General features: G+C 39.8%; 51 protein-coding genes, 1 tRNA gene and 1 other annotated feature (1 of these 53 running past the window's edge). Of the genes, 12 read left to right on the plus strand and 40 right to left on the minus strand.

The genetic code is table 11. The features are described 5' to 3' along the window. A partial coding sequence (locus Q0E08_RS07070) for a hypothetical protein (RefSeq protein WP_294778388.1) occupies positions 1-635 on the minus strand: 635 nt, incomplete at its 3' end. A 188-nt stretch (positions 636-823) separates the two neighbouring features. Here Q0E08_RS07070 and Q0E08_RS07075 point away from each other — a divergent pair. The 3 genes from Q0E08_RS07075 to Q0E08_RS07085 all read left to right on the plus strand — a co-directional run bounded on the left by Q0E08_RS07075 (position 824) and on the right by Q0E08_RS07085 (position 4093). Continuing rightward, entirely contained in the window at positions 824-1288 is a 465-nt protein-coding gene (locus Q0E08_RS07075; protein ID WP_294778390.1) for an NUDIX domain-containing protein, read from the plus strand. Between the two features lie 168 nt (positions 1289-1456). Continuing rightward, positions 1457-2968, plus strand: a complete 1512-nt coding sequence (locus Q0E08_RS07080) for a beta-N-acetylhexosaminidase (protein WP_294778393.1) — start codon at positions 1457-1459, stop codon at positions 2966-2968. A gap of 387 nt (positions 2969-3355) precedes the next feature. Next, positions 3356-4093: a Type 1 glutamine amidotransferase-like domain-containing protein gene (locus Q0E08_RS07085; RefSeq protein WP_294778395.1), complete on the plus strand. Its 738-nt coding sequence runs from the start codon at positions 3356-3358 to the stop codon at positions 4091-4093. A gap of 140 nt (positions 4094-4233) precedes the next feature. On the opposite strand, the gene Q0E08_RS07090 is transcribed toward Q0E08_RS07085, so the two are convergent. From Q0E08_RS07090 to Q0E08_RS07120, 7 genes are all read right to left on the minus strand, one after another. Beyond that, positions 4234-4309: transfer RNA gene (locus Q0E08_RS07090), tRNA-Thr, on the minus strand. 74 nt (positions 4310-4383) lie between these two features. Further along, positions 4384-4857: a CinA family protein gene (locus Q0E08_RS07095; RefSeq protein WP_294778396.1), complete on the minus strand. Its 474-nt coding sequence runs from the start codon at positions 4855-4857 to the stop codon at positions 4384-4386. Between the two features lies 1 nt (position 4858). Beyond that, on the minus strand, positions 4859-5710 hold the full coding sequence (gene folD / locus Q0E08_RS07100; protein WP_294778398.1) for a bifunctional methylenetetrahydrofolate dehydrogenase/methenyltetrahydrofolate cyclohydrolase FolD: 852 nt from the start codon (positions 5708-5710) through the stop codon (positions 4859-4861). Then, positions 5707-6720, minus strand: a complete 1014-nt coding sequence (gene lgt / locus Q0E08_RS07105; protein WP_294778400.1) for a prolipoprotein diacylglyceryl transferase — start codon at positions 6718-6720, stop codon at positions 5707-5709. Before lgt ends, folD begins: the two co-directional genes overlap by 4 nt. Positions 6721-6783: 63 nt before the next feature. Next, the gene (locus Q0E08_RS07110) at positions 6784-7086 is read right to left on the minus strand and encodes a hypothetical protein (RefSeq protein WP_294778402.1); all 303 of its coding nucleotides are present in this window, start codon (positions 7084-7086) and stop codon (positions 6784-6786) included. Beyond that, the gene (locus tag Q0E08_RS07115) at positions 7087-7437 is read right to left on the minus strand and encodes a hypothetical protein (protein WP_294778404.1); all 351 of its coding nucleotides are present in this window, start codon (positions 7435-7437) and stop codon (positions 7087-7089) included. A gap of 8 nt (positions 7438-7445) precedes the next feature. Continuing rightward, positions 7446-7637, minus strand: a complete 192-nt coding sequence (locus Q0E08_RS07120) for a hypothetical protein (RefSeq protein ID WP_294778406.1) — start codon at positions 7635-7637, stop codon at positions 7446-7448. 64 nt (positions 7638-7701) lie between these two features. Between Q0E08_RS07120 and Q0E08_RS07125 the strand changes: the two genes are divergently transcribed. Together Q0E08_RS07125 and dhaS are read left to right on the plus strand one after the other, a co-directional pair. Beyond that, positions 7702-8163, plus strand: a complete 462-nt coding sequence (locus tag Q0E08_RS07125; RefSeq protein ID WP_294778408.1) for a YfcE family phosphodiesterase — start codon at positions 7702-7704, stop codon at positions 8161-8163. 94 nt (positions 8164-8257) lie between these two features. Next, complete coding sequence (dhaS, locus tag Q0E08_RS07130; RefSeq protein ID WP_294778410.1) at positions 8258-8824, plus strand: dihydroxyacetone kinase transcriptional activator DhaS; 567 nt, start codon at positions 8258-8260, stop codon at positions 8822-8824. Positions 8825-9170: 346 nt separating this feature from the next. Here the strand turns inward: dhaS and ftsZ are convergent, their stop codons facing one another. From ftsZ to Q0E08_RS07190, 12 genes are all read right to left on the minus strand, one after another. Next, on the minus strand, positions 9171-10268 hold the full coding sequence (ftsZ, locus tag Q0E08_RS07135; protein ID WP_294778412.1) for a cell division protein FtsZ: 1098 nt from the start codon (positions 10266-10268) through the stop codon (positions 9171-9173). 236 nt (positions 10269-10504) lie between these two features. Next, a complete protein-coding gene (locus Q0E08_RS07140) occupies positions 10505-11488 on the minus strand; it encodes a cell division protein FtsQ/DivIB (RefSeq protein WP_294778415.1) in 984 nt (327 codons plus the stop codon). Further along, the gene (murA, locus tag Q0E08_RS07145) at positions 11472-12737 is read right to left on the minus strand and encodes a UDP-N-acetylglucosamine 1-carboxyvinyltransferase (protein WP_294778417.1); all 1266 of its coding nucleotides are present in this window, start codon (positions 12735-12737) and stop codon (positions 11472-11474) included. The genes Q0E08_RS07140 and murA overlap by 17 nt, the downstream gene beginning before the upstream one ends. Before the next feature lie 45 nt (positions 12738-12782). Then, positions 12783-13916, minus strand: coding sequence for an undecaprenyldiphospho-muramoylpentapeptide beta-N-acetylglucosaminyltransferase (gene murG, locus Q0E08_RS07150; protein ID WP_294778419.1), 1134 nt, complete (start codon positions 13914-13916; stop codon positions 12783-12785). A gap of 10 nt (positions 13917-13926) precedes the next feature. Next, entirely contained in the window at positions 13927-15180 is a 1254-nt protein-coding gene (ftsW, locus tag Q0E08_RS07155; RefSeq protein ID WP_294778421.1) for a putative lipid II flippase FtsW, read from the minus strand. A gap of 33 nt (positions 15181-15213) precedes the next feature. Then, positions 15214-16257 carry a phospho-N-acetylmuramoyl-pentapeptide-transferase gene (gene mraY / locus Q0E08_RS07160; protein ID WP_294778423.1) on the minus strand — a complete coding sequence of 348 codons (1044 nt, stop codon included), beginning with the start codon at positions 16255-16257 and terminating at the stop codon, positions 15214-15216. Then, on the minus strand, positions 16254-17609 hold the full coding sequence (gene murF / locus Q0E08_RS07165) for a UDP-N-acetylmuramoyl-tripeptide--D-alanyl-D-alanine ligase (RefSeq protein ID WP_294778425.1): 1356 nt from the start codon (positions 17607-17609) through the stop codon (positions 16254-16256). Before murF ends, mraY begins: the two co-directional genes overlap by 4 nt. Beyond that, positions 17609-19048 carry a UDP-N-acetylmuramoyl-L-alanyl-D-glutamate--2,6-diaminopimelate ligase gene (locus Q0E08_RS07170; protein ID WP_294778427.1) on the minus strand — a complete coding sequence of 480 codons (1440 nt, stop codon included), beginning with the start codon at positions 19046-19048 and terminating at the stop codon, positions 17609-17611. The genes murF and Q0E08_RS07170 overlap by 1 nt, the downstream gene beginning before the upstream one ends. Positions 19049-19068: 20 nt before the next feature. Beyond that, positions 19069-21282, minus strand: a complete 2214-nt coding sequence (locus Q0E08_RS07175) for a penicillin-binding transpeptidase domain-containing protein (protein ID WP_294778429.1) — start codon at positions 21280-21282, stop codon at positions 19069-19071. 104 nt (positions 21283-21386) lie between these two features. Next, positions 21387-21929 (minus strand): hypothetical protein, encoded by a 543-nt coding sequence (locus Q0E08_RS07180; RefSeq protein WP_294778431.1) that lies wholly within the window; start codon positions 21927-21929, stop codon positions 21387-21389. 52 nt (positions 21930-21981) lie between these two features. Continuing rightward, a complete protein-coding gene (rsmH, locus tag Q0E08_RS07185) occupies positions 21982-22896 on the minus strand; it encodes a 16S rRNA (cytosine(1402)-N(4))-methyltransferase RsmH (RefSeq protein ID WP_294778433.1) in 915 nt (304 codons plus the stop codon). A 1-nt stretch (position 22897) separates the two neighbouring features. Further along, positions 22898-23347: a division/cell wall cluster transcriptional repressor MraZ gene (locus Q0E08_RS07190; RefSeq protein ID WP_294778435.1), complete on the minus strand. Its 450-nt coding sequence runs from the start codon at positions 23345-23347 to the stop codon at positions 22898-22900. Between the two features lie 291 nt (positions 23348-23638). Between Q0E08_RS07190 and Q0E08_RS07195 the strand changes: the two genes are divergently transcribed. Beyond that, complete coding sequence (locus tag Q0E08_RS07195; protein ID WP_294778437.1) at positions 23639-25045, plus strand: glycoside-pentoside-hexuronide (GPH):cation symporter; 1407 nt, start codon at positions 23639-23641, stop codon at positions 25043-25045. A 332-nt stretch (positions 25046-25377) separates the two neighbouring features. Here Q0E08_RS07195 and gatB read toward each other — a convergent pair whose 3' ends face one another. From gatB to proB, 14 genes are all read right to left on the minus strand, one after another. After that, positions 25378-26811, minus strand: coding sequence for an Asp-tRNA(Asn)/Glu-tRNA(Gln) amidotransferase subunit GatB (gene gatB / locus Q0E08_RS07200; RefSeq protein WP_294778438.1), 1434 nt, complete (start codon positions 26809-26811; stop codon positions 25378-25380). Positions 26812-26826: 15 nt separating this feature from the next. Then, positions 26827-28287 (minus strand): Asp-tRNA(Asn)/Glu-tRNA(Gln) amidotransferase subunit GatA, encoded by a 1461-nt coding sequence (gene gatA / locus Q0E08_RS07205; RefSeq protein ID WP_294778440.1) that lies wholly within the window; start codon positions 28285-28287, stop codon positions 26827-26829. A gap of 12 nt (positions 28288-28299) precedes the next feature. Continuing rightward, positions 28300-28587, minus strand: a complete 288-nt coding sequence (gene gatC, locus Q0E08_RS07210; protein WP_078767968.1) for an Asp-tRNA(Asn)/Glu-tRNA(Gln) amidotransferase subunit GatC — start codon at positions 28585-28587, stop codon at positions 28300-28302. Positions 28588-28605: 18 nt separating this feature from the next. Next, positions 28606-30363, minus strand: coding sequence for an aspartate--tRNA ligase (gene aspS, locus Q0E08_RS07215; RefSeq protein ID WP_294778442.1), 1758 nt, complete (start codon positions 30361-30363; stop codon positions 28606-28608). 183 nt (positions 30364-30546) lie between these two features. Then, complete coding sequence (locus Q0E08_RS07220; RefSeq protein WP_294778444.1) at positions 30547-31002, minus strand: hypothetical protein; 456 nt, start codon at positions 31000-31002, stop codon at positions 30547-30549. A 242-nt stretch (positions 31003-31244) separates the two neighbouring features. After that, on the minus strand, positions 31245-32900 hold the full coding sequence (locus Q0E08_RS07225; RefSeq protein WP_294778446.1) for a DUF4153 domain-containing protein: 1656 nt from the start codon (positions 32898-32900) through the stop codon (positions 31245-31247). Positions 32901-32973: 73 nt separating this feature from the next. Further along, positions 32974-33174 carry a helix-turn-helix transcriptional regulator gene (locus tag Q0E08_RS07230; RefSeq protein ID WP_288527630.1) on the minus strand — a complete coding sequence of 67 codons (201 nt, stop codon included), beginning with the start codon at positions 33172-33174 and terminating at the stop codon, positions 32974-32976. 9 nt (positions 33175-33183) lie between these two features. After that, on the minus strand, positions 33184-33654 hold the full coding sequence (locus Q0E08_RS07235) for a DUF2975 domain-containing protein (RefSeq protein WP_294778449.1): 471 nt from the start codon (positions 33652-33654) through the stop codon (positions 33184-33186). Positions 33655-33816: 162 nt separating this feature from the next. Continuing rightward, complete coding sequence (locus Q0E08_RS07240; RefSeq protein ID WP_294778451.1) at positions 33817-35676, minus strand: glycoside hydrolase family 13 protein; 1860 nt, start codon at positions 35674-35676, stop codon at positions 33817-33819. Positions 35677-35952: 276 nt separating this feature from the next. Beyond that, positions 35953-38562, minus strand: a complete 2610-nt coding sequence (locus Q0E08_RS07245; protein WP_294778453.1) for a glycogen/starch/alpha-glucan phosphorylase — start codon at positions 38560-38562, stop codon at positions 35953-35955. A gap of 162 nt (positions 38563-38724) precedes the next feature. Then, entirely contained in the window at positions 38725-40149 is a 1425-nt protein-coding gene (locus tag Q0E08_RS07250; RefSeq protein WP_294778455.1) for a lipopolysaccharide biosynthesis protein, read from the minus strand. Positions 40150-40167: 18 nt separating this feature from the next. Then, a complete protein-coding gene (locus Q0E08_RS07255; protein ID WP_294778457.1) occupies positions 40168-41442 on the minus strand; it encodes a DUF5050 domain-containing protein in 1275 nt (424 codons plus the stop codon). Beyond that, a complete protein-coding gene (locus Q0E08_RS07260) occupies positions 41442-42683 on the minus strand; it encodes a glutamate-5-semialdehyde dehydrogenase (RefSeq protein ID WP_294778459.1) in 1242 nt (413 codons plus the stop codon). Before Q0E08_RS07260 ends, Q0E08_RS07255 begins: the two co-directional genes overlap by 1 nt. A 33-nt stretch (positions 42684-42716) precedes the next feature. Then, on the minus strand, positions 42717-43487 hold the full coding sequence (gene proB, locus Q0E08_RS07265) for a glutamate 5-kinase (RefSeq protein WP_177665098.1): 771 nt from the start codon (positions 43485-43487) through the stop codon (positions 42717-42719). 132 nt (positions 43488-43619) lie between these two features. On the opposite strand from proB, the gene Q0E08_RS07270 reads away from it, so the two are divergent. Further along, on the plus strand, positions 43620-44948 hold the full coding sequence (locus tag Q0E08_RS07270; RefSeq protein WP_294778461.1) for a PepSY1/2 domain-containing protein: 1329 nt from the start codon (positions 43620-43622) through the stop codon (positions 44946-44948). A 53-nt stretch (positions 44949-45001) separates the two neighbouring features. Beyond that, the gene (locus Q0E08_RS07275) at positions 45002-45298 is read left to right on the plus strand and encodes a hypothetical protein (RefSeq protein ID WP_294778463.1); all 297 of its coding nucleotides are present in this window, start codon (positions 45002-45004) and stop codon (positions 45296-45298) included. 58 nt (positions 45299-45356) lie between these two features. On the opposite strand, the gene pheT is transcribed toward Q0E08_RS07275, so the two are convergent. Next, positions 45357-47723 carry a phenylalanine--tRNA ligase subunit beta gene (pheT, locus tag Q0E08_RS07280; protein ID WP_294778465.1) on the minus strand — a complete coding sequence of 789 codons (2367 nt, stop codon included), beginning with the start codon at positions 47721-47723 and terminating at the stop codon, positions 45357-45359. A gap of 17 nt (positions 47724-47740) precedes the next feature. Beyond that, positions 47741-48793: a phenylalanine--tRNA ligase subunit alpha gene (pheS, locus tag Q0E08_RS07285; protein WP_294778467.1), complete on the minus strand. Its 1053-nt coding sequence runs from the start codon at positions 48791-48793 to the stop codon at positions 47741-47743. A gap of 36 nt (positions 48794-48829) precedes the next feature. Continuing rightward, positions 48830-49038 (minus strand) — a binding site (T-box leader). Positions 49039-49217: 179 nt separating this feature from the next. Here pheS and Q0E08_RS07290 point away from each other — a divergent pair. From Q0E08_RS07290 to Q0E08_RS07305, 4 genes are all read left to right on the plus strand, one after another. Further along, positions 49218-49460, plus strand: coding sequence for an IreB family regulatory phosphoprotein (locus tag Q0E08_RS07290; protein WP_078768893.1), 243 nt, complete (start codon positions 49218-49220; stop codon positions 49458-49460). A 23-nt stretch (positions 49461-49483) separates the two neighbouring features. Further along, on the plus strand, positions 49484-49771 hold the full coding sequence (locus Q0E08_RS07295; protein WP_177665089.1) for a hypothetical protein: 288 nt from the start codon (positions 49484-49486) through the stop codon (positions 49769-49771). Between the two features lie 124 nt (positions 49772-49895). Continuing rightward, a complete protein-coding gene (locus Q0E08_RS07300; RefSeq protein ID WP_294778469.1) occupies positions 49896-51023 on the plus strand; it encodes an alpha/beta hydrolase in 1128 nt (375 codons plus the stop codon). Positions 51024-51036: 13 nt separating this feature from the next. Further along, positions 51037-51999 carry a DUF3592 domain-containing protein gene (locus tag Q0E08_RS07305; RefSeq protein ID WP_294778471.1) on the plus strand — a complete coding sequence of 321 codons (963 nt, stop codon included), beginning with the start codon at positions 51037-51039 and terminating at the stop codon, positions 51997-51999. 42 nt (positions 52000-52041) lie between these two features. Here Q0E08_RS07305 and Q0E08_RS07310 read toward each other — a convergent pair whose 3' ends face one another. The 4 genes from Q0E08_RS07310 to Q0E08_RS07325 form a co-directional block, all read right to left on the minus strand. Next, positions 52042-54345 carry a TIM-barrel domain-containing protein gene (locus tag Q0E08_RS07310; RefSeq protein WP_294778473.1) on the minus strand — a complete coding sequence of 768 codons (2304 nt, stop codon included), beginning with the start codon at positions 54343-54345 and terminating at the stop codon, positions 52042-52044. Continuing rightward, positions 54345-55682, minus strand: a complete 1338-nt coding sequence (locus tag Q0E08_RS07315) for a carboxylesterase family protein (protein ID WP_294778474.1) — start codon at positions 55680-55682, stop codon at positions 54345-54347. Before Q0E08_RS07315 ends, Q0E08_RS07310 begins: the two co-directional genes overlap by 1 nt. Before the next feature lie 12 nt (positions 55683-55694). After that, positions 55695-56303, minus strand: coding sequence for a DUF1643 domain-containing protein (locus tag Q0E08_RS07320; protein WP_294778475.1), 609 nt, complete (start codon positions 56301-56303; stop codon positions 55695-55697). 162 nt (positions 56304-56465) lie between these two features. Continuing rightward, positions 56466-57671: the 3' portion of an amidophosphoribosyltransferase gene (locus Q0E08_RS07325; RefSeq protein WP_294778476.1), read on the minus strand. Its footprint extends 201 nt past the window's final position; 1206 of the gene's 1407 nt are visible here — the last part of the coding sequence; its start codon lies beyond the right edge, outside the window — the gene reads right to left on this strand; it ends in the stop codon at positions 56466-56468.

Raw genomic sequence — 57671 nt, forward strand, 5'->3', positions numbered from 1 at the left:
ACCTTTGTCAAACCGTTGTTTGGTTGACCCTTACCGCTTGCGTTGGTACCGGTGTATACCATGTCACCGATGTTCTTATTTGAATTGTATTCGTTTTCGGCATTACTTACAATACTGAGAAGATATTGCAATTTAGGCAATGTTTCTGTGCAGTAATCCTGTACTTCAACAGGAATTTGATCATTATCAAAGTTATTCTCACAAAAAGTATAAAGAGTGTAAAAGTTGATATCACCTTTTTTAGCATTTAAGTCGTCAAGATACGAATAGTAGCTGTAGTACTTATCACTCCAGGCTGTAATACCCGTGATGTCGCTGTGGTTCATCAAAAATGTCTTTTTGTCTACATTATATTTAAATGACGAGCCTAAATATTCAATAACCATCGGGCTTAATCTAGCGATAACATCTTTATACGTAGCATTTTTAGCTTCTTCAGGTGTCATTCCCAAACTTGAAATAAATTCGTTTGATAAATGAAGATAATCATTTGCCATTTCTGTTGCAAGTTTAATTACATCTTCATTTTGAATCGAACTGCTTGAATCATCTTGTGCATCTGCCGATAAGCTCATACCAAAGCTAAAACTTATAAGCATCACAAATGACATTAATAAACTAATTACTTTTTTCATATTGTTCCTCCGTAAAAAAATTTAAATAATTTTAACATATAATTATTATTTTTACAATATGTTACCGATGCGTTACCAAACCCAAGGCAATAGGTAACAGTCGTTTTTTAACGATTAAAATAAAAATTCATATTCAAACAATTCAATTTTATGTTATAATCTAAAAAAATAAAAAAGAGAGCGATATTATGAACGGTGAAAATACAAATTGGCAGCAGAGCGTTACGGGAGTGTTGATAAAAGACGGCAAAGTACTCCTTGGAAGGCACACCTACGGTGCAGGCAAGGGACTTTTGATTGTACCGGGCGGATATGTAAACAACGGCGAAACTCCGCAGGACGCAGTTAAACGTGAATATCTTGAAGAAACGGGAATTTCCGTTGAACCGAAAGATTTAATCGCCGTTAGATTTAATATGAAAGATTGGTATGTTGCATTTTCACTTGAATACATCAACGGCACGGCACGAAGCGACAAAGACGAAAACAGCGAAGTTATATGGCTTGACATTAACAAAGCCATGCAAAGAGATGATGTTCCCGCACTTACAAAAGAACTGATTAAATCGGCTGTCAACAGCAACAAACCGCTTACTAAATGCGAATTTGAAAGCAAAGAAAATCACGGAACATACAGCCTATACACAAAATAGAGCCTGCAAAAGCAGCATATGATTCATCTTACCGGCTCCGTTAAGTTCAAGAATTTTTGTTTTTACTTCACCGGCGAATCGGTCTTGCGTTGCAGTTGCCATAACAGGTAAAAAAGTGTATAATAATTTTTAACCGATTAACAATTTTAATTGAAAGGTACATACATAATGCTGAAGATTATTCCTACACCGACATCTGTGGATATTGATAAGAATAATACGCTTAAAATCAAATCGCTGTCACTTGATGAGAGCAAAATCAACAAAGCCGTTCTTGATGATTTTTATGATTTTTTGAACAGGCTCGAAATTAAGGTCGGTGATAACTGCAAGGTTAAATTTATAGATGAGCCTTCGCTTTCAGACGAGGAATACAGGCTTGAAACAGACGAGGAAATCAAGATTTATTCAAGCAGTCTAAGCGGCAGAGTTTTTGCTTTGCAAACGCTCAAACAAATTTTATTTCAACAGGGCGAAAACATACCTTGTCTTGTAATTAAAGATAAGCCGAGATGTAAAATCAGAGGTTTTATGCTTGATGTGGGAAGATATTTTTACACTGTTGATAAGGTTAAATCGTTCATAAGAAAAGCGTCATTGCATAAGCTTAATTTTCTGCATTTTCATCTTACCGAGGATCAAGGTTGGAGAGTTGAAATTGACAAATATCCGCTGTTGACCAAAATCGGCTCTGTAAGAAAAAAGACTAATTTTAACCATACTCCGCACAGCGGATTTTACACCAAGGCAGAGCTTAAAAGCCTTGTAGATTATGCCCACAGTTTTTCAATCAGCGTTATGCCCGAATTTGACATTCCGGGACACAGCAGAAGTGCCATGGCTTGCTATCCGTATCTCGGATGCTTTAACAGACAGTTACCGGTTGCGGACCATTGGGGAGTAAAACACGATGTTTTGTGTGCAGGTAAAGATTCGACATACCGGTTCGTTGAGGATGTTATCGACGAGCTTTGTGAAATATTCCCCGACGAATATTTTCATATCGGAGGCGACGAAGTTCCTAAGCATAGGTGGCATTTATGCCCTCATTGTCAGTCAAAAATTAAGGAACTTGGCTTAAAGGATGAAGAAGAACTTCAGTGCTACTTTATGAACAGAATCAATGATTACTGCAAGAGTAAGGGCAAACAGGCATTTATGTGGAGCTGGGATTTGAAAGATGACAAGCTTCTTAACGAAGATTTGGGCTTTACAAAATGTGGGGATATTTCCACAGGCGACAGACCGTTTATTGATACAAGTACAACTGCGTATTATATCGATTTGCCGTATGGCTATATCAGCCTAAAAGATACGGCAAATCATAAGCTTTATGACGGAAATTGCTTAGGAGCGGAAGCAACGCTTTGGACAGAATATGTTCCTAATATGAAAAAAGCAGACAAAATGACCTATCCTCGTCTCGGTGCATTGGCAGAGACCGTGTGGCACGGTGATACCGATTATAACAGCTTTAAGAGTATGCTGGATTATTACTATTCCTATCTTGATAAAAACGACATTGGCTACTCAGAACCTCAAATCGCAAATCCAAACAAGCTCAGAGGTTTTTTCCAAAACCTTTGGTTTGAAAGACGCCAGCTTACTTGGGAGGGCTTAACCAACATCTTTGACGACAAAAAAGTTGAACGCCTCGCAAAAAAGCATACTTCAATATAGCAAGATTTCTAAATCATTAAGCACATTTTCTTAATTACTTTATTTAATTTTGGATATAATCAAACTGCATCATATTAGGAAATTTAGCTAAAGGAGTGAGATTTTTTTTGCACATTGAGTCTTGAAATTCATTTCAGAAAAAGAAAAAAACTTATGCTGTATTTCTTACATTACAGAACTGACTGTTTGATTCTTTAAATAGGATTATAGAAAAATATGTTTAAATATAGTATAATTTTATTGATTGACAAGTTTGTAAATTAAGAAGGTTGTTTAAATGAATAAAAAAGCTGAAACTGATTTAGAACAAAAAGAGTTAGTTTTAGCAAAGAACGTATATCAAAACAACTTTAAAAACAAGAGAAATGTGTATGGAGATGAGATAGAATGAGAATATTTTTATGCGGTGGAGGTTGTGGACAACAAACAGTTGATGCAAATAAGAAATTAAATGAAATTATAGATCATAATAAACCTATATTATATATTCCGCTTGCTATGCCAAGTGAAAGCTATCCAAGCTGTTATGAATGGATTAAAGATGAATTAAAAGAAATTGACGTTCCAAATATAGATATGGTTGTTTCAGGTACCGATTTATTTAATAAAAATTTAGAAAATTATTCTGCATTATTTATTGGTGGCGGAAACACATTTAAATTACTAAAAGATTTAAAAGATAGTGGCTCATTTGAAAAAATAAAAGTTTTTATTGAGAATAATGGAGTTGTTTTTGGAGGTAGTGCAGGTGCTATAATTTTAGGACAATGTATCGACACATGTAAATATGCAGACGAAAATGAAGTTGACCTTAAAGATTTAATGGGTCTTGATGTAGTAAGCCATTTTTCATTTCTTTGTCATTTTACCAATCAAGATAAAGAAAAGACTGAATTAAATAAAAACTATCTGTTAGAATTATCAAAAAAAGAAAAAATAATAGCTCTACCTGAAGAAGATACTATTTATTATGAGAATGGTAAATTTGAAATTATCGGAAATAGACCATTTTATATTTTTGAAGAGGGTTGTATGCATGTAACGGATTCCATGCAAGAAAATGTTGCAAACACAATGGGTAATTTACTCGGCGGAAATGCGGCAAATTTCATAAATGGTCAATAGATGGTCTTGAGCGAAAAATCGAATAAACGAACAAAATCTCACTCCGTAAAAAGAGTGAGATTTTTTGTTGCGTATTGAATTTTGAAATGCATTTCTGAAAAAGAAAAAAACCTGCGAAAACGCCGTGTTTACGCAGGTTTTGGAGCTGATAGTCGGACTCGAACCGACGGCCTGCTCATTACGAATGAGCTGCTCTACCAACTGAGCCATATCAGCATGTCGGGTGTATCGGATGATACACCTTATTTAATTTTTGCGATTGCAACGGAAATATTATAACACATAGGTTTTTACTTTTCAAGCAAATCATTTAAAGTATTGAAAACAAATTCAACCGACTTGGCTCTAACAACATTTCTGCCAAGATTGCCAAACTGCATTGTATAAGTTTTTACTTCTCCGTTTACATAAAATCCAAAGCAAACCATACCGACCGGCTTTTTGGCAGTGCCTCCTGTTGGACCGGCAACACCTGTGACGCCTACTCCGACCTCGCTGTGTGATTTTTCGGCAACGCCTTTGCACATCTCCCATGCCACTTCTTCGCTTACTACACCGTAAGCGTCAATAGTTTCGGAGTTTACATTTATAAGTTCAACCTTTGCTTCGTTTGCATAGGTCGCAAACGACATATCAAGCACCTTTGAAGCATTTGAAACATTAACAAGCGTGCCGCAACAAAGACCTCCTGTGCACGATTCTGCAAAAGAAACATGGAAGCCTCTGTCAATTAATTTGTTTACAACCTGTTCTTCAATAGTCATATTACTCAACACCGTTTTGGATTTTTGCCGCTGTCAATGTGTTTTTCATAAGCATTGCGATAGTCATCGGACCAACACCGCCCGGAACCGGAGTGATGAAACTGCACTTATCCTTTACATCCTCAAAATCCACATCACCGCAAAGCTTGCCGTTTTCATCTCTGTTCATACCGACATCAATAACAACTGCGCCGTCCTTGACCATATCTGCCTTGACAAATTTTGCCTTGCCGATAGCGGCAACAAGAATATCGGCTTCTTTGGTAATATCAGTCAAATTTTGAGTTCTTGAATGAGTGATTTCCACTGTTGCATTTTCGTGAAGAAGAAGCATAGCCATAGGCTTGCCCACGATATTTGAACGGCCCATAACAACAGCCTTTTTGCCCGAAACATCAACGCCTGTTGAATGGATAAGCTCCATTACACCGGCAGGAGTGCAAGGCAAATAATTATAATCGCCAATCATAATCGCACCGACATTTACAGGGTGGAACGCATCAACATCCTTAAGCGGGTCAATACGATTGATAACCTCTTTGTCATCAAGATGTGACGGCAGAGGAAGTTGGCAAAGAATACCGTTAATTTTGTCATCTTTATTAAGCTTGTCTATAAGTTCATTAAGTTCTTCCTGAGTTGTTTCGGCAGGGAGAGCATACTTAACGCTGTAAAATCCGCAAGCCTCACACGCAACCTCTTTGTTGTGAACATACACCTGAGATGCCGGATCGTCACCGACAATAATTACTGCAAGACCCGGTGTGACACCTTTTGCTTTGAGCTGTTCGCACTCTGCCTTAACATCCTCTTTTACTTTTTTTGACACTGCTTTTCCGTCAATAATATTCATTGTTTATTCCTCTTATCTTTCTTTTCCTGCTTTTTAAGAGCCTTTTGTCTTTTTTTCTCCTCAAGTTCAGCCTTTTGCTCTGCCTTTGCTTTTTTGTTTGCTTCTTCTAAAGCATCCAAATCATCAAGTTGAAGTGCCTTTGGCAATTTGCCTTTTTTGTATTTTGTCATAAAATAAATGAAAAATACAAGAGCAACAACCACAATAATTGCCGACAAAAGCTGTGAAACACGGATAGTTGTTGAGCCGATATAAAGGGAATCGGTTCTCATACCTTCAACAACCATACGCTCGGCACCGTAAAGCACGCCGTAGAGCATAAAGATTTCGCCCTTAAACTTTCTGAAATAAGTTACAACAATATGAAGTACAAGGAAACTGAGCAGGCACCATACACTTTCGTACAAAAATGTAGGATGAACAGCTGTGTTAGGGTCAACGGTTATCCCCTTTTGTGCAAGCAAAGCCGCCGAACTTTCCAAAGTATCATGAATTTTAGGCGACCACATTCTGAAAAGTGCTGTATCGGTGTTTGTGCCGAACGCCTCCTGATTAAAGAAGTTACCCCATCTGCCGATACCTTGTCCGATCAAAAGACCGAGCGAACCCAAATCAAGAAGGTTAAGAAAATTAATTTTGCCGATTTTACAGCCTATTGCCGCACCGATAAGAGCACCGATAATACCGCCGTAAATCGCAATACCGCCGTTCCATATAGCCGGAATTTCGTTGAGGTGTTGCGAATAATAATCCCATTCAAAGGCGACATAATAAAGCCGTGCACAAACTATACCGAAAAGTGTGCCCCAAATGAGTACATCAGTCATTCCGTCAAGGCTCATCTTCCATTTATACGCCTTACGACCGCCGTACAAAACAGCAAGTGCAAAACCGAAAGCAATAATTATTCCGTACCAATGAATGTCGTAGCCAAACACGCTGAAGGCTACCGACGGCAGATTAAAATCTATACCCAAACCGTCAAAATATACATGTGTGATATTAGACATCTAATTCCTCCCAAATAAATCTAATGTATAATATAACACATATTATATCAAAATTCCATACTATCAAAGCAAAATATACAGAAGTGCCAAAATTAATTTGCTGTCTGCTCCCTCTTTTGACAAAATTAAAATAAGTGCAAGAATAAGACCCTGCGAGCCGTCATTGCCCGACGACGAAAAAAGAGAGCCTGTTAAATCCGACAAAAAGGACAGCGGAGAATCATTTTTATTATCGCTTTTTGCACTCGAACTTTGAAATGTTTTGTCCTCGTTTTGCGGAGCATCTATGTAATTATTTGCTTTTTTACGCATTTCTTCAACACGGCGTTTTGCATCATTTATGTCATTTGAATTAAATTCGCTCATTTAAAACAATTCCTTTATGTACGGAAGAATATCAAACAATTTCAAAATACGGATTGCTTTATCGGCTTTCGCTCTTGACTCTTCGGAAAGATGCGGCTTTAAAGCCAGAATAAGATCTGCATCCTTTGATGAAGTGTTGTTCATCTTATCAATTATCGTTTTTGCCTTGAGCATCATATTAAGGTCGCTTTGAGAAAGATTAAGTCCGTTTGGAAGTACAGATTTTTTATCACTTTCTGCTGATTTTTGTTCATTGGCATTGCCATCGCCTAATATAGACGAGGCAACACCCTTGAGCATTTCTATATCATCATCCGAAAGAGATGATATAATATCGTTTATGTTATCCATTTTTCTACCTATTTTTTCATAAATTTTTGCATAAGTGCTTTTGCTTCCGGAGTGTTAAGCAGCTTTTCGGTTGCGGATTTATCTGACAAAACCTGCTTGATTTTTTTGGTTGCATCGGGCGGAAGATTTTTATTGATATACGAATCTAATTTTCCGCTCTCGGCGGCTTTTTTTAATTCGTCAACATTGATATTTTTCATTGAAACACGCATCCTTTCATAGTATAATCTAATTAAAGATATGATAATTTAAGGTGGGATATGAATGAGAATAGTAGTTATGTCGGACAGTCACAGAAGAGTTTCGGCACTGCTTGATATAATCGAAAGGCATAAGGACAATGCAGACTTGTTTTTATTTTTAGGTGACGGCAACGACGACCTTGATGAGGCTTTGATAATGTACCCCGACATCAACATTGACAGAGTAAGCGGAAACTGTGATTTTTATTCGCCGTACCCAACAAGTAAAGTTATAGAATTTGACGGAAAGAAAATACTTTTCACGCACGGACATCCGTATTATGTTAAGCACGGATATCAGGATATTCAAAGAGAAGCAAGGTCAATCGGTGCGGACATTGTTTTGTTCGGTCACACTCACATCCCTTATATTGAGGTTGTGGACTCTATACATTATATGAACCCGGGTTCTGCCCGTGACGGTGTTTACGGAATTGCAGACATTGAGCCGAGCGGAATTATGATGTATCATTCAACAATTTAATTATACAAATGTTAATTTTTAAACATACACTTGTATAAAATCGGAAATATGTTATAATATACATACTATAATATTTGTATAAGAGGTTTACGGTATGAAAGACCAATTATCATGCAGCGAAATCACCAAGCGTAAGATTGCTGCCGCATTGAAAGAATTAATGCAAACCACACCGTTTGAAAAAATCACGGTTTCGGACATTTCAAACAAATGTGAAATGCACAGGCAAACATTTTACTATCATTTTCAGGACAGATACGAACTTCTTGACTGGTTGCTGTATAACGAGATAATCAGCAAGCTTATTGACAATTTTTCATACGAAACGATGGAAGAAAACTTTTTGACTATATTCAATACTATGTATAACGACAAAAAGTTTTACCAAAACGCCGTTAAAATAAATATGGGAGATGTTTACTCATACTTATCAAAAGTTGCCACAAATCAGTTTGAAAAAATAATTAATGACATTATTAAGAAAAATAACTTAAACACATTGAATAATAACCATACCACTGTTGCAGAATTCTTTGGATTCGGCTTGGGCGGAGTTATTATCAGCTGGATTTCAAAAGGGATGAAAGAAACACCCGAAGAAATGGCAAACAAAGTCAAATCGTTTATCGAGCAAATTTCAATTATTGTTTCAAAAAAGTAAAAAATACATATGTAAAGCCGTTTAACAGTTACAAAAATAATTGTTTGACGGCTTTTTATTATGCAACATTTGTGAAGTAAAGTTCTTTACAAATCGACAATCCAACAAAAATAATGTGGAAAACTGTGTGGAACAAATGTTGAAACAACCGTTTTTAGCATATTTTAAATGTGGAAAAGTGGGTGGAAAGTGTTAAAAACAGTAAAGTTTAAACATTTACATACAAAAGAACAATATATTTCAAAAAGTAATCTCACCTTTTCACAAACAAACAATGCAAGCTTCATAACTTTACAAAACAAAAAAGACTGTTCAAAAGCGAACAGTCTTTTATAAATTTTACTTATTACTTCTTAAAGAATGAAACAATATCGTTAAATGAATCATCATCATTTGAAGTGAAGCTTGCAGGAGCCGAAGGTATTTCCTTTGGTGGTTCAACAGGCTTTGAAGCTGTTGTTGACTTGATAGGAGCACCCGGTCCGTCCTCGCCGAAACGAGTAGCGATAACTGTAATGATCATTTCATCTTCAAGTTCTTCATCGAAGTTAGCACCCCAGATGATTTCACAATCAGGATGAACAGCTTCCATAACAACATTTGATGCTGCATCGATTTCTTCAAGTCCGATATCTGTTGAGCATGTGATGTTGAGGAGAACGCCGCGAGCACCGTCGATAGATGTTTGAAGAAGAGGTGAAGAAATAGCTTGCTGAGCTGCCATTTCTGCCTTATCCTTGCCCTTGCCGTGACCAACGCCCATATGTGCATAGCCGGCATCTTTCATAATTTCGGTAACATCGGCAAAGTCACAGTTTACAAGACCTGTTGCGTTAACAAGGTCCGAAATGCTCTGTACACCTTGACGGAGTACATCGTTTGCAATTTCAAATGCATTGAGAAGAGTAATCTTTTCCTTGGAAACAAGCTTGAGGTTTTCATTTGGAATAACCATCAATGAGTCAACATTTGAAGCAAGCTCATTGATACCTTCCTGTGCCTGTTGCATACGGCGCTTACCTTCAAAACCGAAAGGAGTTGTAACAACACCTACGGTAAGAATACCCATTTCTTTGGCAAGCTTTGCAACAACAGGAGCGGCACCTGTACCTGTTCCGCCGCCCATACCGGCAGTAACAAATACCATTTCACAGCCCTGGAGAACATCTGTTAACTGTTCCTTTGATTCTTCTGCAGCTTTAAGACCAACCTCAGGTCTTGCACCTGCGCCACGACCCTTTGTAGCCTTTTCGCCGATAAGAATTTTATGTGTGGCAGATGACTTGTCAAGAGCAGGCTTATCAGAGTTTACAGCAACAAACTCAACATCCTTTACTCCGCACTTAACCATACGGTTAACGGCATTTCCGCCGCCGCCACCTACGCCGATTACTTTTATTGAAACAACCTTGTTGTCATCAGTATCAATTTCATATCTACCCATTTTAATTCTCCTTATCTTTATTTTATATCGGTACAACACTTATTTTCTTAGTGTCTCACATTTGATATTGTAACAGTTTTGTAACTACTTTGCAATACTTTTTAAAAAATATTCTTAATATTTTTTCCAATGTTTATAAATTTCTGCTTTGATTTGTTGTGCAAAGTGCATAAATTATACAAATTGTCAACTGATTTGCAAGTATTTCACTTTACAGTTTATATTTTAACTGTATGTCATTTTTTCTCTGTAAAGTAAATTTGCTTGCTGTTTGTTGCCGTTAAAGCGCCTTCCGCACCCGGATTGCTTTCATTTAGCTTATCTATTGCCGTCAAAGCTGTAAAGATTTTATCTTGTATGTCTTTTGTTTCACCAAGTTTAACAATAATTCTGTTATCATATACAATATAGTTGCTCACCATACTGTCGGAATACAAGGCTGTTACCTTATTAAGTTTCAAATCCGTAACAGTTTGCATCAAAATTTGCAAATCAGACACAAGGTCTTGATTTGTTACTTTTGCTGTTTTTCCGGGAACAACATTTTCAAATGCTGTCTTTTTAACTTCTATACCGTTTTTTGGCGGAGATTTTACATCAACTTCCAATATTTTAAAATTATCATCAAAATAGGTATAGGTATTGTTGCTGTTTTTTATGTAATACACAAACTGCGGTTCGGTAATATTTACAACAACCGTTGACGGAAGTTTTCTTGTAATCTCAACATTGTAAACATACGGAAGATTTTCTTCGAGCTTTTGAGCAGCTTTCTTTTTGTCTATTGTAAAAAGATTTTTTTCTTTTTCAATAGGCAATACCGATGTAACTTGTTGAGCGGTATATTTTTTTACACCGTTTACTTTTATGGTGTCAATTTTAAAGAAAACCGTCAGGCACAAAACCGCAATGATTATCGCCGTCAACAAAACCAAACCGATTACAGTAAAAGCAACCCTGAACTTTTTTTTCAGTCGTCTTTTTTTCTTGCCCTTGGCAACGGATTGTTGCTGTGAGGAACGCTGTCTGTCATTAAGCGGTGCGGTTCTTTTTCTCTTTTGTGCATTATTGCTGTCAACCGACGAAACCGGTGATTTTTCACGCTTCTGACCTTCTCTGTAAATTTTCGGTGGTTCAATTCCGAAAAAGCCGAGTTCGTCATTAAGCGGTGTCATCGTATTTTCTTTTTTCGTCTTTGTTTTGTTATTTTTTTTCATCATACATCCTCTTTATATCAGCACCGAGAGAAGCAAGCTGATTTTCAATGCACTCGTATCCCCTGTCGATATGATGAATATCTTTAACGGTTGAAATTCCGTTTGCCTTTAATGCCGCTATAATTACAGCGGCCCCTCCACGCAAATCCGTGCATTTTACATCTGCCGAATGAATATTTTTTACGCCGTTAACAACGGCAATTCTGTCATTAATACTTATATCCGTACCAAACATATTCAACTGTTCAATATGTTTAAATCGATTTTCAAATATAGTTTCTTTGATTATAGATGTACCCTTGGCAACCGAAAGTGCTGCCATAACAGGTGCCTGACAATCCGTTGGAAATCCCGGATACGCCATTGTTTCAATCTTTTTAACTCTTTTAAGTCTTTCCGGTGACTTGATGCGGAGCGAATTTTTGCTTATATCAATACGGCAACCCATTTCTTCAAACGCAGGCAAGGTTGGCATAATATGCTCGGGGCACAAATTTTCAAGTTCAATTTCACCGCCGGTGATTGCACAAGCCGACATCAAGGTAGCAGCCAAAATTCTGTCGGGAATTACTGTATGTTCAACGCCGTGAAGAGTTTTTACACCGTCAATTACGATGGTGGGTGCGGATGTTCCCGTAATTTTTGCACCTGCTTTATTAAGAAATTTTACCAAATCTGCTATTTCAGGCTCTCTTGCGGCATTTACTATTGTTGTTCTGCCCGGAGCCAAAACAGATGCAAGAATTATATTTTCCGTTGCACCGACGCTCGGAAAAGGCAAAACAATCTCTGTACCTTTAACATTTTTCTTTTCGGCACAAACATTATGCCCATCGGTATAGACATTGTAGCCGAGTGCTTTAAGTCCTTTTAAATGCAAATCAATCGGGCGAAGTCCGATTTCACACCCGCCGGGAAGATAAAGACAGGCTCTGCCGCTCCTTGAAGCAAGGGCACCGAGAAAAATTATTGAAGAACGAAGTTCTTTCATATAACTTTCGAGCACATCATATCTGCCGATTTGAGATGTGTCAACAATAAGAGCGTCATTTTCACGCTCAACTTTTGCACCGAGATAACGCAATATATCAACAGTTACATCAACATCGGACAGTTTTGGGCAATTATGTATAACGGAAACTCCGTTTATCAGCACACAAGCAGAAAGAATCGGCAAAACACCGTTTTTTGCACCGTGAACCGAAATATTTCCGCTTAATTTTTTACCGCCGTTTATTTTTAAGCATTTCATAAAACCACCTATGGCAGTTTATGAAAAGTGCTCAAAATATGTTAATTATTTTGCAAGAGAAAGAATAATATCCGCTATTCTCTCACGAGAGTCGAGGATTGCCATATCCTTTGCATTTTTTTCTATATCGGCAAGTTCCGCCTTATCGCTTATAAGTTCATTCATAAGAGATTTTAAGGAATCGGTTGTCAAATCCTTTTCACGCAGAATTCTTGCGGCATTACGATTTACAAGTGCCATTGCATTGTGAAATTGATGATTTTCCGCAACATAAGGTGACGGAATAAGTATGGAGGCTTTACCCATAGCCTCAATTTCGGACAAAGAGGACGCCCCGGCTCTGCCGATAACCAAATCAGCCGCAGCCATACAGGTGTCCATATTATCAATATACAATCTGACTTCAACATTACCTTTATAATAAACATCTTCGCTTCTTTGAGCAAAACCGTGCTCGGCAAATTTATAAAGATAATCCTTACCGTTTGTACCTACCGAATGAATATGATAAACATCATTTTTTTCGGCGTCTTCAAGAAGAATGTCAAACATAGCGTCATTTAAAGGTGCTGCACCGAGAGAACCGCCGAATGATAAAATAAGCGGTTTGTCATCTGCAATGCCAAGCTCTATTCTTGCATTAAACTTTGACTTTTTGAGAAGTTCTCCCCTAACAGGCAAGCCGGTAATTACCACATCGCACTTTGCACCTATATGATTTGCCGCATCCTCAACGGTGAGCATAACCTTGTCCACTTTTTTGGCAAGTTGCTTATTGGTTATACCCGGATAAGCGTTTTGTTCATGAATACAGGTAGGAATGTGAAGTTTAACAGCCTCGTCAAGAACGGGACCCGATACATATCCGCCAAAACCGATAACAACATCGGGATTGAATTCTTTGATAATGTTTTTCGATTCCTTTTCCGACTTCATAAGTTTGCCGACTGTTTTTACATTATCTATAATTGCTTTTGGCGAAAACGAACGCTTAAAGCCGTTAATTTCGATAGTTTTAAATTCGAATCCCGCATTCGGAACAAGCCTTGATTCCATATGGTCGGCTGTGCCGATAAACATAATTTCGCTGTCGGGATATTGTTCTTTGATATAAGAAGCAACGGCAAGTGCAGGATTGATATGACCCGCGGTACCGCCTGTTGCAAATAAAAGTTTCATAATTTCTACCTCAATAATTCTTTGTATTTACCTTGCGTGAAATAGACAAAACCACGCCCATTTCAAAACAAAGCATCAAAAGCGATGTGCCGCCGTAGGAGAAAAACGGCAGTGCTATACCTGTATTTGGGATAGTATCGGTTACAACAAGGATATTAAATATTGTTTGAATAGCAACCTGAGATACTATGCCTATAACTACAAGTGAAGAAAATCTGTCTTCACATCTTTGTGCTATTTTAATACCTCTCCAGAAAAGAATTCCGAAAAGTCCGATAATAAGTGTTGCTCCGATAAAGCCCAACTCTTCGCAAACAATTGAGAAAATAAAGTCATTTTGCGGCTCGGAAACATAAAGGTATTTTTGCTTTGAATTGCCCAAACCAACGCCCCAAAATCCGCCGGAGCCGATTGCATAAAGCGAATTATTTGTTTGCCATCTTAGACCCAAAGGCTGGAAAGCTTTATCGGTCCATGCTCTGATACGGTCGCCCTGATAACCGGGCAAAACATCGGGATTGCTTATAACGATTACCGCAATAACAGCTACAAAACATATGCCGGCAACATAATATTGCCAACGGGTTCCGCCGCAAAACATCATTGCAAGACCGATCATAAATACAAGAAGCGTACATGAAAGGTGATTTTCAAGATATATAAGCACGCAACATATTCCTATATAAATAACCGGGAACAAAACGCCTTCCTTAAAATATTTCATCTTGCGATAGTTTTTGCTGATATAACCGGCAAGCACAAGAATAAGTGCAAACTTTGCAATATCGGAAGGCTGAAGAGTAACAGGTCCGATAGGAATCCATCTTTTAAAGTCCTCACCGTTTCTGTTGACATCTACATGATAAAACAAAACAAGTATCAACAAAAACACCGAAACCGCAAAAAGCGGCTTTTCAATTACCTTTAAAAATTTGTAATTAAATTTTGACACAACAAGCATCACGATTATACCCATAACGGCAAAAATAAACTGACGCTTAAAATAATAATAGGAGTCGCCCTCATTTTGCAAAGCATACGGGTAGGTTGCCGAAAACAGCATAATAAGACCTATTGTAACAAGTGCAAGTGTTGCGGCAAAAAACGGCAAATCAAATCCGCCGTTGGCAACCAAAAATGACATACCCGAATTTTTATCAAACGGATTTTCGGGTGCTTTCTTTGATTTTTTCTTTCTTGGCTGTTCGTAAGACTCATTTTGTCTTATTGAACGGCGAGGCGGTTCTAAATCTCTGCCTGCCATAATACGGGACTCCTTTCGTAGATTTTTTTACAGTTAATAACCAAAGTGCATAAGAACAAGTGCAACTGCACATCCTACTGCATTTACGATTGAAAATACAACACAGATTTTCTTTTCTTTCCAGCCGCACATTTCAAAATGGTGATGAATAGGTGCCATTTTGAAAATACGCTTGCCGTGAGTCATTTTGAAATATCCGATTTGAATAATATCACTCATAGTTTCGCACACATACACAAGACCGATGAGAACAAGAAGAAGCGGACACTTGATTGCAAAACCGAGTGCGGTAACAAGACCGCCGAGGAAAAGCGAACCCGTGTCGCCCATAAATGTTTTTGCAGGGTTCCAGTTCCAGCAAAGGAAGCCCAAAACGCCGCCGAGAAGTGCGGCAGAAAGAATGCCGAGTCCTGCAAACTTAAGAATAACCGACGCAATAATAAATGTAACGGCAACGGTTACGGTTACGCTTGAACATAGACCGTCAATACCGTCGGTAAGGTTTACGCTGTTTACGCATCCAACTATAATGAAAATTGAAACAAGCCAAAAGACAACGCCTGTAACAATATTTTTTTCAAAATTAACATTGCCGATAAAAGGCAAATACCAAACCGTGTTGTGCGAAAGCCAAAGAGTAGCCGTGTAGCCAAGTGCCATAACAAGCTGACCGAATGACTTTTGCTTTGCGGTTAAGCCCTCATTTCTCTTGAGCTTGATTTTGATAAAGTCATCTGTAAAACCGATAACACCGCAACCGAACGCAAGGCAAAGACCTGCGATGATAAGCACCTTATCTCTGCCGACAAGAACCGAAGCATAATCGCTCTCAAGTTTGCCGCCCGAAAGAGTAAAAGTCAGCGCACCGATAACAAACGCAACGATGATACCGATAATAAACATCAAGCCGCCCATATTAGGAGTGCCCTGCTTTGACTTGTGCCATGACGGACCGATGTCCAAAATTGTTTGACCGAATTTTAATTTACGAAGCCACGGAATAATTACAAATCCGAGTCCGGCTGTGATACCGAAAGATATAACAGCGGTTATGATAAGTGCAACTGTTGTGCTCATTGTTTTCTCCATCCTTTATATACAGTATTTATAACATCCTCGAGTTTCATACCTCGTGAGCCTTTAAAAAGTACAGCATCGCCAAGGCTTGCGGTTTTTAAAAGCATATCTGACAATTTTTCTTTGTCATCAAACAAAAATGCGTTTTTAACTCCGCTTTGCTTTGCACCCTCAACATAGTATTTTGCATCGTTACCGTAAGCAAAAAGATAATCGATTTTATTTTCGCCTACCATAGCTCCGACATTAGTATGAGCGGTTTTTGCGTAGTCACCGAGTTCAAGCATATCACCGAGTACGGCAATTTTTTTATTACCCTTAATGTTGCTCAGTGTTTTAATTGCGGCACGCATAGAATCGGGCGAAGCGTTGTAGCAATCCTCAATTGAAGTTATGCCGTCAACATCAACTACTTTTTGCCTCATTCCGGCAGGCACATATGTGCCGAGTGCATCTGCCGCCGCCTGTGGCTCGACATCCAAAAAATAACCTACAGTGAATGCCGCAAGAGCATTATACACATTATGTATGCCGATTGTAGGAATAACAATGTGCTGAGTTTTGCCGTAATACACAATGTCAAACGATGTTGAATTTTCTGTTTCAACAATGTTTTCTGCCTTGAATTCACCATTTTCAATTCCGTAAAAAACAACCTTGTGATTTTCGTCTTTTACGGTTTGAAGCATATCGTTGTCACCGTTTAAAATAAGCGGTGCACCGTCTGCAAGTCCCTCGCAAAGCTCAAGTTTTGCCTTTAAAATTCCCTCACGAGAGCCGAGATTTTCAATATGCGAAACGCCGATATTTGTAATAAGGCCGATTGTAGGTTTTACTTCATTGACAAGTCGGGAGATTTCGCCAAAATGATTCATACCCATTTCGATAACTGCGGCTTCTACGCTGTTGTTAAGCTGAAACAACATTTGCGGAACGCCGATTTCATTATTAAGATTGCCTTGCGTTTTAATGGCATTGTACTTTGCCGAAACAACAAGATGAGTAAACTCCTTTGTAGTTGTTTTGCCTACCGAGCCTGTAAGACCCACAACAGGAATATTAAATTTTGAACGATAATATCCCGAAAGGCTGAGCATAGCCTTTGCTGTGTCGGCAACCTTAATGTATGCACCGTTCGGTTTAATGTCGGAATGAATCATAACAGCCGATGCACCGAGCGACAAAGCTTCATCCGCAAATTGATGAGCATCAAAGCGTTCACCCTTAATACATATAAAAAGGCAGCCCTTTGTGATTTTTCTTGTATCTATGCAAACCGAATCAAATTCGGCATCTCTGTTATATGTTGCACCCAAACAAGGAGCAATTTCTGATAATTTTAGTTTTTCCATTATTTGTTAAGTTCCTCTAAAACTTCTGCCACAACTTCTCTTTCGTCAAAATGAATTGTGCCGGTCGGAAGGATTTGATATGTTTCGTGTCCTTTGCCTGCAAGGAGAATTATATCATCCTTTTTCGCATTTTTCATTGCCCACGCAATAGCTTCTTTTCTGTTTTCAACTACCTCATAAGGGGTTTTGCTGTCCTTCATTCCCTCAAGAATGTCTTTGATAATATCGCTTGGATTTTCGCTTCTTGGGTTATCGGAAGTTACAACGCAGAAATCAGACAAGTCAGCAGCGATTTTGCCCATCTTAGGACGCTTGGTTTTATCTCTGTCACCGCCGCAACCAAATACTGTAACAACTCTGCCATTTGCAATTTCTTTAAGAGATGAAATAATATTTTCAAGTCCGTCAGGAGAGTGAGCATAGTCAATGATAACAGTATAATCCTGATTTGGTGTAGGCACAACCTCAATTCTGCCCTTAACTCCGTTTGACTTGCTGATTGCTTCAAGCACATCGGTAAAATCAACACCGAGTGTCAATGCAACAGAAATTGCACAAAGCGAATTGTATACGCTGAATCTGCCGGGAATAGGGCAATCTACTCTGCCGATTTTTTCACCGATAAGGTCATACTTAACGCCCTGTGAAGAAAAGCGAACATTTCTTGCGGTGTAATCCGCCTTCATATTGTCAACACCGTAGGTAACGGTTTTGCAATTACAGCCTTCAACAATCTTAAGGCCATACTTGTCGTCAACATTTGTAACGGCTGTATCGCAAGCCTTGAAAAGGAGCTTTTTAGCCTCAAAATAATTTTCCCATGTTTTGTGATAATCAAGATGGTCCTGAGTGAGATTTGTAAATGCACCGATATGGAAGTGAATACCCTCTACTCTGCCCTGTGCAAGTGCTTGTGAAGAAACCTCCATAATACAGTATTCGCAGTTTGCATCAACCATTTTTCTGAAAAGTGCCTGCAATTCGTGAGGGTCCGGAGTGGTATAATGTGCAGGATAGACTTCGCTTCCCACCATATTTTGAACAGTACCGATAAGGCCGCATTTTTTACCGACATTTTCCAAAATCTGCTTAATCAAAAATGTTGTGGTTGTTTTGCCGTTTGTACCTGTAAGTCCTATAAGTTTTAGGCTGTCGGCAGGATTGCCGAAAAATGAAGCACATATAGGAGAATATGCCTTGCGTGTGTCATCAACAATTACCTGATTTACAAGACCCAAATCGTGGTCGCACACAACAGCCGCCGCACCTTTTTTGAGCATTTCTTCGGCAACCGAATGGCCGTCAAACGACGCACCCTTTATGCACACAAAAAGGTAGCCCTCTTCAACCTGACGGGAATCGGCTGTTACATCCTTTACTTCAACTTCTTTATATTCATTTTTTACCTTTACATCTTTTAAAATCTGTGAAAGTTTCATTTTCTCACTCCTATATATTATCAGTCAAGAACTGAATTTGTATTCTTAAACGATACTGTGATTACCGTGCCGGCAGAAACGGTTGCACCCTTTTCGGTTGACTGGCGATAAGCCACAACATTTGATGCAGAAAGGTTAATGCCGTTAATTTCGATATTAAGATTGTTTTCGCTTGCCAATTCATTAGCTTCGCTTATTGTAAGTCCCGAGAAATCCGGAACAGTAGCGGTTTGTTTTTCTTCATTTGTTGTATAAAGAACAACTGTACCGTTTGTAGGAATTGTTGACGATGACGCCGGTGATTGACGAACAACCTTTTTGCCGTTGCCTACAACCTTGCATTTGAGATTTTTTGAATTAAGTGCCGATTTTGCAGCACTTACGGTTTTGCCGATTACATTAGGTGTGAATACAGAAAGATTTTTGCTTTCTTTTTCGTCATATTCAGGTTCAATGTTAAGTTCCTGCATACCGGTTTCAATAACCTGAGCCGCAATCGGAGCACAAAGAGCACCGCCGCCCAAATCTTCGTTTGGCTCATCCATAATGATAATCATTGCGATTTGCGGGTCATCTGACGGAGCGATTGCCGCAAATGATACAATATACTTTGTTTTGCCGTTTGTAGATTCGGCAAGCTTTGTTGAAGTACCTGTTTTACCGCCTACACGGTAACCTGCAACATAACCGTTTTTACCGGTACCGTTGTCAACAACGGACTTCATCATACCTCTAACCTTTTTTGAAGTATCTTCACTGATAACTCTTCTTACCTCGGTAGGTTGAGTTTTTTTAACGGTATTTCCGTTTGCATCAATAATATGGTCAACAACATACGGCTTTAAAAGTGTGCCGCCGTTTGCTATTGCACAAAGACCGGTGCAAAGCTGAATAGGTGTCAAACTGTTTGACTGACCGAATGAAGCAGAAGAAAGTTCTACTATACCGTACTGATTTTCTTTGTAGTACTGCGAGCCTGCCTCACCGGGAAGGTCAATGCCTGTTTTTTGAGTAAAGCCGAACGCTTCAAAATATTTGAAATAATTATGCACGCCGAGTTTTTGACCTACGGTAATAAAAAACGGATTGCATGAATTTTCAAGACCTTGTGTAAATGTTTCGGTACCGTGACCCGGATGGTAATGGCACTTCATAACATAATCCTTAACCCTGATAGAACCCGTGCAGGTGTATGTTGTGTTAAGATTTACAACATTTTCTTCAAGAGCCGCAGCGGCGATAAATGTCTTAAATACCGAACCCGGCTCATATGTACTTGAAGTAACAAAGTTGTTCCACTGATTTTGAATTGCCTCGGATTTTGCGGCAACCTTTTCATCTTCATCGGTGATTTTTTCAACAGCCTTGATGTTTTTTGAATATGTAAGTTTATACGGCTCGTTGCAGTCATAATCGGGAAGTGAAGCCATAGCAAGCACAGCACCCGTTTTGCAATTCATAACAACACCGTACGCACCCTTTGCCTTGTACTCGTTCATTGTGGCAGACAAATTTTTTTCAAGGGTATATTGAATATTTTGATTGAGAGTAAGTACAAGCGAATTACCGTCAACGGCATCAATCGATGTTTCGTAATCTGTAGGCAAATTATGCTTTTGAGCGTCTTTTACGGTGATAATTCTGCCGTTTGTACCCTTCAATTCATCCTCGTAATAATATTCCAAACCGTAAAGACCTTGATTATCATCGCCCGTAAAGCCGAGAATGTTTGAAGCAAATTCGCCGTAAGGATAATAACGCTTTGTATTTTGCTCCGTGCCAATCATACTTGAAAACTTATTTTTAATTTTAAAATTTGTGATTTTTTCCTTAATATCGTTTTCAACCTGTTCGGCAACAACGACATAGTGAGTATCTTTTTTGCTCTTTTGGAGAAGTTCCGCTTTGCCTTCGTCATCAAGTTTCAAAATCTTTGCAAGTCCATTTACGAGTTTATCTCTGCTTTTGTCGGTAATATTTTTTGAATCGAGAAAAATATCCCAAGTTGTTGCCGATTGAGCAAGAACATTGCCGTCGCTGTCATAAATAGAACCGCGTTTTGCCGCAATTTCGGTATCAGAAAGCTGCTGACTTTCGGCTTTTGCGGAATACTCGGCACCTTTAACCGTTGAAATATAGAACACTCTGAATGCGTCAAGTGAAAAAAGAAAAGCAATAACAACAGCCAATATTGCGATTCGTCTAAGTCCCTGCTTTTTAAAATCGTTTGACATTGTTATCACCTCGCTTCATTTTTCGCCCAATTTCGACTGCCTATAAAAAAGCATTTTAGAGAGTAGGAAAAATCCGACTCTCTTATATAGTACGCTGTATAATTTTATTTATTACTCAACTGCTGTTCGGCAAGAGTTTTGTGTTGATCTATTTTTTTCATATAATCTTGTTTGTATTGGGTTACATCCATATATTGAATTTGATTTGATTTCATTTTTGTCATATGGAGCTTATTAACCGCATAATCATCAATCATACTGATTGACACCATAGTATCAAGTTCGCTCTGCAAGCTGATATTTTCGCTTTGAGCATTTGCTATGTTAACCTTAGCACTTGATATTTCTCTTGTAAGTTCATTTTTAACGGCAAAAGAATATAGAGTTAAGCCGACAAATCCGATTACGATAGCCGCTGTCAATAAAAGTGCAACAACTCTTTTTGCACAAAGCACCTGCTCGCGTTTTATTTGCGACGAGGACTTTACGCTGTCATTTTCACGAACTCTGAGTGTTCTGCCGGTTTCGGGAAAATCTTCTTCTCTACGCTTTGGAGCAGCCGACGAACGGGAAACATTAAAGCCGTTTAGCATATAAGATGTATCGTTTTGATACGAGTATCTGCGAAAATCGTTTGTATTTGTCACTATATTCACCTCCGTTTATAATAATGTAATTAATATATGATAAAGATATATTTTAGAATTTTTCAAAACATCTGAGCCTTGATGACCTTGCTCTCGGATTTTCTTCAAGTTCCGCTTCTGTGGGTGCTTTTGACTTAAACACAAGTCTGCCGAGCGGTTTGTTGCCGCAAACACAAACAGGGAATTCTTTTGGACAAGTACAAGGATTAACCCATTTGTTAAATTTTTCCTTGACTATTCTGTCCTCAAGCGAATGAAAAGTGATAACCGAAATTCTGCCGCCCGGTGCCAAGCAATCAAGTGCTTTATCAAGCGTTTTGTCAAGAACATCGAGTTCTGCGTTTACCTCTATGCGAAGTGCCTGAAACGTTTTTCTTGCCGGATGAGAATCTCGCATTTTTGCTTTTGGATATGAAGCTTTGATAATGTCCACAAGTTCGCCTGTTGTTTCAATAGGCTTGTCCTGCCTGAAAAGAACGATGTTTTTTGCAATTCTGCGAGAAAACTTTTCTTCCCCGTACTTAAAAATGATATTGGCAAGTTCTTCTTCGCTGTAAGTATTGACAACATCCTTTGCACTTAAACCCGATTTGCTCATTCGCATATCAAGCGGTGCGTCTTTGTGATACGAAAATCCTCTGTCTGCTGTATCAAGTTGGAAGGAGCTTACTCCCAAATCAAGCAGCATTCCGTCAATGGATGCCACATTTAGCTCCTTCAAAACTTGATCAACATTGGAAAAATTATTTTGAACAACAGTGACATTCCCCAAATCGTCCAGACGCTCGTGAAGAACCTTAATCGCATCGGGATCTTGGTCTATCGCGATGAGTCTGCCGGCTTTTGCCGCGATTGCCTTTGAGTGGCCTCCGCCGCCTGCCGTACCGTCAACTATTGTTTTTGTGCTGTCTATATTGAGTGACTCAATTGATTCGTCAAACAAAACGCTCTTGTGTACAAATTCCATCTCAGATACCTATACCGTTGAGCTCGTCCATAATATCGATAACTTCTTCCTTGCTGATAGAAGCAACCTGTTCTTCAAACTTGGCTTTGTTCCAAATTTCGATATGATTGATATTACCGAAAACAACAGCTTCTTTTTCTCCCGCAAGCGATACCTTATCCTTAAGGCGGTCGCCGACAAGAAGTCTGCCCTGAGTGTCAAGGCTTACCTTGTCTGCCGATGAAACAAGATACATAGAAATCTTTTTCTTTTTTTCGGTCGGAAGCTTGCTGTTTTGAACATTATTTAAAAGTTCTTCCCACTGATCCTGCGGATAAAGCGAGATGAAATCACCGAGTCCGAGAGAAGCAACAAATTCTTCGCCGAGGCGTGAACGCATATGAGAAGGAATGGCAATACGACTTTTTGCATCCAATTTATGCACACGATAGCCATACAAATAGTTGTCCATTTTGCGTCCTCCTCCCGAAAAATTAATTTTGTTCCCCACATTTTTCAAAAAATTAGGGTTTTGTGTGTTTCTGCAATACACTTTATGGGGAGTCACCCCACTTCTCTTTCATTATAATAGTATCACACGACTAAGTCAAGAAAAATCTTCTATAATTATATTTAACAGAGGTTAAAGTTTAGTTACAAAAATTGTAACTCTTTTGTAATATATAACAATATTTGAAATTGCAAAAGCACTATATATATGTTATAATACTTATATTATACTAACGAAAGCTATGGTGATTAGATGGAAGAAAGAAAAACCACCTGGGGTGAAAAAATCGGCTTTGGCGTGGGTGCAATAGGGCTTGACCTGAGCTACGGTATGTTTTATTCATTCCTTAGTTATTATTTATCGAGCGTTTTGGGGCTTAAAGAGGGATTTTTGTTGCTTCTTACCCCACTTGCAAGAATTTGGGACGGTATCAACGACCCAATGATGGGAACGATTGTTGACAACACACGCACAAAGCACGGCAAATACAGACCGTGGATTTTGATAGGTGCAATGTCAAATGCAGTTGTACTGTTTTTACTCTTTACAAAATTCGGACTGAGCGGAACGGCACTTTATGTTTATATCGGCATTATGTATGTGCTTTGGGGTATGACAAATACAATGGCAGACATTCCGTATTGGAGTATGATTCCGAGTTTCACCTCCGACCCTAAAGACAGAAACCTTGTTTCAACCGTTGCAAGAACTTTCTCAGGATTGGGTCAAGGCATTGTAACAGTTGCTTCTCCTATCATTTTGCCTTTGCTCTCAACAGGTGTAAAGACCGACAAGGGTTACAGTGCAACAGGATTTTCAAGATGGGCGGGGATACTTGCGATTATGCTTGTAGTTTTCTCGGCAATTTGTGTATTCAGCACAAAAGAAAAAAATGTTGTTTACGGAGAGAAAACAAAGTTTTCATTTAAAAAAATCTTTTCCGTTATCAAGCACAACGACCAGCTTATTGTATTTATGGTTGTTGCAATGCTTTCAAACGCAGGATGGTATTTAACATCGGGTACTGCCGTTTACTACTTTACGGATGTACTCGGCAATCCAAAGGCACAATCATTGTTCCAAACAATCGGTGCAGTCGGTTCCGTACTCGGCTTGCTTGTTATTCCTATCCTGTCAAAATGGCTCAACAAAAAAGTTATTTACCAAATCACCTTGATTGTAACCATAATAGGATATGTATTAATGTTTGTATTTGGACCTATACTCAAAATCACCATCGCACTTGATATTGCATACATCATTTCGTCAACCGGCATTGCCGCAATGTTTGTAGGACAGACAGTATTCCTTGCAGACATTGTTGACTACGGCGAATTCAAAAACGGCGAGAGAAACGAATCCATCACCTTCTCAATGAAAGGCTTTTTGCAGAAAATGGCATACACCATTCAAACCGTTGTTTTGTTTGGCGGATTGGCTGCGATGAACTACAACGAGCAAATCACATCTGCAACAAAGCAAATCAATGGTTCAACAAAGACGGGAATCGGCATTATATGCTTTGCCATTCCTCCTGTACTCATTTTACTTTCGCTTATCGTGTTTACTGCAAAGTTCAAACTCCATGGCGACCTTGCCGACCAAGTACACGACCACATCGTTACAAAGCGTGCAAGCGAAGCAGAAAATAGAGAATAATAAAAACACTTAACAGCATAACAAAAAGCGTATCGAAAATTCGATACGCTTCAGACTGTCGATAAAGCCTCTGAACCACGCCAAAATTATATTAACACACACTAAGTAGGTGATAGGCTTGCCTATCCCGGAATACTATTATTTTAATAATACTATTTAAGGAAAAGTACCGCAAACATCGAGTTTGCGGTACTTTTGGCGTTTTTCGTTTTTTGCTCACAAGCGGTACCATCGTACAGCAAAGTTCGCAAGAAAACGAAATTCAGAGCCTTTCTCAACAGCCTACAACGTGTCAAAAAGACTTTTTCGATACACTTTTATTATTTATAATCTCAACCAAGCAATTCTTTGAGAATTCTTGTTACTTCGCTTGACGGAGCTTTGCCCTTGAGTGCTCTCATTGACTGACCGACAAGGAAGTTAAAGGACTTGTCCTTACCCTCTTTATATTCTGCAACAGCTTTTTCGTTATTTGCAATAATTTCCTCAATAACGGACTGAATTGCACCTGTGTCGGATACCATTTCCATATTGTTTGCCTTGACATAATCCTCAGGAATTACATCATCGTCAAACACTGCCTTAAGCACCTTTCTTGCAGATTCACGAGAAACCTTGTTTGAATTTACAAGATTGATAATCTCACCAAGGCTCTCTGTTCTGAAAGAAATGTTTTCAGGCAAAGTCTGGGTATCATTCATAAGTTTCATAAGGTCGCCCATAATCCAGTGAGCGGAGTCCTTTGGATTTTTGGTAATCTCAACGGTTTTATCAAACAACTTTGCATATGCCTTATCGGAGCAAAGAATGTTTGCATCGTATTCTGTAAGAGAATATTCGCTGATATATCTTGCCTTTTTAGCTTCGGGAAGTTCAGGAAGCGATGCTCTGATACCCTCAATATACTCATCTGAAAGTTCAATCGGAGGAAGGTCAGGCTCCGGGAAATACTTGTAGTCCTGTGCATCTTCCTTGCTTCTCATAGAAGTAGAAACGCCCTTGCTGTCATCCCATCTGCGAGTTTCCTGCACAACCTTGCCGCCGTCCTCGATAAGCTCGATTTGACGCTCGGTTTCTGCCTCAATAGCATTGTGAATACCTCTGAACGAGTTGATATTTTTCATTTCTGTTCTTGTGCCGAATTCGGTTGCACCCTTTTCCATAACAGAAACATTTACATCGGCACGGAGCGAGCCCTCCTGCATCTTGCAGTCTGAAACACCGCAGAACTGAAGAATTGCACGGAGCTTTTCAACATATTCAACTGCCTCATCGGCACTTGCAATATCAGGTTCCGACACGATTTCCAAAAGAGGCACACCGCAACGGTTGTAGTTTACAAGAGTGCTGTCTGTCCACTCATCGTGAACAAGCTTTCCTGCGTCCTCTTCCATATGGATTTCGTGAATTCTAACCTTCTTTTTGCCGCCGTTTACGCTATCGTTAATCTCTACCCAGCCGTTTCTGCAAATCGGAAGATAAAGCTGTGAAATTTGATAAGCCTTTGGCAAATCAGGATAGAAATAATTTTTTCTGTCAAACTTATTATACTGTGTAATCTCGCAGTTGAGTGCAAGACCTGTGCGAACCGCAAATTCAACAACTCTCTTGTTTACAACAGGGAGAGTGCCCGGCATACCGGAGCAAATCTCGCAAACATGAGTGTTTGGCTCTCCGCCGAATTCTGTTGTGCAGTTGCAAAAAATCTTTGTTTTAGTGGCAAGCTCTGTATGAACTTCAAGACCACAAACGGTAACATAATCCATATTTACTGCCTCCTATTAAAGATTCGGTTTTCTTTTATGCCAGTCGGTTACATTTTGATAAGCATAGCCGGCTGAAAGAATCGTTTTTTCATCAAACGGTTTGCCGATAAGCTGCATACCGATTGGCATTGAATTTGTATCAAAGCCGCAAGGAAGTGCAAGTGACGGCAAGCCTGCAATATTAATCATAACCGTATAAATATCGCCAAGGTACATTGCAAGCGGGTCTGAAAGACCTTCACCCATCTTAAGTGCTGTTGTCGGAGCAACAGGACCGAGGAGAAAATCATACTTTTGGAACGCTTCGTTAAACGCCTTGCAAATAAGTCCCTTTGCCTGAAGTGCTTTCTTATAATAAGCATCAAAGTAGCCTGATGAAAGCACGAAGTTGCCGAGCATAATACGCTTTTTAACTTCCATACCGAAGCCCTCCGAACGGGACTTGAAGTATACATCCGTGAGATTGAAAGCATCCTTTGACTTATAACCGTACTTAATGCCGTCAAAACGGGAAAGATTTGAGCAAGCTTCTGCACAGGCTATAATATAATAGGTAGGGATTGCATATTTAACGATAGGCATATCAAACTCTTCAACATCTGCACCGAGATCTTTGAGAGTTTGAGCGGCAGCTTTTACGCCTGCTACAACCTCTGCATTGATACCCTCGCCGAAGTAATCGTTTGGAATACCGATTTTCTTACCCTTGAGGTTATCAAGTTTAATATCGGCAAGGTCAAAGGCTTCACTTTCCATTGAAGTGCCGTCCTTGACATTCTTACCCTTGATTACATTGAACACACCTGCAACATCAAGAACATCTTTGCCGAGAGGTCCGATTTGGTCAAGTGATGATGCGTATGCGATAAGACCGTAACGGGATACAGCACCGTAAGTCGGTTTAAGACCTGTTACGCCGCAGAATGATGCAGGCTGACGAATTGAACCGCCTGTATCGGAGCCGAGAGCAATAATGCTTTCGTCAGCGGCAACAGAAGCTGCCGCACCACCCGATGAACCGCCCGGAACTCTTGTTATATCCCAAGGATTCTTTGTTGCACCGTAAAATGAAGTTTCGGTTGTTGAGCCCATTGCAAACTCGTCCATATTAACTTTACCGAAAGTTACCATATCGGCATCATTAAGTTTATTGATAACGGTTGCGTTATACGGAGGTTTGAAGTTTGAAAGAATTTTTGATGCACAAGAAGTCAATTTGCCTTTTTCGCAAATATTGTCCTTAATAGCAATCGGAACACCTGCAAGGAGTGATGTGGCCTCGCCCGAATCAATCTTCTTTTGAGCACGCTCTGCCTGCTGCAAAGCAGACTCTTTATCGAGTGAAACATAGCAGTTATAAGTGCCGTCCTTTTGCTCAATAGCCTTTGCAACACTTTCCACCGCATCCATAGATGTTATTTCTTTGTTCTTAATTTTTTCTGCAACCTGAAGGGCAGTCATTTCATAAATTTCCATTCTATTCCCTCCTTAGTCAACAGTCTTTGGCACAACGAAACAGCCGTCCTGACTTTCAGGAGCATTGGCAACAATTTCGTCTGCCGACATTGACGGCTGAACCTCGTCTTCTCTCATAACATTTGTTACAGGGAAGCAGTGGCTCATAGCCTCAACACCGTCTGTATCAAGCTCGTTGAGCATATCAATATAGGTGAGGATGTCCTGAAGTTCGTTGCCGACTTTCTTTTCCTCGTCCTCTGTCAATGTGATACGAGCCAATTTTTCAAGATATTTAATTAAATCAGGAGTAATTTGCATTATATTTGCCTCCAAAAATTATTTGTCCTTTTCAACCGGTCTGCGAAGCTTGATGTGAGTTTCACGAAGCTGAAGTTCGGTTACATAGTTTGGTGCACCGAGGAGCATATCCTGTGCGTTGCTGTTCATAGGGAATGCAATGATTTCACGGATATTCTCTTCATCCTTAAGGAGCATAATCATACGGTCAACACCCGGTGCCATACCTGCATGAGGCGGTGCACCATAGTGGAATGCGTTATAAAGAGCACCGAATTTCTCCTTAACGGTATCCTCGCTGTATCCAGCCATTTCAAACGCCTTAACCATAACATCAGGTCTGTGGTTACGAACAGCACCCGATGAAAGTTCAACACCGTTACAAACAATGTCGTACTGATAAGCCTTGATTTTTGTCGGCTCTTCGTTGAGAAGTGCGTCCATTTCGCCCTGCGGCATTGAGAATGGGTTATGTGTAAAGATAAGCTGACCGTTTTCGTCACGCTCAAACATTGGGAAGTCTGTGATGTAGCAGAATTCAAATCTGTCTTTATCGATAAGGTCAAGACGGTTTGCAAGCTCTGTTCTGATCATACCTGCAAGTTCATTGACAACCTTTGGTGTGTCGCAAATGAAGAACAATGTGTCGTCTGTCTTGAAGTTGAAGATTGAGCGAAGTTCCTCTTTCTTATCATCAGGAAGGAACTTGTCGATAGGGCCTTTGTATGAGCCGTCCTCAAGAACTTCGATATAGCCAAGACCCTTCATGCCGATTTCAAGTGCGTACTTGAGCATCTTTTCAAACCAGCCCTTTGACTGCTTTGCACAACCCGGTACATTGATACCACGAACAGGTCTGCCCTTGAATGCCTTGAATTCTACATCAGAGAAGAATTCTGTGAGGTCAACAATTTCAAGAGGGTTACGAAGATCAGGCTTGTCTGTACCGTACTTAAGCATAGCCTCGTCATAAGGAATTTTTACAAATGGCTTTGGAGAAATCTTCTTTCCTCCGCCAAACTTTTCAAAAGTATCATAAAGAACTTCGTCGGCAACCTCAAATACATCCTCTTGAGTTGCAAAAGCCATCTCAAAGTCGAGCTGATAGAACTCGCCCGGTGAACGGTCTGCTCTTGCGTCCTCATCACGGAAGCAAGGTGCAATCTGGAAGTATCTGTCAAATCCCGAAGTCATAAGAAGTTGCTTGAACTGCTGTGGTGCTTGCGGCAAAGCGTAGAACTTACCCTCGTGCTTACGAGACGGAATGATGTAGTCACGAGCACCCTCCGGTGATGAACAAGTCAAAATCGGAGTAGTGATTTCGGTAAAGCCGAGAGAGGTCATCTTCTGACGAAGATATGAAACAACTTGGCTTCTGAAAATAATGTTGTCGTGAACCTTTTTGTTTCTCAAATCAAGGAAACGGTAAGAAAGACGAACATCCTCACGGGTTTCTCTGCTTTCGCTGATTTCAAAAGGCAAATTCTCTGTGCAAGGATTGAGCACCTTGAGAGTGTCAACCTTTACTTCAAGCTCGCCTGTTGCGATTTTTGGATTGATTGTTTCTTCATCACGCTTAACAACAACACCCTCAACAGAGATAACGCTCTCCTTGCGAAGATGGTTGATAAGGTCATCATCGTTTACAACAACCTGTGTTACACCGTACTCATCTCTGAGGTCGATGAATGCAACACCGCCGTGGTCACGGATTGTGTCTACCCAACCTGCAAGCTGAACTCTTTGGTTGAGATTATCAAATGTAAGCTCGTTACAGTTATGTGTTCTGTATGCCATAATATAATTCCTTTCATGGAAAATTCTGAATAGATATAAAAATCCATATTAACGCTAATATTATAGCACAGTTACCTTGTCACTTCAACAACTATTTTATATTAATTATATATAAATTAACAGTTATTTTAATAAAATAAAATATCCCATTGTAAAAATAGGATATTTTTTAAATCATAAATGCTACATTAAATTTAAAAGATGTGTCAACTGTTCATTTTTAATCGGCACACCTGTAAAAGTATAATCTGAAATATCGGTTGATAAATAATATTCCCCGTCATAATTTCCTATAATTATATTCGAATTCGGACAAACTGCCGAACCGGAATACGAAAAGCTGATATAATACCAACAACCGGTATTTTTTGTGAATGTTTTTGCTTCACACTCATCAACTTTATAATTTTCAAGAGATTCACAAAAACCGATTACATCACCGTCATCAACAAATTGTTTTACTGTCGGTGAACTGTTTTTGGTGATTAAAACCGAAGTTATATTACCGCATTTCAAGTCATCAGTTTTATATATTGTTCTGTCTTTTGTAAACATTTTGCTGTCCCTAAAAACGGATTGATACAAAAACATATTATCTTCATCATTTTCAAGCAAATAATATGCTCTCGGAAGAATCAAATTAGGCTTTTCACAGATTTTATCACCGAGGATAAATTCGGTATTAGATGCAAAATAAAATTCTGTGGGATAATAAATATCGCCGTTATATTCAACAGATATTATTTCACCGTTTTTTCTGTTTTCTTTGACTTATAAATTCGGTAGATAATATTTAAACATATAAAAATCAAATATAACAGTAACGATAATAACAGTTATTGCCGTAAAAAAGGCAATAATCTTTTTGTTTTTTGAAGTCATCACTTGCTCACCTCATATAAACCGGTTACCTTGTTAAGTTTGTAAGCTTTTTCATTGTCCGAATCTTCTGTCATTTCATAATAAGTATCTTCTTCATCTACATAGTAATACTTATCATAATCGGCAAACGCAGAATGATTTGCAAATATTTTTGCACCGTTTTCATCAAGGCTCAAATAGTAATCATAAATTGCGTTTGCGGCAAGCGTGTGAGAATAGTTAAACCTTCTGATATCCCCACTGCTTTTGATTTCTATCGTTTTTAAGTTAAGCACAAGTTCATCGTGATAATTGTTGCCAACAATATTATAAAGTTCTTCTTGGGCATCTGCATTTCCGTTTTTTGCAAGAGAAATGAGATACGGCACGGCACTGTCGGAAAGGTCGGCAATGTTGCCCACATCAAGATTTTCAAGCGTATGATTATTATATGCCTTGATGTTGTAATCTGCAATTCTTGCATCAACATTTGAATAAGAAATTGCTATCAAAAGAGCGGAGCAAAAAACGATAATCGTTTGCATATACGGCACTTTCGGAGCAAAGATATGGACAATCAGCATCACGATTACAACAAGCATCATAAGCATAAAAGCAAACACCAAAATGCGATTTTTTGAAAGTCCGTAAACGCTGACATTCATCACCATTTTTTGCATTGCCACGATTACAAGCAGTGCTGAAAACACAGACACAAAGGTGCAAAGTGCCTTTAGCAGTTTGCCGTTTTTGCCTTTTACAAAAGCAAAGATTATGCCGATAATAGCTAAATTGATTGCACAAACCATGCACATCTCATAAAATCCACGGCGGGCAAATTCCGAAGCGGTATTTTTGTAGCCCTCCGGCAAAATATAGGAAAACGCACTGAAGAAATACGCAAGCTGTGAAAAAAGATACAAAAGATATGTTGCGGAAATCACGCACAAAAACGAAGTGCAAACCGTGTACGGCAGTTTTTTACGCTTTTTGGGCTTGCCTTTTTCGCTCACAGTATTCTTATGTCTTAAAGAAAACAAATAAGAATAGCAAAGCGGAATCAAAATCAAAGTTACAACAAGTTCGCCCATATACGAAGCAAATTTTGAAACCACACCGCTGACAAGTCCCTCAAACGCCGCATCCGACTTTACAAGAAGCGGAACAACGGCACACAAAACAGGAATTGCAAGCAACACTCCGACAAGAGCGGACAGCGACTTTTTATCTTTTTTCTCCCCTGCTTTAACCGAGCCGACAACATCCGGCATAGCCTTGAATACTCCGCAAGTTAAGACTTTGAGCGAAGCGGTCATTATTTTATACGAGCCGAATTTTTGCTTTTCGTCTGTATACGACACACAGTAGAGCACATAAAGACCAAGTGCCGAAATCGGCATCAAAAACTGTGTTATGCTGTCGTTATAGAGAGTTACGGGAATTGAGGACACTACGCCCAAAGCACCGTAAACAGTTCCTATCGGTGACGGCTTTTGATTTTTGCCAAGCAAATACACCGTTGAAAATGCAAAAGAAAGCACATACGCAAGTGTAAATCCCAAACCTATCGCTTTGGCAAAAAGCACAAAATCAACAAACACAAAGCATAAAACCGCTACCGAAAAAATTAACATTTTATCTTTTTTATCAAGCGGCGAATATTGTTTTTCAGTCATAACAACACCTCCGAAAAACTATGAACAGGTCAGTTCCAAGGTCGGGAGGATGGTATCCTCCCATACGGTTTAATTATTCTCTATATTCCAAAATATCGGCAGGCTGGCAATCAAGTTCTTTGCAAATTGCATCAAGGGTTGAAAAGCGAATTGCCTTTGCCTTGCCTGTTTTGAGTATTGACAAATTAGCCTGTGTGATACCCACACGATTGGCAAGTTCAAGCGAGGACATCTTGCGTTTGGCAAGCATAACATCCAAATTAACTACAATCATTTTGCCCTCCTATATTGTCAAATCGTTTTCTTCTTTAATAAGATTGCCGGCTTCAAAACAAGACTTGAGCACATTGCAAATAAGTGCCATAAAGTACTCTCCGAGAGCAAGAATAAGCATATAAATAACAACAGACTTGTTTATGGCGAGAATCAGAACAAATGAAATCAAGCCGACACACCCTGCGTAAAAACAGCACCAAACAATAACCTTCAATAACTTGGCTATTTTATTGCAAAAGACATTCTCGTTTTTTACATTTTGCATAATGACATCAATACAAGCAAGAGCAATATACCCTGCCGGTGCAACACAATAAAACGGTGCAGTTATCCAAACGCCGTTAAAGGCGTTGCCGTAGGAATTATACTGCTCAATACTTCCTTTTCCGAGGAAATACGGAACCAAAAATAATGCGGCGGTTAACCCAACATAACCTATACGAACAACAAATTGTGTAAATTTAGCCGAAGATTTCATAATAAAATACAGCCTTTCTGTAAAAAATTGGTTTTCGTTTTTTATGTTATACCACGAAAATTATCGTTTGTCAATAATTATTTATCATTTTTCAAAATAAGTTTATTGAAAAGCGAAAAACAAAAAAAGAACTCAAACGAGTCCTTTTTGTTAGGTAATATACTATTCTTTTACTTTGGTTAACAAAGTATATCGCATAGGTTCGAGGTGAACATAGCCGTCAACCGAAACTTCATCAAAAAAGTTATAGGCATTATCCCACCGGTCACCGACAAAAATATCAACATCGGTGTCATCAAGATTGACAGCCACCAAAAGTTCGCTGTTTTCATCCGTGCGGACATAAGCAATGGTTTTGTGTTCGCTGTATAGCGGCACAAATTCGCCTTTTGCAAGCACCTTGCAACCGATTCGAATTTCTCCGAGTCGCTTATACCAACGGAGAAGCTCGGTATTAGGTTCATCCCAATTCATACAAGCACGGTTAAACGGGTCTTTAAGTCCTTCCATACCTATTTCGTCACCGTAATAAAGTGACGGCACGCCGGGCAAGGTATACTGAATAAGCGATGCGATTTTCATAAGTGAAATTCCGCGAAGATAATCGTACTCCGACAATTTGTTGTGCACATACTGCCAATGTCTGCCGTAGCCCTCACAACTGTCACCCGCAAGGCGACTGATTGCACGCTCCGTATCGTGAGTGCCGATATGATTCATCAAAACATTTGTAACCTGTGGCGGATAGTTTTCAACAACCGTCATAATACGGTCAAAAAACTCATGAGCATTAGGATATTTTACAAAATCCAAGATTGAATTTGCAAACGGATAATTCATAACGCTATCGAGCTGTTCTCCGAGGAGATAGCGACGACGCTGGCCGTATGCAAACTTTGTGGTTGCGTCTTCCCAAACCTCACCGATAATAACGGCATCGTTTTTTTCCTCTTTAACAGCCTTTCGTAAGTCATCAAGGAACACATCGGGAAGTTCATCGGCAACATCAAGACGCCATCCGGCTATGCCGCATTTGAGCCATTTACGCAAAATTCCGTCTTTGCCGCAAATATATTCACGATAGCTTTCATCTTCCTCGTTAACCTCGGGCAAAAGCTTAATTCCCCACCACGAATCGTATTCATCGGGATAATTGATAAATTTATACCACGAATAATACGGACTGTTTTGGCTGTTGTACGCACCGATGCTGTCGTAATTATTGTACAAATTAAAATACTTGCTGTCGCAGCCTGTGTGACTGAACACGCCGTCAAGAATAATCGAAATACCGTACTCATTCTTGGCAACCTTGCAGAGTTTTTTCAAATCTGCTTCCGTTCCCAAAAGAGGGTCGATTTTTTCGTAATCGGCTGTGTCGTATCTATGGTTGGAATTCGCCTCAAATATCGGATTGAGATAAATGCAGGTTACGCCCAAATCCTTTAGGTAAGGGAGTTTTTCCTCAACGCCCAAGAGGTCACCGCCGAAATAATCATTGTTCCAAATACCGTTCATCTGTTCTTCACGCCAAAAAGGCTCTTCGCCCCATTTGCGAAGAACACGGCTTTTTCTGTATCCTGTTTTTTTCTTGCCGGAATTATAAAAGCGGTCAGGAAAAATCTGATAAATTATACCGCCCTTGAGCCAATTAGGAGTGGCAAAATTCTTGTCATAGACCGTTTGCTGAAAGTCGGCACCGTTAGGTGAAAACTCTCCGTGACCGTGGCCCATATTACGCACAAAGCTTTTGCCCCACGGAGTATCAAGTTCAAAATGATACCAATAAAGTCCGGGGGTGTCGGCAACAAAATGAAGTTCCCAATACTCCTTGTCGTCACCGCACATACCTGCCCAAAACATAGAATTGTAGACATTATTTTCATTTTCCTTGTGAACACAAAGAGTAGCCCCGCTGCATTTCATTGAGCGAGGCACGATTATACGAAGTTTTACAGGCTCATCGGTTGCGATGGCACGGATTTTATCTTTATATTCTTTACTGCGAGAATTAAATACCATATTATCACACAACAACTCCCCTTTAGGCTGCCGATAAAGTCCCTAAAACACGCCAAAGCAATAGACCAACCACCTAACGCCTCCCTTGTGTAAAGGGAGATGGCAACACAAAGTGTTGACGGAAGTATTGTAAAAGTACCGCAAACATCGAATTTGCGGCACTTTTGGCGTTTTTCGTTTTTTACTCAGTCGAGGTATTTATATACATCTTCCTTCGCAAGAAAACGAAATTCAGAAACTTTCTCAACAGCCTACATATAAGGGGAGTTTTCAAAATTATTTTTTCTTTGATTTTGAAGCCGGCTTCTTTTCAGGAGCTTTTGGTGCTTCTTTCTTTGGAGCAACCTTTTTCTCTGTTTTCTTTTCAGCCTTTTTCGGTTCTGCCTTTGCTTCTTTTTTTATTTCCTTTTCAGGCTCTGCCTTGGTTTCGCTCTTTGGAGCCATAGGCTTTGATTTTTTTACTGCCTTTGGAGTTTCCTTTGCAAACTGAACAGGCTTTGTGTGCCAAATGTTATTTGCATAATCCATAATGGAACGGTCGGCAGAGAATACACCTGCACCCGAAATGTTCATCAAAGACATCTTAACAAACTTATCTCTGTCGGCATAAGCCTTTGAAATTTCTCTTTGAGCACGCTGATAATCTGTAAAGTCCGCAAGTGCCATATAAGGGTCGGTGTTGACAAGTGAATAGTAAATCTCATCAAACTTCTTGCCGTTTACACCGTTTTGCAAGAACGCCATTGCCTTTGCAAGTGCTTCGTTATTTTGAATATAACTCTGTGGGAAGTAGCCTGCCTTTTTGAGCTGTTCAACCTCAGGGGTTTTCATACCGAAGATGTAAATATTTTCTTCACCTACGGCATCGTGAATTTCTACATTTGCACCGTCAAGTGTGCCGAGAGTTATAGCACCGTTGAGCATAAGTTTCATATTGCCTGTACCCGAAGCCTCTGTGCCTGCAAGTGAAATCTGTTCGCTGATATCGGCAGCCGGCATAAGCACCTCTGCAAGAGAAACATTGTAATCTTCAAGGAACACAACCTTGAGTTTGTCATTCACATCAGGGTCGTTGTTGATAACCTTTGAAAGTGCATCGACAAGCTGAATAAGTTTCTTTGCCATAAAGTAGCCCGGAGCAGCCTTTGATGCAAAAATATAGGTCTTTGGATAATAATCCGCATTTGGATTTTCCTTGAGCATCTGATATTCCGAAATAATATTAAGAATATTAAGCTGCTGTCTTTTATATTCGTGAAGTCGTTTAACCTGAACATCAAAAATAGAATCAGGGTTAATATCAACACCGTTACGCTTTTTGATAATCTTTGCAAAGCGAACTTTGTTTTCGTGCTTGATTTCGTCAAGTTTTGCAAGAACTTTTTTGTCGTCCTTAAACTGACGGAGCTTTTCGAGCTCGTCACTCTTTGTGATAAAGCCGTCACCGATAAGAGAAGTGATGTAATCGGTCAAAGCAGGGTTTGCCTGGCAAATCCAACGGCGGAATGCAATGCCGTTTGTTACATTACAGAACTTTTCAGGGGTGAGGTTATAGAAATCGTTGAATACGGTTTCCTTAAGAATTTCCGAATGAAGAGCGGAAACACCGTTTACGCTATGTGAACCGATAACGCAAAGATTTGCCATACGAACAACGCCGTTTGAAACGACTGCCATACGCTCAACCTTGTCTGCATCATAGGTTGCCGACCAAACATATGCACGGAAGCGGTTATCAATTTCCTTGGTAATTTGATAAATACGAGGAAGCAAACGAGAATAGAGTTCTTCGCTCCAGCACTCAAGTGCTTCTTTCATAACAGTGTGGTTTGTGTATGCAACCGTACGGGTAACGATTGACCACGCATCATCCCAACTATATCCGCATTCATCAAGCATAATTCTCATAAGTTCGGGAATAGCCATTGTCGGGTGAGTATCGTTGATATGAATTGCAACCTTGTCGGGAAGATTATCAAGAGTACCGTACTTTGTGAGGTGACGCTGAATAATATCCTGAATTGAAGCAGAAACAAGGAAGTACTGCTGACGAAGACGAAGTGACTTGCCTTCAGGTGAATTATCTGCAGGATAAAGAACCTTTGTAATAGCCTCTGCCATAGCGGATTGTTCCATAGCCTTCATATATGAACCCTCGTTGAAAAGGGTCATATCAAGTTCAGGCTTCTTGGCAGCCCACAAACGAAGTCGAGAAACGCCCTCGCCTTTACCCGAAACATACATATCGTACGGAATAGCCTCAACAACATTGGCATCCTTATGATTTACATGGTGGAAGTCGCCGTCCCAGCTATCTTCAATATAGCCCTCAAAAGCGACTTTGCAAGAACGCTCCTCACGAGGAACAAGCCAAACTTCGCCGCCCGGAAGCCAGAAATCAGGAAGTTCTGTCTGCCAGCCGTCAATCAACTTCTGCTTGAAAATACCTGCTTCATAGCGAAGTGAATAACCCATTGACTGAAAGCCTGTTGTTGCAAGACCGTCAAGATAGCAAGCCGCAAGACGACCCAAACCGCCGTTGCCAAGACCTGCATCGGGTTCCTGCTCATAAAGATTATCGAGCTTTACGCCCATTGATGATAAAGCTTTGTCGAATGTTTCTGTAAGGCCGAGATTATAAAGATTGTTTTTGAGTGAACGACCCATCAAGAATTCCATACAAAGATAATAAATCTGTTTTGAATCCTGACCTTTAGCCGTATGTCTGAAATCGCTGTTTTTCTTTGAAAGTTCGTCACGAACAATCATAGCAACAGCTTTATAAAACTGTTCATCGGTGGCAACATCGGGTGCAACACCGAAGAAATGAGAAAGCTTATCGGCGATAAGCTTCTTTGCTTGTGTTGTAGAAATAGCTGTTTTCATACAATTCCTCCAAAAATTTATTTAAAAATGATATGTTACTTCTTAATTTTTGTATATTGTACACTAAAAATGCAACTTTTTCAATAGTCACAGCCAAATATATACATTTTACACAAAAACACAAAAGACCTCTTGTATAAATAAGAAGTCTTTTTGTAAAAATCACTTGCTTTTCTTTAAAAATTTGCCAAAAATCTTGTTTGCGAGTTCTTTTATAGGCTTGAAATTTACCAAAAGCATAGCCAAAACAAGAGCCGATTCGATGCCGTACATCATTGCTCCCGACTTTAGCTTTATCATAACAACGCACTGAACCGCAAGGATTGCAACCTCGGCAATAAGAAGCGGAGCATTGAAATTGATTGCGATATATTTTTTGGTGTTTGCCCCTCTGAAAATAAACACAACGGCAAATGCGATGACAGTTGCTATTGCTGCACCGATTGCACCGATATTTGGAATCAAAATCAGGTTGAGCACAATATTTGTCAACGCTCCCGACATAGCCGTAACCATAGCCATAACCGACTTTTTTTCTGCCATATAAACGGACGCAAGGAAGTTTACAAGGCACGAAAGAGTTGTTGCGATAATCAAAACAGGAACATATTTCCATGAATCGTAATAAACCGGCTTAACCAAAATTTTGGTGATAAACTGGCAGAACAGAATCAGTCCCGAAGAAACGGCAAATATACCGCCCGAATACACACGGAACACCTTTGTAAAGAAATCCGCCTTGTCCTCGCTGTCGTATTCATCAACAGCGGACAACTGCCACGCATCAATAAAAATTGAAGAGAACATAACAACAAAGTTCGGAATTTTTGAAGCGGCTGTATAAAGTCCGTTTTCGGCAGAGCCGATAAAGCCCGTTACCATATATCTGTCCGACACATTGATTATCCACCACAAAATAATTGTCGGCATAAGAGGAACAGAATACTTGAGCATATCAAATTTTGTTTTCTTATTTACCTTATGAAAGTGGAGGTCGTTCCACAATTTTGTTGCAACAAAGAGGAACACAACCGACATAAAATCTGATGCGATAATAGCAAGAACATAGCCGGTAACGCCCATATTGAGCGGACCGAGGAACAAAAGATTAAAGAGCAGAGTTGTTGCGGTTGCTATAATGCCGTCTATTGCAAAAATCCTAACCTGTCCGCAACCTCGTACAAACTGCTGGCAAAGCTGACGCATACCCGAAACCAATACGAAAAGATACAGTAACGGAGCATAATCGCCGAGAACCATATCATTGATTTTTATCAAGGTCACGGGATAATAGAAAATCAAAAATGCCAAAAAGCCCTTAATTGTTGTTCGCACGCCAATGGTAAAAACATCGCTTTTGTTTTCGTTCTTATCAAGAGCAAAGCGAAGTGCCGCACTGTTTATTTGCAAAAACACAATAGGAATGAGCACATTTGCGGTTTGCTGAATAAGATCGCCCGTAGAATACTGTTCAGGCAGAAGTTTGCCTGTAACATAAGGCATAAGCAAAAAGGACAAAATCTTTGAAGAAAATGTACCGATTGCAAATATTATTGTATTTGTGGCTAATTTTTTATACTTATCCAAAAATCTTTACCTCTTAAATTAGTAACTCCATTTGCCGTCGCCAAAGGTCATAACATTTGACGAACCTGTGAGATTTGATGACGCACGATAAATCTTGTCGCCGTTTGAACGCTCACCGATAATAAAATCATATTCGCCGCCGTGCTGAATAAACACATCATCACTTGCCGTAACATTGCCGGAAGAAAGCATTGTTTTTGTAGCGTCGCTGTTCATATTAAGTTCAAACATCTTAAACTTATCGCCGTCAAGGTCGGCATAGAACATTCTGTTTTGGTCAACAACAACAGGCTTGCAAAGGCTGACGCCCTCAACCAATGTGACCTTTTTTTGTGAACCGTACTTTTGACGGATTATATTATATGTGCCGTCGGCTTGTTTTTCGTAATAATACATAAAGCCGCTTTCCATAGATATGGAAGTAATTTCTCCGTTTGCACTTTCGGTTCTGAAATTCTCGGCTTCGCCGCCTGCGGACGGAACACACAGATACGAAACATTGCCCATGGTATCCTCACTTGTAAAGAATACTCTGTCAAGCGAAATACCGATTAAATTAACCTTATCTCCATAGCCTGAATAAAGCACCGTAGGAGTAAAGTTTTGAGTATTTACGGCAACAACCTCGTTATTTGTTGAAATGCAGTAAGCAGTTGTGTCATAAATATATGCAAGCATAACATTATCGGCTACCTTGGCAAGGTTTTTGCCTGTTTTTGTAACCTTATATAGAGCGTGGTCGCTTTCGTTAACGAAATAAAAGTAATCGCCTCTGATGTTAAATGAGGAAAGTGTGTCGCTCGATTTATAAACGCAGGCATAGCTTTCACTCTCGGGCAAGAACTTGTAAATACCTCTGCCGTCCACGATATGATAAACAATGCCGTTATCCTTATCCACCTTGCCGCCGTTTAAAAGATTGCCTATCATAGCACCTTTTTTAGCCGCTTCAAATTCAAAATCCGAATGGTCAAGATACGACACCTGAGGAAGCGTTGTGGCCTCTGTTGTGGTTTCACGAGGGGCGGTTGTTGTGGTAGTTGTTGTTCTGCCGATGATGTTTTCATCAACAAAATCGGCAACCTCTCTATTTTGCAAAACGCTGCTGAAGTAAAAATCGGTGAAAATATATTTTACCGACAAAAGTCCTGCCGCAATAAGAACAACAAGCACGGCAATAATAACAAGCAAAGCCTTGCCGAAGCCGCCTTTTTTCTTTTTTCTCTTTTTCTTTTTTCTTTTATTATCAACCTGTGGTTGAATATATGCGTAATCGTTATTTTTCTTTTTCATTATCTGACTTGTCCGTCTCCGTAAATCAAATATTTTGTTGATGTAAGCTGTTCAAGACCCATAGGTCCTCTTGCATGGAGTTTTTGGGTTGAAATGCCGATTTCTGCACCGAGCCCAAACTCCGCACCGTCCGTAAACCTTGTTGAAGCGTTTACATAAACCGACGAAGAATCAATGCACTTCAAAAACTTTTCGGCATTTTCGGTATTTTCGGTAATAATAGCTTCGCTGTGGCCTGTTGAATTTGCATTGATATGAGCAATCGCCTCATCAACAGTATCAACAGTTTTTACGCTGATTATATAATCAAGGTATTCGGTTGCAAAATCCTCATCCGTTGCCGGCACAACAAGTCCGCACGCCTTTTGTGCACGCTCGTCACCACGGATTTCAACATCCTTTTCCTTGAGCTTTTTTGCAATAACCGGCAAAGCTTTATCGATAATCTTACTGTTGATAACAAGACTTTCGCAAGCATTGCACACAGATATTCTCTGCGTTTTTGCATTGAATATAATCTCTGCCGCCATATTAATATCTGCACTTTCGTCAACATAAATATGGCAGTTACCCGAACCGGTTTCAATTACAGGCACGCTTGAATTTTCAACAACAGCCTTGATAAGACCTTTACCGCCTCTCGGAATAAGGCAATCAAGATACTCGTTCATATGCATCATATCGTTTGACGACTGCCTTGAAGTGTCGCCGACAAGTTGAATAACATCCTGCGGAAAACCTGCCTTTGCAAGTGCCTCTCGCATAATATCGGCAAGAGCGGTGTTTGAATTTATAGCCTCCTTGCCGCCACGAAGAATTACGGCATTGCCGCTTTTAAGGCACAGAGCCGCCGCATCGACGGTAACATTAGGGCGTGCTTCAAAAATTATACCGATGACACCCAAAGGCACGGTAACTTTTTTAATATCAAGTCCGTTATCTTTTTTGTATTCTGACAGCACTTTGCCGCACGGGTCAGGCAAAGAAGCAACCTGACGGGCACCGTCTGCCATAGCCTTAATTCTGTCGGCATTAAGCATAAGGCGGTCAATAAGTCCGTCATTCAAACCGTTTTGTCTGCCGTTTTCTATATCAACATTATTGGCAAAAACGATTTTATCAATATTTTCTTCAAGCATATCGGCAATAATACCGAGAGCGTTGTTTTTTTGTTCTGTTGTAACCTGGGACATAAAGGTAAGCGTTTGCTTTGCCTTTTTGCCCTGTTCAAAAACTGTCATATCAAAACTCCTGCGTTCATTCGGAAAAATATATCAATTAGGTAAAAATTTTGTGCCGACATTTTCGCCGTCAAGCACATTATAAATTTTCTTTGGTGTGACACCGTTCATAACAACAACAGGAATACCCGCATTGTTTGCGATTTTTGCCGCCTTAACCTTTGTTGCAAAACCGCCCGTTCCCTTTTCGCCTGCACCGCCTGCAACCGCTTCAATCTCCGGAGTAATTTCTTTTACAACCGGAATAAGTTTTGCATCGGGATTTTCCGACGGATTACTGTCGTACAAGCCGTCTGTATCGGTGAGCATAACAAGCAAATCCGCATCAATAAGTTCTGCCACCGTTGCAGAAAGGCAATCATTGTCGCCGTTTAAAAGTTCTTCGATAGACACGGAGTCGTTCTCGTTTACAACCGGAATAACACCGTATTCAATAAGCTGATTGAATGTGTTTGTAAGGTGCATCTTGTTTTCCTTATTTTCAAGTGCATCATATGTAAAAAGAAGTTGCGACACAATAACATCGTATTCGCCGAAAAATTTGTCATAAAGGAACATAAGCTCGCCCTGACCGACAGCGGCTGCCGCCTGTCTGCCCTTTATGCTTTGGGGCTTTTTATGCAAACCGAGGCGTGCTGTGCCTATTCCGATAGCACCCGATGACACAAGAATAACCTCGTGACCCATATTGTGCAAATCGGCAAGAACGGATACAAGTTCTCCGATTTTTTGAATATTTGTTTTTCCTGTTTTATGAGTAAGGGTGGAAGTGCCGACCTTTACTACAATTCTCTTCTTTTGCATAAAAATTTTGCTCCAATATTATAATTCAGTTTAATATTATAGCACAGTAATATTTGCGTTGCAATTAAAAAGATGTATTTTTGGCTAAATTGTGTAAACAATAGTGGTGAAAAATGATAAAGGAGTATAGATATGACAAAAAGAAGCTATATCAGAATTGTATCTTACATCGGTTTTATGCTTGCGGTCATAGTAATTTCAAGCGTTATAAGTGCAACTAATATGAAGGCATACAAGACCGAACTTGAGGTTTCGTACCAACAAAGTCTTGCGGAATTTGCCGAATGTCTTGACAAAGTTGACACCGACATCACAAAAAGTCTTGTATCAAACTCAAAGGGCGAAGTGTACGATTTAAGCAGAGATTTATATGCACAATGTTCAACAGCAAAAAACGCAATGAGCCGTCTGCCCGTCAGTCAAATGGAGCTTGGCAACGCATACAAATTTTTGAGTCAATGCAGCGATTATGCACAATATATCGGCAGTAAAATCGACCAAAACGAAGTCATAACCGAAGAAGAACACCAAAACTTAAAAAATCTGCTCGGTTATGCACAAAAATTCAGCGAACAGGCTAAGGATATGGTTGCAACTGTAAACGCCGGTGCAATGATTACCGAGGGCGAAGTTAAAAGCATTAATCAAATAAATGTTTCTCCGCTGTCAAACAGTTTCAGTGCAGGTGCGAAAATTTTTGAGGACTTCCCCACTCTGCTTTATGACGGTCCGTTTTCAGACCAAGTGCTGAACAAGGCGTCAAAACTTGTAAAATCCGCTGATGTCAAAACTCGGGAAGAATGCAGAAAGATTTTTGCAAGTGCAATCGGAGCGGATGTAAACAATGTATCATACGAAACCGATGACAAATCAAAAATCCCGTGCTATACCTTTAAATGCGGAAGATACACGGGTTTGGTGACAAAGCAAGGCGGATATATCAAAGAAATCTTATATTCGGGCAGAATTCAAAATTCAAACATCACGGCAGAAAACGCATGCAACCTTGCCGTAAAAGCACTTGAAGAACTTGGATATTCAAATATGACGGTATGCTACTACAATGTTGAAAACAACATTTGCACGGTTAACTGTGCATACCAAAAGGACAATGTATGCTACTATTCGGATTTAATCAAGGTAGGTATTTCAATGAATGACGGCGAACTTGTTAGTGTGGACGCAAAAACATATCTCACAAACCATACAAGCAGGAAGCCGAAAATCGCAAAGCTTTCTACAAACCAAGCAAAGAAAAAGCTGTCAAAATACCTTGAAGTAAAAAGCTCAAAAATGTGCGTCATTCCAAAAGAGAGCGGCAAAGAAACACAATGCTACGAATTCACCTGCAAAAGCAAGGACACAGGCGAGGACACCCTTGTTTACATCAACTGCGACACAGGTGAGGAAGAAGACATTATGATGGTGTTAAAATCGGCAAGCGGTACTTTGGTAAAATAATGAATAAACAAAAAAATATTACACACACTACCACCGAAAGGATGATATAAATTATGAAAAAGATAATTATTATTTCACTTGCAGTTATTATGGCGGCTGTGATTTTTGTAGGCTGTTCGGGCAAAAAAGACAACACCATTAATACAACCGAAAAAACGACCTTATCAACAACGGCTAAGCAAACTACCACAAGCAAGGCGAAAGAGGACCTCTCCAAAGCCGGTGACGAAGCAATGAGCCGTGCCGACAAGGTTGGCGACGATGTAGGCGAAGGCGTTGACGACATTGCCGACGGCGTGGGCGGAAGCGTTGACAAAGCCGGCGACGCGGTAAAAGACGCGTTGGATTAAAGTATATACAAAAAAGGTGTTCATTTCGACGAATGAGCACCTTTATTTTTAATCTATCTTAGCCTTTGAGTTCGATTCCGTCATTCTTAAGTGACTCGATAATGCTGTCTGTTACCTCTTGAACTTCCTCTCTTGTAAGAGTTTTGTCAGAGTGAGAGAATACGATACGAGTTGTTATTGACTTTGTACCGTCGTTTTCGTCATCATAAATATCCGTTACATAAACATTCTTGATGAGCGGACTTCTTGTTTCTGCAATAGCCTTTGCGATAGGTGCAAACTTTGGAGAAACAAACGAAAGGTCAACTTCAATTTCAGGGAACTTTGACGGTTCAACATATTGGATTGAAGCGTTTTCAATATTTGCAAATGCTTCAACATCAACCTCGGCAAACACGATAGCAGCCTTTTTGTCAATCTTCTTTTGAACAGTTGGGTGAACGATACCGATTTGACCGATTTCAACACCGTCACAGATGATTCTGTTAAGATTTCTCGGGTGCTGATAATTTGATGCTGCCTCAATCGGTTCAAATGAAAGCGGTTTGTGCTTAATATCGTCGGACATAACCTCCAAAATATCACGGAGCTTATAGAAAAGCACAGACACAGGAGCAACTTTGCTGAAAAGCGTAATAGCAAGTTTCTTCTTTTCTACACAAAGATTGTTTTCGTCAAGACCTGTAACAACTCTGCCGATTTCAAAAATACCAAAGCGAAGTGCAAATGAAGTGTTTTGCTTAACCTGACAAAGCTGAGTAGGAATGATTGATTTACGAATAGTTTCGATATTAGGGTTTGATGCACCCTCAAGTTTGATTTCACCCTCTACATCAATGCCGAGAGCCTTAAGTTCGTCATAATATGCCCATACATATGAGTGAAGTTCGTGAAGTGAAAATCTCTTTACAAGCAAATCCTTGATTTTATCCTCAACTGTCTTTTCAACATCCGGACGAACAGGATAAAGCGGTGCAACGCAAGTATGAATATCAAAGTTATCATAGCCGTAAATACGGGTGATTTCCTCGATAATATCGGCTTTCATCGTAACATCCTTTGTTGCTCTCCAAGACGGAACATCAACGGTGAATTCGTCATTTTCAACACTTGCCGTGAAGCCGAGCGATGTAAGAGTTGAAATAATGGTATCGTTTGAAATTTCAATACCGGTATATTTATCAACAAATGACTTGCTGAAATTAAGTTCAACCTTGTCATAATGATAAGCGTAATCATCTGTAAGTGCCGAAACAACGGTTGACTCCCCGTCATACTTTTGAAGAAGATTTACAAATCTTGCGATAGCTGTTGTTGTCATCTCAGGGTCAAGGCACTTTTCATATCTCATAGAAGCGTCTGTTCTGTGTGAAAGGCGAACGGTTGATTTACGGATTGAAGCCGCATCAAATGTTGCGGATTCAAGAGTGAGCGTTGTTGTATCGTCAACAATCTCGCTGTCAAGGCCGCCCATAATACCTGCGATTGCAACAGGAGTATTGTCGTTGCAAATCATAAGGGTGTTTTCATCAATATTTCTTTCCACTCCGTCAAGAGTTTGGAAAGTAAACGGCTTGTCAAAACGCTTAATTCTGATTTTTTCAACCTTACGGCTGTCGAATGCGTGCATAGGCTGACCCATTTCGAGCATAAGATAGTTTGTAAGGTCTGCAAGGAAGTTGATAGCTCTCATTCCGCAATAATAAAGGCGGATACGCATATCAACAGGAGAAACGGTACGCTTGATATTTTCAACCTGCAAGCAAGAATATCTTTGGCAAAGCGGGTCCTCAATCTTCATATCAACCTTTGAAAGATTGTTGTACTTTGAAAGGTCAACAGTTTCAAGCGGCTTGAGTTCTCTGCCCGAAAGTGCGGCAAATTCTCTTGCGATACCGTAGTGACCCCAAAGGTCGGGACGGTTGGTAAGTGATTTGTTATCAACCTCAAAAATAATATCGTCAATAGCATAAACATCTTTAAGGTCTGTACCGTTTGGAATATCATCTGTGATTTCCATAATACCGCTGTTATCATCGGAAATGCCGATTTCTTTTTCCGAACAGCACATACCGTATGACATATAGCCTGCAAGAGAACGAGGAGCAATCTCAATCTCGCCGATTTTTGCACCAACCTTTGCAAATGCGGTTTTCATACCTACTCTTACATTAGGAGCACCGCAAACAACATCGGTAAGTTCTGCCTCACCTGCATCAACCTTGAGCAAATGAAGCTTTTTTGAATCAGGGTGATTTTCTACAGACTTAATCTCTGCAACAACAACGCCCGAAAGGTCAGAGCCTTTGAAGAAAATATCATTTTCAACTTCTGCGGTAGAGAGTGAAAACTGATTGATAAGTTTAAGTTTGTCAAGTCCGGACAAATCAACAAAGTCCGAAATCCAATTCATAGATAAAAACATAATGTCACTCCCCTTTCTTATTCATCATCGGTGAACTGGCTCATAGCCTTGAGGCTGCCGCCGTTCAAATCACGAATATCTTTAATGCCGTATTTCATCATAACAAGTCTTGTAAGACCCAAGCCGAATGCAAAGCCCGTGTATTCATCAGGGTCAATGCCGCCCATACGGAGAACCTCGGGATGAATCATTCCGCAAGGGCAAAGTTCAAGCCAACCACTGTGTTTACAGCTTGGGCAACCCTCGCCGCCGCAGATAAGGCAGCTGATGTCAAGTTCAAAGCCAGGTTCAACGAACGGGAAGAAGCCCGGACGAAGTCTAACCTTAATGTCCTTTTGGAACACTTCCGAAAGCATGGTTTTCATAAAATAGATAAGGTTTGAAATAGAAATATCCTTGCCTACCATAACGCCTTCCATTTGGAAGAAGGTGTTTTCGTGGCAAGCGTCTGTTGCTTCGTTACGGAAACATCTGCCCGGGAAAATAGCCTTGATAGGAGTGCCGTTATTGATAAGGTCATCCTTATATTTTCTCAAAATAGCATTTTGTGCGGCAGAAGTTTGCGACTTCAAAAGCTGACCGTTTGTGAGATAATAAGTATCCTGCATATCACGAGCCGGGTGATCCTTTGGCACGTTAACAGATTCAAAGCATTCATAGTCGGTTACAACCTCGGGATAATCCTCAACGGTGAAGCCCATTGACTTGAATATCTGCTCACACTGACGCTGAACGATTGTTACAGGGTGATATGAGCCTCTGCTCAAATTTGCCGGTAAAGAAAGGTCAAATTCGGGCATAAGCTCGATTTCCTTTTGAACTTCCTTTTCTTTCATTTCTGCTGTCTTTTCGGCAATTCTTTGAGCAACCGCACCCTTAAGTTCGTTTACTTTTTGACCGAAAGCCTTTTTGTCATCAACCGAAAGGTCCTTCATTGCCTTGAGCAAATCGGTTACGCTGCCTTTTTTGCCCAAATAAGCAACACGAACATTTTCAAGCTCAGACAAATCCTTAATATTTTCAAGTTCTTTTTCAAACTTGGACCTTAAGTCTTTAATCTTTTCTTCCATTGAATTTCCTCCGTAAAAAATAAAAACGCCTCATAAATATGAGACGAAAAGTTCCGTGGTACCACTCAAATTGCATACATAAAATATGCCGCTCTTACCTTTATCGCAGGTGTACGCCCTACTTAGTTGCTCGAAGGGTGCTCACAAGCTGAAATTCAAAGCACAGACAATATGCACTCACACCAAACCGTGCACTCTCTTTGATTGGTTCTGCATTTCTACTTACACTTGATCAACGCATTTAATCATTTATTTGTTGCATAAATTATAAACCCTAACAGTTATTAAGTCAAGTTTTTTCAACATTTTCTTTAAATATAGTAAAAAAGTGTTGAAATTGTTATCAATAATGTATATAATATACTTTGAATTAACATATACCAAAACCACCGGTATATAACACTTAAGCGGAGGTGGATCAAAAGTGAAAGACAAAACTATGACCTTTAGAATCGCAAACGACAACGAGGATGTAATGAAAGACACCCTTACCGCCGTATACGACGCATTAAAGGAAAAAGGCTACAATCCGATAAATCAAATAGTCGGCTACATCTTATCCGAAGATCCAACATACATCACCACTCATAACAACGCAAGAAGCTTAATCCGTAAGATAGACAGAGATGAGCTTTTGGCAGAAATGGTAAAGTATTACCTCAGCTAATACAATATTAAGGAGGGTTACCTTTGGCAGAAAAGTTTTTTGAATACAAAGGAAAGCCTTTGGTTAGAAGCGGCAATACGATTTACTACGGTGATATGAACGACGCATATGTTGTTTGTCTTACAATCAAAAATGCCGAAGATTACAAGGACATTACTCTTGCAGGTGACATCACAATTCAGTTGCTTGCTACTGACGAAACATTGTCACCAAAGGACAGAATTGTTAAAAAGAGCGAAAAGAAAGGTCTTTTCACAGCACTTGATTTGGGTGCAACCTGGCTTGAACGCCAACTTAAAAAAGAAGCATAAGCAATTCATAAGAACGAAAGAACCGATATAATCGTCGGTTCTTTTTTATTTAGTAAATTGTTCTGTTGACAATCTTTGTATAAAAATATAAAATAAAATCATAAATTATTCGGAGGCTGGCAATATGGCTGAAAATGTAAAAGAGAAGAAAAAGCATAAGGGGTTGAAAGTTTTGGGTGTTATTATACTTATCATTGCGTTGATAGTCGGCATCGGCTTCGGCGTTATATATTATCTAACAAAGCCCGTTGACGACACAAGCGACAAGGCAATTTATGTAGGCGGTATGCGTTCGTCACAAAGCATTGATTACAAATCGGATTCGTCAAAAGGTCTTGAAAATGACATTATTGTTAAAATAATGCAGGTTTCGTGGAAATTCTGTGACAAATCAGACAAAAAAAGAATGTCAACACAAACTCCGCCCGAAAATATTGTAAAGGTAAAGGATGTTGCATACCTTGATGACGGCAACCCATACCATAAATTTGATGTATTTTATCCGGAGGGCACAATTCCCGAAGAGGGCTTGCCTGTTATCATTGACATTCACGGCGGCGGATGGATGTACGCATCAAAGGACCTCAACGAATACTACTGTATGGAGCTTGCAAACAAGGGATATTGTGTGTTCAGCATAAGTTACAGGCTCGTGCCGGATGTTACCGTTTACGAACAAATCAAGGACTGCACCGATGCACTTGCTTATATAAACAGCAATATGAAAAATTATCCTGCCAACAAAAAAACCGTTATGCTCACAGGCGACAGTGCCGGCGGACAGCTTGCACTCTACAGTACAATCCTCAACAACAATCCCGACGCAAGAAAAATTTTCGGCACGGTTGACACAAAGTTAAACATAAAATGCCTGCTGCTTACCTCCCCTGTTACATACGCAAAATCGGGCGGATGGTTCAGCATTTACACAAAAAAGATGTGGGGCGAAGATTACAAAACCAAAGCCGCATACAACTATATGGACCTTGATGAAATTATGGAACTTGCAAACAATATGCCGCCAACATATTTCATCACAAGTTCGGGCGATACTCTTGCCCACGACCAAACGGTAAACGCATATAACTATTTTGCCGACAAAGGCTATGAATGTGAAATTCAAGATTTCACCGATTTAAGAGAGGGTAAAAAATTGCCGCATGTTTTCAGCGTGCTCGACCCGTTTGACGAATACGGTCAAAAAGCAATCGACAACGCCCTTGATTACTACCAAAAAGCATTGCTAAAATAACGAAAATACATATATGAAAAAAAGATATATAATCAAAATGATATTCCCGATAATATGTATTATTGTCGGGATATTGTTATCAGGATATGCAACAACTGAATACATAAACGACTGCCAAGAAGTGAAATGGCAACCGACAGAAGCCATAGTTACAGATATGGACAGCTATGAAACTTCCGGAGGTCGAAACGACCTGCCAAGAACAATTTATATAATTACATACAATTACGAAGTCAACGGCATTGAATATACTAATGAAATAAGATCCGAAGTTCCGAGCCAAGTAGGCAGGAACATAAACATCAAGTACAATCCTGACGAGCCGTCAAAATCAACAACAATAACAGCTCCTGATACTTCAAAATTAATTATAATATTGTTTTTCAGCATTGTATCGATTTTCGGCGGTGTAATATTCACGGTGATTATTTGGAAAAACAAACTTATTTTCACCGATGTTGAATATGATAAAAATGAGCCGTATTATCAGGGACCAAATCAAAAAAGCGTATCAAAATCATATTTAAAAATAATTTTGTTCTTTGTTTGTTTTTTAGTTTTGGCAATTATTTTAATGTATTTTCAACCGTTTGTACAAAAGAACATAAGCTCAAACGACTTTGTTCAAATAATGCAATCCGAGGGATATACGGCAGAAAATTCTTTGGAAAAAACACAAAAAGAATTCGGCATGGGTTCAATAATAACAGAATCATATTCGGTCAACACATATAACATACGAATTGATTACTGCGTACTTAACTCCAACGAAAACACAAAGCTGTTATACGATTCGGCTTCATTGCCGGCAGACACCTACACCATTACCGATAAGCAATTTTTAGGCTCACAAGACGATGAATTCTTTTATTGCAAAGCATATATTAATAACACCTTTGTATACGGTGCTTGCAAAATCGAGCAAAAAGATAAACTTTTGCAAATACTTAAAGATATGGGATATTATTCTGAATAAAAATAAGACTGTTTAACTCAATTTGTTAAGCAGTTTTTATTTTTAATCTCTTGATTCGATTATGAGTTTGCGGTCATCGGAGCCAACCAACTTAATATCGGGTGTGATATGCACCTTGCCGATGTTTTTATAGAAAACGGACACCTTATCCTTTTCGCACACAACGGAGAAAATAAGGCGTGTGCAGTTGCCTCTCTTATACTCGAAGGTTTCGCCGTCGTCATCAAAGAATGAACTTTGGAAAAAGCCTGTTTCCTGCGGATAAACGGTAAACACAAGTTTTTGATCGCTGTCAAATCCGTACTTGCCCTCATCAGTCGGGAACACGCAACCGCTGCGGATGAAATAAGGCATTTTTGATGTTGGCGGAATGTGGAGACTGACATTTTGACCGCCCTTGTAAAACTTGCCGTCAAGATACCAATCATCGCCCTCAGGAAGATAAGCGGAAATATTTTCTATTCCCTCATCAAGCACGCAGGTTGCAAGCACATCTCTGCCGACCAAGAACGATTCGCAATCCTCTTCTATATCCTCATCGTCATAATAAAGGAAGAGCGGAGCATTCATAGGTTCATCATAAGACACGCTGTTGTAAGCCGAGCTGTAAAGATACGGAATAAGTTGTTTGCGTTGTGCAAAAATCCCTCTGACATCATCGATTACATCTTCATATGTCCAAGGCATTGTAGCTGTTCCGTCGGTGTTCCAGCTGTGAATGGTAAATCTCGGCTCAAAAAGACCATGCTGAATCCAGCGAAGTAAAAGTTCCTTTGACGGCATTTCGCCTGCAAATCCGCCCAAATCGTGGCCGTAGAAAAACATACCCGACATTGAAAGAGTAAGCCCGATATAATGGCCGTAATACAAATCATGAAACGAGGTCATATTATCGCCCGACCAAGTTTGTGCCATTCTTCTGACAGCTATATTGCCGCTTCTTGTAGAAAGAAACGGACGAAGTTCAGGGCGTTTTTTCCTTTGTGCTTCGTATGAAGATTTAACCATAAGATAAGTTAAATCCGGTCTTACATCCCTTGCACGGATTTTGCCGAAGCCGAAGCCGTTAACCTTTGCGTCGCTGTCCTTAATATCAAATTCGTTATTGTCATTCCAAGTGGCAACAATGCCGTTGTCAAGGAGTTTTTCCGTTACCTGACTGCCCCAAAAATCATAAGCCTCTTTATTTGTGAAATCGAGATACGAGCCGAGTCCGTCCCAAAACTGAGTTACAAACGGAGTGCCGTCCTCATTTTTTACAAAAAGTCCCTTTTCGGCAATCATACCGTACATAGGGTGAGTGGTGAGAAATGCCGGCTTAATGTTCGGAATAAGGTGAATGTTGCTGTCCTCATAGCTTTTTACAAAAGCCGCAGGGTCCGGGAACTTATCCTTGTTCCAATTAAACACGCACCTTTGATTACCGATGGAGGTATAGCCCGAAGAAAGATAGAAACCCGAGCACGAAAAATCAAGGTCTTTAACCTTATCAAGGAAGCCTTGCATTTGTTCGCCGGCATTTTCGGCATCGGTATAAGCCATGGTGGAGGCACAATAATCAAAACTCCACTTCGGCGGAAACGCCTGTTTGCCGCACATACGGGCAAAAGAACGCAAAATTTCAAGCTTTGAGCCAAAAATTACATAATAAACTATGCAGTTGTCCTCGGTCTTGAAAAACTTATACGGCTGATAATAATTGTTAATTTCAACGCCGAAATCCATGTAGCAGGTGGCACTTGTGTCATAAAAAATACCGTAATTGCCCACGCTGTTTTCACAAATATAAAACGGAATGTGCTTGTAAAGAGGGTCGGAACTTTCGGCATCGTAGCCGAGTGCGTCCGTAGTTTCAATTCTGAAACTTCTGCCCGCTTTATCCATAAAGCCGCTTTTATCACCCAAGCCGAAGATTTTTTCGTCCTCTTCTCGTGAGATGTAGTGGTAATATCCTCTGCCGAATTCGTTTTCAAGATTGTACGAAAGAGGGCGTCTGTCCTCAAAAAGCACCTCGCCGTCATCAATAAACGAAAGCAGGAAGTTATGAAAATCAACATCTATTTCTATTCCCGAAGTAAGCGTGATTTTTTCACCGTTATCGGTGCTTTCAACCTCAGGAGTGTCAAAGTGGAAACCCTCGGTATCAAGCCTGTTCCTTGCCGGAGAGTTTGGCTGACCGTAAGGATTTATGCAAAATGTAGGCAAAATATCCTCACCGTGGCGGTAAATCGCAACTCTGACAATATTTTCTTCAACAAAATCAAGCCTTGCATTTACATCATCGCAAGCATAAAGTCTGTAATTATCGGTGTAATCCACCAACTTAAAATTATGATTAAATTTCATTAAAATTCTGCTCCGTTATTTGAAAAAGTGTTTTTGAATAATTTTTTTGTATCCCATTTTTCACATCGTGTATTTTCACAAAATCGCATAGGCTCGGCATAACCGCTTTGCCAATCGGGTATCTCGACACAGTTGGGATTGCCTGTTTTTGCAAAAGCCGTAATTGCCGAAATCATTTGATGCGAAATTGTATAATCTATATCCTCAAACGGTCGCCAATTATTGCCCAATGTACCGAAAGCGTAAAGCAAATCGCTTGAATGCCATGCGCCGCTGTTGTCGCCCGGCAAATCACGGTTAAAGTTATAAACATAACAAGGTGCACCTTTTTTTATAATTGCCCTTGCAAACCTTTTGGTAACACCCTCAAGGACAATAGGCACCATATCCGTTTGAGTAACACCGAGCATATACGAAACATCGCTCGGAATTGTTGACATATTGAATGAATTTTTTGTAATAATTCTTCCGTCCTTAACAGGCATAGTATAAAGCATACTGAGTTTATCCTCATTGCACGCTTCAAACCACGCATAATAAAGAGTTTTAGGGTCAACACATCCGAGTTCTTCAATATTATTAACCCCTGCTTTTGAGATAATGTTATCCCAAAACTTCTTTGTCTTTTGCGGTGACAACGGTTTTGCAACTTCACGCTGAAGTGCTCCGCCGCTCATCATAATTGCACCGCCGAACCAATTTTTACACACCGAAGTGCTAAGCAAAATATCAACGCTCATGGCACCGGCACTTTGACCCATAATTGTGATTTTGTCACCGTTGCCGCCAAAGGATGAAATATTATCTTTGACCCACTTGATTGCCGCAAGCTGGTCGTAAAGTCCGAAATTGCCGCATCTGCCCTTTTCATCCGTCAAATCGGGATGTGAGCAAAAACCGAACGGACCGAGGCGATAATTGATTGAAACAAAAACAACGCCTCTTTTGGCATATTCCACACCGCATATATGCCCCTCGTTTGACGAACCGCCTGTAAAACTGCCGCCGTGAATGTAAAGAAGCACGGGAGCGTTTTCGGCGTTTTTAGGTGCGTAAATGTTTAGATAAAGGCAATCTTCGCTGTATTCAAAGTTCATATTTTGCCTGAACTCTTTGTGATAAAAAGCATTGCAAATCTCGTCATCTTCAAACGCACGACGCTGATACGAACATTTGCCGAACACAATTGCGTCATACATACCGTTAAATTTTGTTGTAATAACAGGATACTTCCAACGCTCTGCCTTTGCGTACCTTATGCCTCTGAATTCGAAATATTCGCCAAAATCAATGCCCCTGATTTTGCCGCATTTTGTATTTAATCTGACTGCATTCATAGTATCACCAAATCAAAGTGTATCAACATAATCTTTAATATCGTAATCTTCAAACGGCGTTGTTTTGCAAAGATAAAGCGGATGATGCGGATGTCCGTTTTTCAGGAGTTTGCCTGCATGCACCCATTTTGCATTGTATTTTTCGCCGATTTCTATCATTTCCTTTACGCAGGATTTAAGATAGTTACGCTCGTTAACTATACTTCCCCACGCCGCCCAAACGGTTGCATTTTGCGAATGAGAAAGCACATAATCAAACGCTTTCATATTTTCGTTATGTAAAAATGTATTAACCTCGGCGTCCATATCCTTTGGTCTTGTTGCTCTTTGAGCATAAACATTGAACATAATAAAGCTGTCATAGCCGTTAAAATGAGCCAATCGCTCAACGGATTTGAGAGTGTTATCAAGATTTTCAGGCTCTGCCGTAGACGGATTAATGCCTATGCAGATAACGGGATTTTTGCCTCTTGTGCCGAGAAGATAACGGTAATCCCGATACTCACCCGGAACATAAATCCACTTTTCCGCGTCAAACGATGTTGCCGACAGCGAGTCGTTATAATCCTCGTCAAAACTTTTTATCTCAATAAAATGAGAATCATCGGTCGGTATATGCATTTTTCTCACCCTTTTCTTAATTATAATATACTACCTACAGCAGCAAAATACAATAACAATATTGTAAGCAAGCTGTCAACGCTCCAAAACGAACAACAGATGTGTTAAAAAAACTGTGAAGCCCAAATTGAGCCTCACAGCATTTATTTTTATAGTATATAATTATTCCTGACCGTCCCAGCAATATGTGCAAAGCTTGTCTTTATCAATACCTACAGAGGCAATCATATCATCAAGACGATGATAACGAAGCGATGTAAAGTGAAGCTGCTTGCAAATTACATCAATCATCTTTTGATACTTTTCGCTGTCGGGATCAACATATTCCTGAATAAGTGCATCATCAGGTTCTCTGCCCTCAAGTTCGGTAATAACACGCCTTGTGATAAGGTCCATATCCGAAGTTGAGCGTGAGAAGTTGAGATACTTACATCCGTAAAAAAGCGGAGGACACGCAGGTCTGATATGTACTTCCTTTGCACCCGATTCAAAGAGGTACTCGGTTGTTTCACGGAGTTGTGTACCGCGAACAATAGAGTCATCAATAAGAAGCAAGCTCTTGTCCTTAATCAAATCAGGAATTGGGATAAGTTTCATCTTGGCAATGAGATTACGCTTTGTTTGGTTTGGCGGCATAAACGAACGAGGCCAAGTCGGTGTATACTTGATGAACGGACGGGAATAAGGAATACCCGTTTCGTTGGAATATCCGATTGCGTGAGCAATGCCGCTGTCAGGAACGCCTGCTACAATATCGGGATTAACATTATCTCTTTTTGCAAGAGCCTTGCCGCAGTTATAACGCATTTTTTCAACGCTGATGCCTTCATACGAAGCTGAAGGATAGCCGTAGTAAATCCAAAGGAATGTGCAAATACGCATTTTTTTGCCCGGTTGAATGAGAGTTTTTACACCGTCTGCGTCCATAAACACAACTTCACCCGGACCGAGTTCTTTGTAGTCCTTGTATCCCAAATTGAGATATGCAAAGCTCTCGAACGAAGCACAATAGCCGTCCTCTTTTTGACCGATTGAAATAGGAGTTCTGCCGAGCATATCCCTTGCGGCATAAATACCCTTAGGTGTAAGTGCAAGGATAGAAATTGAGCCTTCCACAGCCTCCTGAGCATATCTTATGCCGTCAATAAAATTCTCTTTTTGATTAATGAGAGCGGCAACCAATTCGGTTTGATTGATGTCACCGTTTTGCATTTCAAAAAAATGAGTGTTGTTTTTGATAATATCGTCAACAAGTTTGTCGATGTTGTTAATTTTACCTACGGTGGCAACCGCAAATGTACCGTGATGTGAACGCACCAAAATAGGCTGTGCCTCAAAGTCGCTTATACAACCGATACCGTATTGACC

The sequence above is a fragment of the uncultured Eubacterium sp. genome (genome assembly GCF_934561735.1).
Lineage (GTDB): Bacteria > Bacillota > Clostridia > Oscillospirales > Acutalibacteraceae > Eubacterium_R.

What these genes read in the sequence shown, in the direction of transcription:
- Q0E08_RS07075 (WP_294778390.1), top strand. Translation starts at nt 824, where the DNA reads ATGAACGGTGAAAATACAAATTGGCAGCAGAGCGTTACGGGAGTGTTG.
- Q0E08_RS07080 (WP_294778393.1), top strand. Translation starts at nt 1,457, where the DNA reads ATGCTGAAGATTATTCCTACACCGACATCTGTGGATATTGATAAGAAT.
- Q0E08_RS07085 (WP_294778395.1), top strand. Translation starts at nt 3,356, where the DNA reads ATGAGAATATTTTTATGCGGTGGAGGTTGTGGACAACAAACAGTTGAT.
- Q0E08_RS07095 (WP_294778396.1), bottom strand. Translation starts at nt 4,857, where the DNA reads ATGACTATTGAAGAACAGGTTGTAAACAAATTAATTGACAGAGGCTTC.
- folD (WP_294778398.1), bottom strand. Translation starts at nt 5,710, where the DNA reads ATGAATATTATTGACGGAAAAGCAGTGTCAAAAAAAGTAAAAGAGGAT.
- lgt (WP_294778400.1), bottom strand. Translation starts at nt 6,720, where the DNA reads ATGTCTAATATCACACATGTATATTTTGACGGTTTGGGTATAGATTTT.
- Q0E08_RS07110 (WP_294778402.1), bottom strand. Translation starts at nt 7,086, where the DNA reads ATGAGCGAATTTAATTCAAATGACATAAATGATGCAAAACGCCGTGTT.
- Q0E08_RS07115 (WP_294778404.1), bottom strand. Translation starts at nt 7,437, where the DNA reads ATGGATAACATAAACGATATTATATCATCTCTTTCGGATGATGATATA.
- Q0E08_RS07120 (WP_294778406.1), bottom strand. Translation starts at nt 7,637, where the DNA reads ATGAAAAATATCAATGTTGACGAATTAAAAAAAGCCGCCGAGAGCGGA.
- Q0E08_RS07125 (WP_294778408.1), top strand. Translation starts at nt 7,702, where the DNA reads ATGAGAATAGTAGTTATGTCGGACAGTCACAGAAGAGTTTCGGCACTG.
- dhaS (WP_294778410.1), top strand. Translation starts at nt 8,258, where the DNA reads ATGAAAGACCAATTATCATGCAGCGAAATCACCAAGCGTAAGATTGCT.
- ftsZ (WP_294778412.1), bottom strand. Translation starts at nt 10,268, where the DNA reads ATGGGTAGATATGAAATTGATACTGATGACAACAAGGTTGTTTCAATA.
- Q0E08_RS07140 (WP_294778415.1), bottom strand. Translation starts at nt 11,488, where the DNA reads ATGATGAAAAAAAATAACAAAACAAAGACGAAAAAAGAAAATACGATG.
- murA (WP_294778417.1), bottom strand. Translation starts at nt 12,737, where the DNA reads ATGAAATGCTTAAAAATAAACGGCGGTAAAAAATTAAGCGGAAATATT.
- murG (WP_294778419.1), bottom strand. Translation starts at nt 13,916, where the DNA reads ATGAAACTTTTATTTGCAACAGGCGGTACCGCGGGTCATATCAATCCT.
- ftsW (WP_294778421.1), bottom strand. Translation starts at nt 15,180, where the DNA reads ATGGCAGGCAGAGATTTAGAACCGCCTCGCCGTTCAATAAGACAAAAT.
- mraY (WP_294778423.1), bottom strand. Translation starts at nt 16,257, where the DNA reads ATGAGCACAACAGTTGCACTTATCATAACCGCTGTTATATCTTTCGGT.
- murF (WP_294778425.1), bottom strand. Translation starts at nt 17,609, where the DNA reads ATGGAAAAACTAAAATTATCAGAAATTGCTCCTTGTTTGGGTGCAACA.
- Q0E08_RS07170 (WP_294778427.1), bottom strand. Translation starts at nt 19,048, where the DNA reads ATGAAACTTTCACAGATTTTAAAAGATGTAAAGGTAAAAAATGAATAT.
- Q0E08_RS07175 (WP_294778429.1), bottom strand. Translation starts at nt 21,282, where the DNA reads ATGTCAAACGATTTTAAAAAGCAGGGACTTAGACGAATCGCAATATTG.
- rsmH (WP_294778433.1), bottom strand. Translation starts at nt 22,896, where the DNA reads ATGGAATTTGTACACAAGAGCGTTTTGTTTGACGAATCAATTGAGTCA.
- Q0E08_RS07190 (WP_294778435.1), bottom strand. Translation starts at nt 23,347, where the DNA reads ATGGACAACTATTTGTATGGCTATCGTGTGCATAAATTGGATGCAAAA.
- Q0E08_RS07195 (WP_294778437.1), top strand. Translation starts at nt 23,639, where the DNA reads ATGGAAGAAAGAAAAACCACCTGGGGTGAAAAAATCGGCTTTGGCGTG.
- gatB (WP_294778438.1), bottom strand. Translation starts at nt 26,811, where the DNA reads ATGGATTATGTTACCGTTTGTGGTCTTGAAGTTCATACAGAGCTTGCC.
- gatA (WP_294778440.1), bottom strand. Translation starts at nt 28,287, where the DNA reads ATGGAAATTTATGAAATGACTGCCCTTCAGGTTGCAGAAAAAATTAAG.
- gatC (WP_078767968.1), bottom strand. Translation starts at nt 28,587, where the DNA reads ATGCAAATTACTCCTGATTTAATTAAATATCTTGAAAAATTGGCTCGT.
- aspS (WP_294778442.1), bottom strand. Translation starts at nt 30,363, where the DNA reads ATGGCATACAGAACACATAACTGTAACGAGCTTACATTTGATAATCTC.
- Q0E08_RS07225 (WP_294778446.1), bottom strand. Translation starts at nt 32,900, where the DNA reads ATGACTGAAAAACAATATTCGCCGCTTGATAAAAAAGATAAAATGTTA.
- Q0E08_RS07230 (WP_288527630.1), bottom strand. Translation starts at nt 33,174, where the DNA reads ATGATTGTAGTTAATTTGGATGTTATGCTTGCCAAACGCAAGATGTCC.
- Q0E08_RS07235 (WP_294778449.1), bottom strand. Translation starts at nt 33,654, where the DNA reads ATGAAATCTTCGGCTAAATTTACACAATTTGTTGTTCGTATAGGTTAT.
- Q0E08_RS07240 (WP_294778451.1), bottom strand. Translation starts at nt 35,676, where the DNA reads ATGGTATTTAATTCTCGCAGTAAAGAATATAAAGATAAAATCCGTGCC.
- Q0E08_RS07245 (WP_294778453.1), bottom strand. Translation starts at nt 38,562, where the DNA reads ATGAAAACAGCTATTTCTACAACACAAGCAAAGAAGCTTATCGCCGAT.
- Q0E08_RS07255 (WP_294778457.1), bottom strand. Translation starts at nt 41,442, where the DNA reads ATGAAAAAGAAAAATAACGATTACGCATATATTCAACCACAGGTTGAT.
- Q0E08_RS07260 (WP_294778459.1), bottom strand. Translation starts at nt 42,683, where the DNA reads ATGACAGTTTTTGAACAGGGCAAAAAGGCAAAGCAAACGCTTACCTTT.
- proB (WP_177665098.1), bottom strand. Translation starts at nt 43,487, where the DNA reads ATGCAAAAGAAGAGAATTGTAGTAAAGGTCGGCACTTCCACCCTTACT.
- Q0E08_RS07270 (WP_294778461.1), top strand. Translation starts at nt 43,620, where the DNA reads ATGACAAAAAGAAGCTATATCAGAATTGTATCTTACATCGGTTTTATG.
- Q0E08_RS07275 (WP_294778463.1), top strand. Translation starts at nt 45,002, where the DNA reads ATGAAAAAGATAATTATTATTTCACTTGCAGTTATTATGGCGGCTGTG.
- pheT (WP_294778465.1), bottom strand. Translation starts at nt 47,723, where the DNA reads ATGTTTTTATCTATGAATTGGATTTCGGACTTTGTTGATTTGTCCGGA.
- pheS (WP_294778467.1), bottom strand. Translation starts at nt 48,793, where the DNA reads ATGGAAGAAAAGATTAAAGACTTAAGGTCCAAGTTTGAAAAAGAACTT.
- Q0E08_RS07300 (WP_294778469.1), top strand. Translation starts at nt 49,896, where the DNA reads ATGGCTGAAAATGTAAAAGAGAAGAAAAAGCATAAGGGGTTGAAAGTT.
- Q0E08_RS07305 (WP_294778471.1), top strand. Translation starts at nt 51,037, where the DNA reads ATGAAAAAAAGATATATAATCAAAATGATATTCCCGATAATATGTATT.
- Q0E08_RS07310 (WP_294778473.1), bottom strand. Translation starts at nt 54,345, where the DNA reads ATGAAATTTAATCATAATTTTAAGTTGGTGGATTACACCGATAATTAC.
- Q0E08_RS07315 (WP_294778474.1), bottom strand. Translation starts at nt 55,682, where the DNA reads ATGAATGCAGTCAGATTAAATACAAAATGCGGCAAAATCAGGGGCATT.
- Q0E08_RS07320 (WP_294778475.1), bottom strand. Translation starts at nt 56,303, where the DNA reads ATGCATATACCGACCGATGATTCTCATTTTATTGAGATAAAAAGTTTT.